This is a genomic window from Streptococcus sp. FSL E2-3494 (assembly GCF_038007085.1).
Lineage (GTDB): Bacteria > Bacillota > Bacilli > Lactobacillales > Streptococcaceae > Streptococcus > Streptococcus thermophilus.
The window spans coordinates 1-57,671 of record NZ_JBBOWN010000003.1 but is presented as its reverse complement, the minus strand read 5'-3'; the positions used below and the strand labels follow the sequence as shown (position 1 = coordinate 57,671).

Genomic DNA, 57,671 nt, shown 5'->3' with positions numbered 1-57,671 from the left:
CAAGTGAATCAGCATCAAGTTCGTCAAAAGTAGTTTCTACTTTTACTTCTTCTGCATCTTTCCCAAGTTCTTCAACAATGATTTCTTGTACTTTTTCAAATACTGCCATTTTATTTTCTCCTTTAAGATAAATATATTTCTTATAATCTATGCTGGTGCATAATTTATATAACTAGATTTTAACAATTAGACTGCCCCATGTCAAACCCCCTCCAAAACCTGAGAGAAGAATTGTTTGATCACTGCCTAACTTAAGAGTCTCATTCGCCACATTCTCAGAAAGCAAGATTGGAATACTTGCTGCACTGGTATTACCATAAGACATCATGTTAGCCAGAAATTTATCACGACTAACATCAATTTTCTTAGCCATAGTATCCAAAATACGAATATTAGCTTGATGAAGAAGGAAGTAATCAGGTTCACCTTTTTCTTCAACCAATGCTTTAATACTCTTCGAAACAGTCTTCACAGCAAAATCAAAGATTGCTTTACCATCCATTTGCATATAGGGATTAGGCTGCTCAGTACCATCAGAATAAGGCGAAATAACTGCAGAAGCTCCCGACTCAAGACCGCCCTTGCTACCGTCGGTATTTAAAGATTCACCAAAAAAGTGTTCTTCTTCAGATTCTTCTAATAAAACACCGCCAGCCCCATCTCCAAAAAGAACTGCTGTTGCACGATCAGACCAGTCTAAAGTTTTTGAAAGAACTTCAGCACCAATAACTAAACCTTTTTTGTAAGCTCCTGACTTTATCAATTTTTCTGCGGTTGCCAAAGCAAAGACAAAACCACTGCATGCCGCAGTAATATCAAAAGCGAAGGCATTAACTGCTCCAATTGTTCCTTGAACACGTGCTGCCACTGACGGCATTGAGTTATCAGGAGAAATCGTTGCAACTAAAACAAAGTCTAGCTCTTCAGGAGATAATCCCGACTTTTCCAACAGCTGATAAGCAACATTGGTAGCTAAATCACTTGTATTCTCATTTAATGAAATGCGACGTTCTTGAATCCCTGTACGTGAGCGAATCCACTCATCACTGGTATCCATGATTTTAGATAGGTCATCGTTGGTCACGACCTGAGCAGGTGCATAATGGGCAACCTGACTAATTTTTGCAAATGCCATTATTTCAACTCCTCAAGAAAGGCATGGAGATTTTCCAAACCTTTGCTCATAACCTTTAATTCCTCGTCGTTAAAGCCTTCTGTAATCGTCTTCACCATTGATTTATGGAAAGCACGGTGAAGACGATATACCAGACGACCTTTTTTAGAAAGTGATAGATGGACCACACGACGATCAACAGATGATCGCGTACGAATAATATATCCTTTCTTTTCAAGTTTATTGAGAGAAGTTGTTACAGTACCAAGGGTTAACATAAGCTCTCTAGCAACTGCACTTGGTGTCGTATCTGGATGTGTGCCAATAACATCAATGGTATGCATTTCCTTGAGGGAAATATCATTAAACTTTGAATTTTTCAAACTTGCTTCTTCGATAATAACGACGTTATTAAAAATATCAACAAGATAGCCATTAATTTTATCGTAATTCACACCAGACTCCTTTCAATAAGATTTGATTATCAAATTATATCAGACTCAAACTAATTTAGCAAGTCCAATTTGAAAGCTTTAGTTTTAATTTCTGAAAACAAGTTTATTTTCCTTGGAATTTAGGGCGGCGACGTTCACTATAAGCACGTACACCTTCTTTAAAGTCCTCTGTAAATGCAAGAAATTTCTGCAAATCAAGCTCTAGCTTAGCGTATTTTTCCCAACCTGCAAATTCAGATTCCCAAACCATTTCTTTAATTGCTTTGAATGAATTAACTGAAGAACGATTTAATTTCTTAATCAATTGACTCACTGTTTTCTCAAGTTTTTCTGAATCGACTACCTTGTAAGCAATCCCCCAATCTAAAGCTTTCTCAGCTGACACAGGCTCTCCTGTCATGGTAATTTGAGTAGCACGATTAATACCAATTGAACGAGTCAAAAGGTAAAGACCACCAGCATCAGGGGCCAAACCAACACCTACAAAAGCTTGAATAAATTTAGCTTTTTCAGATGCAATTGTGAAATCTGCTGCAACTGCTAAGTTAGCAGCGGCACCTGCACAGGGCCCATCAATAACCATGATGACTGGCTTAGGCAATTTTTTAAGAGCAAAAGATATTTCATTCACTTGCTCAGCAATACGAACCAAAGATTGTACATCATCCACAGCAACAGCTTTTTTCATTTGATCAAGGTCTCCACCAACAGAAAAGACTTTCCCCTTAGCATTGATAACCAAGAACTTCACAGATGCATCTTCCCCTGCTTCCTCGATTGCAGCCATAATCTCATCACAAACTTGAATGTTAAATCCATTTTGCACTTCAGGGCGATTGAGAGTTAATGTTGCCACTTCCTCTTCAACACTATAAAGAATTGTTTCGTAAGCCATTTTAGCACTCCTTCCGATAACTAGTTACTATATCAAAACCGCATGTTATTTAATTTTTTATCACAATTTTATTTGATATATAGATAATTTGATAATCAAATCATAAGTCGTTATTTCCTAGTATACCATAGTCCACCTAAAGGTCAACATAAACTTATAATTTTTTAATTTGATACCTCAAAACACCGAGGAGACAAGCTCGGTGTTGTTTTCTATTTTATTAAGTCTAAAACATCTGTAAGACTATCCAATAAACCTTTTGCAGCACTTTGATCCATACCAAACCGATTATCTCTAATCGCCCAGACCTCTACATCTGCAGCTACCCCAGCAGCAATTCCTTTTTCACTATCTTCAATGATAAGAGCACGACTTGCTTGCACGTTTAATTGCTTTAACGCTGTCAAATAAATCTCTGGATTGGGTTTACTCTCTTTGAATTCCTCTCCTGAGAGAACAATATCAAAGAAACCTTGCAAACGATTTTCCTCCAAAGCTCTAAAGATATCTGCTTTCACTGAGCTAGAGGCTAAGCCTATTTTTAACCCTTGAGATTTCACTTCATTTAAAACCCTTAAAACATCAGGAAAAATTAATTCTTTATAGGGTAAGGGATTATTTTGTTTATAAGTATTGTACTCTTCTTGTAAAGTTAACACATCCCACTTATCATAATCATCTCTAAGAATATTTTCCCAAACCTGCTTAGTATTTCCACCTATAAAGAAAGACGGGGGTAAATGATCTATTGAAATACCCTTTTGGCCTAAAAAACTTGCCCGTCGATCATAATAATATTTTTCAGTGTCAAAAAGGACACCATCCATATCAAAAATAATTGCCTCTACCACGAGACATCCTCCTTTTCTTCCTTTATTGTATCATAATCAGACTAAATCTTACTCGCTTTTAAAAACAATGTGACAAATTATCAGAATTTTGCTATAATTGTAGAATAATTTATAATTTTTTTGGAGTAACTATGAAAGTCATCAAATTTGGCGGAAGCTCACTCGCTTCAGCAACACAATTAGAAAAAGTCTTAAACATTGTAAAATCTGACCCTGAACGCCGCTTTGTCGTTGTCTCTGCCCCTGGTAAACGTAACGATGAGGATACCAAAGTTACAGACGCCCTAATTAAATACTACAAACACTATATAAAGGGTGCTGATGTTAAAGCTGACCAAGAATGGATTATTAACCGCTACCAAGCTATGGTTGATGAACTAGGTTTCAAATCAAAAGAGATGGTAAAAATTGCCAAAGCTATTACTGACCTCGCTACGCTTCCCATCGAGGATAACGATTTCCTCCATGATACCTTCCTAGCTGCGGGAGAGGACAATAATGCAAAATTAATTGCTGAATATTTCCGCAATAACGATATTGAAGCACGCTACGTTCATCCTCGCGAAGCTGGTATCTTGGTCTCAAGTGAGCCAGGCAACGCCCGTATTCTTCCGGGTTCATATGATAAGTTAGAAGAACTTCGTGAATCAGATGAGGTTCTGATTATTCCTGGATTCTTTGGGGTCACCTCTGATAATCAAATCTGTACATTCTCACGAGGAGGCTCTGATATCACAGGCTCTATCGTAGCGGCAGGTGTTAAAGCTGACCTATATGAAAACTTTACAGATGTAGATGGTATTTTTGCAGCCCACCCAGGTGTGGTACATGAACCGCACTCTATTCCAGAGTTGACTTACAAAGAAATGCGTGAGTTGGCATATGCTGGATTTTCGGTTCTTCATGATGAAGCTCTCCTCCCAGCATATCGTGGTAAGATTCCATTAGTTATCAAAAACACCAATAATCCGGACCACCCAGGCACACGTATTATTCTTGAACACCAGGGAGCAACTGTTCCAGTTGTTGGTATTGCTAGCGATGACAAGTTTGTCAGCATCAATATGAGTAAATACCTCATGAACCGCGAGGTAGGTTTCGGACGTAAGGTGCTACAAATCTTGGAAGATTTAAACATCCGTTGGGAACATATGCCTTCTGGAATTGATGACCTTTCAATCATTATTCGAGAACGTGAACTTACCCCAATCAAAGAACAAGAAATCCTCTCTTATTTGACGCGTGAACTTGGTGTTGATGAAGTTGAAATTGAACATGGCCTTTCTATCCTAGTGATTGTTGGTGAAAATATGAGAGACCACATCGGTGTTACAGCGACAGCAGCCAAAGCACTCTCTGAAAAAAACATTAACCTTGAAATGATTTCTCAGGGATCAAGTGAAGTTTCTGTAATGTTTGTAATTGAAACTGAACAAGAGAAAGAAGCCGTTAGAGCGCTCTATGACGCATTTTTCCGTAGCAACAACTAATTTTATAACCTATCTCCTACAAAGGATAGGTTTTTCTTTATAATGAAAATATAGTCAACTCTCACGATACCTAGTCTAATAATAAATTTTCTAATCAATAACGCACAATTTATTCCAAATCAAAAAGCACTAACTTTTGTTAGTACTCTTTTTACAAGATATTTTCGTAAGTTTCACGAACGGCATCTGGCCAAACTGAAGTTTGAACCTCACCTATATGTTTTTTACGTAGCAAGAACATAGCCATACGTGATTGACCAATACCACCACCAATTGTTAGTGGGAATTGGCCATGTAACAAGGCTTGGTGCCAATCCAATTTCAAACGATCTTGGTCACCAGTAATTTCAACCTGACGTTTAAGTGCATCTTCATCAACACGAATCCCCATTGATGATAACTCAAAAGCATGTCCTAATTGCTCATTCCAAACCAAAATATCTCCATTCAAACCATGATAACCCTTCTCAGACTCAGTTGTCCAGTCATCATAGTCAGGTGCACGACCATCATGGGGCTTCCCGTCAGGAAGAACACCACCAATACCAATCAAGAATACAGCACCATATTCTTTAGTTATGGCATTTTCACGCTCTTTCGGTGTCAAATCAGGGTACTTCTCAACAAGCTCTTCTGAATGGATGAAAGTAATTTTCTTAGGTAAGACGGCTTCAATATCGTAACGCGCCTCAACAGCAAGCTCAGTCAAACGAATAACTTTGTAGATTGTCTCGACGGTTTCCTTCAAATACGCAATATTACGATGTCCATCAGGAATAACCTTTTCCCAATCCCATTGGTCAACATAAACGGAGTGCGTTGCATCCAATGAGTCTTCATCTGGACGAAGAGCCTTCATATTAACCACGAGCCCTTCACCTTCATTAAAACCAAAACGAGCCAAAGTATGGCGCTTCCATTTTGCTAATGAGTGAACAACTTCGTATGTTGCGTCAGGAATCTGAAGTACATTAACAGTTACAGGATTTTCAATACCATTTAAATTATCCTGCATACCATCCCCGACCTTACTCAAAATAGGCCCTTGCACTTCAACGACGTCAAGTTTATCAATTAAATACTGTGTGAAAGTATTTTTTACAAAAGAAATTTCCTTTTGTTGATCAATGAAGCTCTTCTTCATACGCTCCTCCTTTAAAAAATCGATAGTCCTATTATACTCCTATTTTTTAGAAAAATAAAGAAATTTTCCAATAATTTTGAAATTTTTTGTTTATCATGTTAGTTTTTATTACATTTCTTAGTCAGCTTTACAACTGCTTCTGTCCGAGCAGTGTGAGGAAACATATCTACTGACTGAATATAGTTCACATCATATACCTTAGCTAAAGAAACTAAATCTCTTGCCAAAGTAGATACATTACATGAGACATATACCATTTTTTTGGGAGTATATTCCAGTATAGTTTTAAGTAACTTACTATCCAAACCCGTTCTCGGTGGATCTACAATAAGAGCATCCGCTCGATACCCTTCCTTATACCAGCGAGGAATAATATCTTCAGCTTTTCCTACCTCATAGTGAGCATTATCCAGTCCAAGTGACTCAGCATTTTTTCTAGCATCTTCGATAGCTTCCGGAATAATATCCATCCCCCGAATGGTGCTCACTTTTTTTGCAAATGCAAGTCCAATAGTACCAACACCACAATAAGCATCAATAAGGTGTTCAGACTTATCCACTTCCAAAGCTTCAACTGCCTGACCATAGAGCACTTCAGTTTGCTTAGGATTCAACTGGTAGAAGGCACGAGGAGAAAGTGCGAAGTTATAGTCTAGAACCTCTTCTTGGATTGTATCTTGGCCCCAGATAATTTCTGTCTCTTGGCCATAAATCTCACTGGATTTCGAATAGTTATAATTGACAGCAACTGTTACAATTTCAGGATAACTTAAAGTTAACTCCTTCACCAACTTAGTCAAAGAAACAGGATTAGATGTTACAAAAATTAGCTGGACCTGATTAGACCCTAAAGCACGTCGTATCATAACTGTGCGAATCCCGGAAATTTTGCGCTCATTATAAATCGGTAGCTTGTATTTATCTAGCAAATTTGTCACTTTATTCATAATCGCTTGCGTTAACTCATCTTGAACCAAACAATCATCAATATTGATTAGTCGATGACTTCCTTCCGCAAATAAGCCAGCCTTAACTGAGCCACCAAAAGAACGTATTTGAAATTGTAGTTTAGCACGATAATGTTGTGGTTGCTTCATTCCTATTGTTGGACGAATCTCATAAGACTCAAAATTAGCCGGTTTGAACTTTTTCAAAGCTTGTCCTAACAGGTCCGTTTTAAACTCTAATTGTTTATCATAACGAAGATGCATCAACTGGCAACCACCACACTCTTCATAGACACCACATTCAGGATCAACACGAAACTTGGAAGCTTTATTAATTTTTAATAGTTTTGCCTGAACAAAGTTTCTCTTAACCGAAACAATCTGACAAAACACCTCTTCTCCTTTCAAAGCTCCAGGAACAAAAACCAGCGTTTTTTTATAAAAACCAATACCCTCACCATTGATCCCCATTCGTTTAATCTTAAGCGGGATACATTGTTTCACTTGTAAATTCATACTACCATTCTAACATTTTGATATAATAATAACTATGAAAATCACAAAAATAGAGAAGAAAAAAAGGCTCTATCTCGTTGAGATAGATAAAAAAGAGAGTCTCTATGTTACAGAAGACACCATCGTCAAGTACATGTTAACAAAAGAAAAGGCACTTAGTAAAGATCAGCTAGAAGATATTAAGAACTTTGCACAGTTCTCACATGGTAAAAATCTGGCCCTCTATTTTATTTCCTTTAAACAACGTACTGAAAAAGAAGTAAGAGACTATCTTTTTAAACATGAAATAAATCCACATATAATTCCCCAAATCATTGATAATCTAAAGAAAGACCATTGGATTGATGATTATAAACTCCTAGAAAGCCTAGCTCAACAGAATTTAAATTCAGGAGATAAAGGTGCCTATGCCTTGAAGCAAAAATGGCTACAAAAAGGCTGTGAGAAACAAGTCATTGACGAGGTATTAACCCAATTTGATTTCTCGGAAGTAGCAATTAAAGTAACTTCAAAACTATTACGAAAATATCAGGGAAAATTACCAACCAAATCTCTAAAGGATAAATTGATTCAGAACCTCATTAATAAAGGCTTTTCATTCCAAGAAAGTAAGAACGCTATTAACCAACTAGAACTAGAAGCCGATGAAGAAAATGAACAAGCTCTCCTTTATAAAGAAATAGAAAAGCAATATCAAAAATTTAGTAAAAAATACGACGGTTATGAACTTAAGCAACACCTCACACAATCTTTGTTCCGAAAAGGTTATGACTTCGATGCTATAGCCTCCGCTCTAAGAGAATATTTCTAAGAATTTCCCCTCTTTTCTCAAAATTATGATACAATAATGAAGATAACCGCTATTGTAGAAAGAGGACGCCATGAAATTACCAAAAGAAGGCGACTTTATCACAATTCAAAGTTATAAGCATGATGGTAGATTGCACCGTACTTGGCGCGATACTATGGTACTAAAGACAACTGAGAATGCTGTTATTGGCGTTAACGATCATACCCTCGTTACTGAAGCTGATGGGAGACGATGGGTAACTCGTGAACCTGCTATTGTTTATTTCCACAAAAAATACTGGTTTAATATTATAGCCATGATCAGGGATAACGGCATTTCCTACTACTGCAATTTAGCCAGTCCATATGTTTTGGACCAAGAAGCGCTAAAATATATTGACTATGACTTAGATGTCAAAGTTTTCGCTGATGGTGAGAAAAAATTGCTAGATGTAGATGAGTATGAAATACATAAAAAAGAAATGCATTACTCTCCTGATATTGACTATATCTTAAAGGAACATGTTAAAATCTTAGTAGATTGGATTAACAATGGTAAAGGGCCATTTTCACAATCTTATGTTAACATCTGGTACAAACGTTATCTTGAACTAAGGAATCGTTAAAGTTGTCATAAAAAAGACTAGTAATAAAACTAGTCTTTTTTTGCACAAAAAACTAATGCTTCGGAGTCTAAATCCATATTTAGAATATAACGCCCATCTTCTACTTGAATAAGATATCCTAATAGTTCTAAAGCATCAACAAAAATATTCCTCCTCTTTTGAAGAGCGTACTCCCTTCTTACAAATTTTAAAAGAAATGTTGTGACATGCTTTAAGAAATATTCAGGATTAAGATCACCTAATAAGTTATATAATCTGTTTTGTTCTTCCGTTAATGAAAGATTTTCTCTTAACTTATAAAAATAATTTGAAATCGTAAGATCGTTTCTCGTGATACTTGTGTGTTCAATAATAATCACTTCATTAGTAGAGTTAGTCATCTCAGTAACAAATCTACGCTCTAATAGTTCTTGATAAGAAGGAGAATCACTTTCAATAAAGAAATGCTGGTATAAATCAATTGTAGAAGGATCTGAAACTAAAGAAATTAATAAACGGTAACGTTTCTCAGACCTCTCAATATAACCAACTTTAACAAACTCCTCAATCAATTTATCTATATTCTTTTGTAATGGAAACTGATTTTTTATTTCTCTCAAAGTTACAGGCTGATAGTGATATAGATAATTCAGCAATTCCATAAAAAAAGGCTGATTACTTAATTTATTTGGGTTAAATTGTATTATCATAACAAGTATTATACCATTAATCAGCACACTAAAAAAAGGGTAGTGTAAAATAAGTTGTGTAAACACAAAAAGGAATAAATCCGTTATAGTAGAGTTGCAAAACATTACTATAACGGATTTATTCCTATGACTCAGTTTACCACAGAACTACTTAACTTCCTAGCCCAAAAGCAAGATATTGATGAATTTTTCCGTACTTCTCTTGAAACAGCTATGAATGATCTGCTTCAAGCAGAGTTATCAGCCTTTTTAGGGTATGAACCTTACGATAAATTAGGCTATAATTCTGGGAATAGTCGTAACGGAAGCTATGCACGGAAATTCGAAACCAAATATGGGACTGTTCAGTTGAGTATTCCTAGAGATCGTAATGGGAACTTTAGTCCAGCTTTGCTTCCCGCTTATGGACGTCGAGATGACCACTTGGAAGAGATGGTTATCAAACTCTATCAAACCGGTGTAACGACTCGAGAAATTAGTGATATCATCGAGCGAATGTATGGTCATCACTATAGTCCTGCCACAATTTCTAATATCTCAAAAGCAACTCAGGAGAATGTCGCTACTTTTCATGAGCGAAGCTTAGAAGCCAATTACTCTGTTTTATTTCTTGACGGAACCTATCTTCCCTTAAGACGTGGAACCGTTAGTAAAGAATGTATTCATATCGCACTTGGCATTACACCAGAAGGACAGAAGGCTGTTCTTGGATATGAAATCGCCCCAAATGAAAACAATGCTTCTTGGTCCACCCTGTTAGACAAGCTTCAAAACCAAGGAATCCAACAGGTTTCTCTTGTAGTGACCGATGGCTTCAAGGGGCTTGAAGAGATTATCAATCAGGCTTACCCATTAGCTAAACAACAACGTTGCTTAATTCATATTAGTCGAAATCTAGCTAGTAAAGTGAAACGAGCAGATAGAGCGGTTATTCTGGAGCAATTTAAAACGATTTATCGTGCTGAAAATTTAGAAATGGCAGTGCAAGCTTTAGAGAACTTTATCGCCGAATGGAAACCAAAGTATAGGAAAGTCATGGAAAGTCTGGAGAATACGGATAATCTTTTAACTTTTTATCAGTTTTCCTACCAGATTTGGCATAGCATTTATTCGACAAACCTCATTGAGTCTCTTAACAAAGAAATCAAACGTCAAACGAAAAAGAAGGTCCTTTTTCCTAACGAGGAGGCTCTGGAACGTTATTTAGTTACCCTGTTTGAAGATTATAATTTCAAGCAAAATCAACGCATCCATAAAGGGTTTGGCCAATGTGCTGACACACTTGAAAGCTTATTTGATTAACATTCTTCAACTCTACTTGAGTGTTTACACATAATTATTGACAGTATCAAAAAAAGGCCTACAAAGCCTTTTTACACATTGAAACTTTCAGTCAATTGAGGAACAACTTGCTTCTTACGAGAAACTGCTCCTTTAAGGAAAGCATGGTTATTTTCTAAAACAAAGTTAAAAGCTTTTTCAATTTTATCAGTATTTGATCCGAGTGCGAGAATTTCTGAATTTGAGTTAAGAATATCAGTAATCATTAACACAAAGTCAGAGTACCCGTTACTTTTAATTGAGCTATTGATAGCTTCTTCAATTTCCGCTTGACGTGAAAGAACATCAGAAATATCAACAGTATTCACCTGAGCAACGCGAACTTGATTCCCATTCAATTCAAATGTTTTTGCATCAATATCAATGAGTTCTTCAGCTGATTTAGAAGAAAGATTAGTACCAGCCTTAAGCATGGCAAGACCATATTCTTCTAAATTAACTCCAGCAAGTCGAGCAAGTTCTTCAGCTACTGCAGGATCTGAAGCATGTGTCGTTGGTGATTTAAGTAAAAGAGTATCAGAAATCAAACCTGACAAAAGCAAACCAGCTACATCTTTAGGAATTTCAACATTATTTTCTTTAAACATGCGATAAACAATCGAAGAAGCTGAGCCTACAGGTTCTAAACGCATCATTAATGGATTAGCCGTCTCAAAGTTAGCCACACGGTGGTGATCCACTACTTCAATAACTTCTACATCCTTAATATCTGAAATAGATTGTTGAAACTCATTATGGTCAGTAAGAATAACTTGATTTACCCCCTCAGACTGTGCTGACTCAACAACACGAGGAGCATTTACAGAAAAATAGTCAAGTACAAAAGCAGTCTCTTCATTTGGAGTACCCAAAGCAACAGCCTCAGCCTCAACACCAAGTTGACGTTTCAAATAAGCATATCCATAAGACGAACCAATAGCATCAGAATCAGGATTTTGGTGGCCAAACACAAAAATTTTAGACATAAATTCACCTCAAAAAATTTTACTATATAATATTATAACATATAAGAAAAAGAAACAAAATAAAAAGAGTAACCTAAGTTACTCAAATATAGTGGCTCTATAATTTCTGTAGTGGGTAAAACTACTGTAGGGATTATAGAGCTTTTTGAGTGTACACAAAAAGTCCCATAAGAACTATAATGAAAAGCAACCAAACCATCATTAGGAAGAACTTATGAGACTTATTAAGAATAACACAGAATTAATCGGAATCAAAGACCAAAATATCAACATTTCACTTGTTTTTGAAACTGACACTCATATCGAGATTCAAGCAAAACTTGATTACCCTGCACCATCATGTCCTCATTGCCATGGAAAGATGATCAAGTACGACTTTCAAAAGCCTTCTAAAATCCCTCTTCTCGAGCAAGCGGGAACGCCAACTCTACTACGTCTGAAAAAACGTCGTTTCCAGTGTAAAAGTTGTAGAAGTGTCACGGTAGCTGAGACATCTATCGTTGAGAAAAACTGCCAAATCTCCAATCTAGTCCGACAAAAAGTTACACAACTCCTAACTGAGAAAGTGTCACTAACTGATATTGCAAGAAGACTTCGCGTGTCGACGTCCACTGTCTATCGTAAGCTTGATCAGTTTACTTTCAAGGAACATTATGACAAACTCCCTGCTGTTATGTCCTGGGATGAGTTTGGGTTCAAGAAAGGGGAATTGGCTTTTGTAGCGCAGAATTATGAGACAAACGAACTCATAACCATCCTTGATAATCGCCGCCAAACTACTATACGAAACTACTTTTTGAAGTATCCATTGAAAGTCCGACAACAGGTACAGTTTATCACGATGGATATGTCTGGAGCTTATATTCCACTGGCTCGCAAGCTCTTTCCAAACGCAAAAATCGTTCTTGATCGTTTCCACATCATCCAGCACCTTGGACGTGCCTTTTTAAAGACAAGAATTGCAATTATGAACCAGTTCGATAAGAAGTCACTACCCTATCGAGCCCTGAAAAATCACTGGCGACTCTTCCAAAAGGACAGCCGTAAACTATCTCTCAACTCTTTTTATTCAAAGACTTTCCGCCAAACTTTAGCACCACATGAAGTTGTTGCGAAGACACTAGTCTTTTCAAAAGAGCTTACTGACTACTATACACTTTATCAGCTTTTGCTTTTTCACTTTCAGGAGAAGAGAGTAGATGAGTTCTTTGAACTGATAGAGGAAAATAGGAGCAAGGTCAATCATTATTTTCAAACTGTCTTTAGGACTTTTCTTAGACACAAGCAATACATCAAAAACGCACTAGAAACGGACTATTCAAACGCGAAACTTGAAGCGACTAATAAGTTGATCAAAGACATCAAACGTTTGGGCTTCGGTTTTAGAAACTTTATCAACTTTAAGAAGCGTGTCTTCATCACACTGAACATACATAAAAAAAGGACCTATCCGGTCCTCTCTAGATGTTAGCTTTTCGTCACCCACTACAGTTGACAAAGAGCCAATAAAAAGAGTAACCTAAGTTACTCAAATATAGTCCGTACGGGATTCGAACCCGTGTTACCGCCGTGAAAAGGCGGTGTCTTAACCCCTTGACCAACGGACCATCTTAATGCCGGCTACATGACTTGAACACGCGACCCTCTGATTACAAATCAGATGCTCTACCAACTGAGCTAAGCCGGCTAACTTTTTTCTAATGCGGGTGAAGGGACTTGAACCCCCACGCCGTTAAGCGCCAGATCCTAAATCTGGTGCGTCTGCCAATTCCGCCACACCCGCATATATGACCCGTACTGGGCTCGAACCAGTGACCCATTGATTAAAAGTCAATTGCTCTACCAACTGAGCTAACGAGTCTCAAATATTTCTACTTGAACGGTCCCGACGGGAATCGAACCCGCGATCTTCGCCGTGACAGGGCGACGTGATAACCGCTACACCACGGGACCTATGGGAGTTAACGGGATCGAACCGCTGACCCTCTGCTTGTAAGGCAGATGCTCTCCCAGCTGAGCTAAACTCCCTATTTGCTAAGCGACTACCGTATCTAACAGGGGGCAACCCCCAACTACATCAGGCGTACTAGGGCTTAACTTCTGTGTTCGGCATGGGAACAGGTGTATCTCCTAGGCTATCGTCACTTAACTCTGAGTATTCTCAACTCAAAATTGAATATCTATACTGTATCAAGAAACCAAATCGTTGTCAATATATCTCAGTTACTTTCGTTGGATAAGTCCTCGAGCTATTAGTATTAGTCCGCTACATGTGTCACCACACTTCCACTTCTAACCTATCAACCTGATCATCTCTCAGGGCTCTTACTGATATAAAATCATGGGAAATCTCATCTTGAGGTGGGCTTCACACTTAGATGCTTTCAGCGTTTATCCCTTCCCTACATAGCTACCCAGCGATGCTCTTGGCAGAACAACTGGTACACCAGCGGTAAGTCCACTCTGGTCCTCTCGTACTAGGAGCAGATCCTCTCAAATTTCCTACGCCCGCGACGGATAGGGACCGAACTGTCTCACGACGTTCTGAACCCAGCTCGCGTGCCGCTTTAATGGGCGAACAGCCCAACCCTTGGGACCGACTACAGCCCCAGGATGCGACGAGCCGACATCGAGGTGCCAAACCTCCCCGTCGATGTGAACTCTTGGGGGAGATAAGCCTGTTATCCCCAGGGTAGCTTTTATCCGTTGAGCGATGGCCCTTCCATACGGAACCACCGGATCACTAAGCCCGACTTTCGTCCCTGCTCGAGTTGTAGCTCTCGCAGTCAAGCTCCCTTATACCTTTACACTCTGCGAATGATTTCCAACCATTCTGAGGGAACCTTTGGGCGCCTCCGTTACCTTTTAGGAGGCGACCGCCCCAGTCAAACTGCCCGTCAGACACTGTCCCCGATAGGGATAACCTATCTGGGTTAGAGTAGCCATAACACAAGGGTAGTATCCCAACAACGCCTCACTCGAAACTGGCGTCCCGAGGTCATAGGCTCCTACCTATCCTGTACATGTGGTACAGATACTCAATATCAAACTGCAGTAAAGCTCCATGGGGTCTTTCCGTCCTGTCGCGGGTAACCTGCATCTTCACAGGTACTAAAATTTCACCGAGTCTCTCGTTGAGACAGTGCCCAAATCATTACGCCTTTCGTGCGGGTCGGAACTTACCCGACAAGGAATTTCGCTACCTTAGGACCGTTATAGTTACGGCCGCCGTTTACTGGGGCTTCAATTCATGCCTTCGCTTACGCTAAGCACTCCTCTTAACCTTCCAGCACCGGGCAGGCGTCACCCCCTATACATCATCTTACGATTTAGCAGAGAGCTGTGTTTTTGATAAACAGTTGCTTGGGCCTATTCACTGCGGCTGACCATCAGTCAGCGCCCCTTCTCCCGAAGTTACGGGGCCATTTTGCCGAGTTCCTTAACGAGAGTTCTCTCGCTCACCTGAGGCTACTCGCCTCGACTACCTGTGTCGGTTTGCGGTACGGGTAGAGTATAATTAACGCTAGAAGCTTTTCTCGGCAGTGTGACATCACTAACTTCGCTACTAAACTTCGCTCCCCATCACAGCTCAATGTTAAAGATATAAGCATTTGACTCATATCACACCTCACTGCTTGGCCAGACACTTCCAATCGTCTGGTTTAGTTAGCCTACTGCGTCCCTCCATCACTATATACTCTAGTACAGGAATATCAACCTGTTGTCCATCGGATACACCTTTCGGTCTCTCCTTAGGTCCCGACTAACCCAGGGCGGACGAGCCTTCCCCTGGAAACCTTAGTCTTACGGTGGACAGGATTCTCACCTGTCTTTCGCTACTCATACCGGCATTCTCACTTCTATGCGCTCCAGCACTCCTCACGGTACACCTTCTTCGCACATAGAACGCTCTCCTACCATACCTATAAAGGTATCCACAGCTTCGGTAATATGTTTTAGCCCCGGTACATTTTCGGCGCAGGGTCACTCGACTAGTGAGCTATTACGCACTCTTTGAATGAATAGCTGCTTCTAAGCTAACATCCTAGTTGTCTGTGCAACCCCACATCCTTTTCCACTTAACATATATTTTGGGACCTTAGCTGGTGGTCTGGGCTGTTTCCCTTTCGACTACGGATCTTAGCACTCGCAGTCTGACTGCCGATTATATCTCATTGGCATTCGGAGTTTATCTGAGATTGGTAATCCGGGATGGACCCCTCACCCAAACAGTGCTCTACCTCCAAGAGACTTAACATCGACGCTAGCCCTAAAGCTATTTCGGAGAGAACCAGCTATCTCCAAGTTCGTTTGGAATTTCTCCGCTACCCACAAGTCATCCAAGCACTTTTCAACGTGCCCTGGTTCGGTCCTCCAGTGAGTTTTACCTCACCTTCAACCTGCTCATGGGTAGGTCACATGGTTTCGGGTCTACGACATGATACTAATGCGCCCTATTAAGACTCGGTTTCCCTACGGCTCCGTCTCTTCAACTTAACCTCGCATCATATCGTAACTCGCCGGTTCATTCTACAAAAGGCACGCTCTCACCCATTAACGGGCTCGAACTTGTTGTAGGCACACGGTTTCAGGTTCTATTTCACTCCCCTCCCGGGGTGCTTTTCACCTTTCCCTCACGGTACTGGTTCACTATCGGTCACTAGAGAGTATTTAGGGTTGGGAGATGGTCCTCCCAGATTCCGACGAGATTTCTCGTGTCTCGCCGTACTCAGGATACTGCTAGGTATAAAGACTATTTCGAATACGAGGCTATTACTCTCTTTGGCCTACCTTCCCAGGTAGTTCTTCTATAATCTTTAAGTCCACGTTGCAGTCCTACAACCCCGAAGAGTAAACTCTTCGGTTTGCCCTCTTGCCGTTTCGCTCGCCGCTACTAAGGCAATCGCTTTTGCTTTCTCTTCCTACAGCTACTTAGATGTTTCAGTTCACTGCGTCTTCCTCTACATTACCTTAACAGTAATGAGTGACAGGCATTACCTGCCGGGTTCCCCCATTCGGACATCTCTGGATCATTGCTCACTTACAGCTCCCCAAAGCATTTCGTCGTTAGTCACGTCCTTCATCGGCTTCTAGTGCCAAGGCATCCACCGTGCGCCCTTATTAACTTAACCTTATTTTTGGCCTTTCGACCTAACTCATTAAATATTCACAGCGTTTCGGTTTATTTTCTTGTTACTATCTATATGTAATTACTTACATATAGAATTTGATATAGATATTCAATTTTCAATGGACAATACTTGAATCTTTCGATTCAATGGAGCCTAGCGGGATCGAACCGCTGACCTCCTGCGTGCAAAGCAGGCGCTCTCCCAGCTGAGCTAAGGCCCCACAAGACCTCTCAAAACTAAATAAGAAACTCAAGTACATTCCGTTTTTCCTTAGAAAGGAGGTGATCCAGCCGCACCTTCCGATACGGCTACCTTGTTACGACTTCACCCCAATCATCTGTCCCACCTTAGGCGGCTGGCTCCAAAAGGTTACCTCACCGACTTCGGGTGTTACAAACTCTCGTGGTGTGACGGGCGGTGTGTACAAGGCCCGGGAACGTATTCACCGCGGCGTGCTGATCCGCGATTACTAGCGATTCCGACTTCATGTAGGCGAGTTGCAGCCTACAATCCGAACTGAGATTGGCTTTAAGAGATTAGCTCGCCGTCACCGACTCGCAACTCGTTGTACCAACCATTGTAGCACGTGTGTAGCCCAGGTCATAAGGGGCATGATGATTTGACGTCATCCCCACCTTCCTCCGGTTTATTACCGGCAGTCTCGCTAGAGTGCCCAACTGAATGATGGCAACTAACAATAGGGGTTGCGCTCGTTGCGGGACTTAACCCAACATCTCACGACACGAGCTGACGACAACCATGCACCACCTGTCACCGATGTACCGAAGTAACTTTCTATCTCTAGAAATAGCATCGGGATGTCAAGACCTGGTAAGGTTCTTCGCGTTGCTTCGAATTAAACCACATGCTCCACCGCTTGTGCGGGCCCCCGTCAATTCCTTTGAGTTTCAACCTTGCGGTCGTACTCCCCAGGCGGAGTGCTTAATGCGTTAGCTGCGGCACTGAATCCCGGAAAGGATCCAACACCTAGCACTCATCGTTTACGGCGTGGACTACCAGGGTATCTAATCCTGTTCGCTCCCCACGCTTTCGAGCCTCAGCGTCAGTTACAGACCAGAGAGCCGCTTTCGCCACCGGTGTTCCTCCATATATCTACGCATTTCACCGCTACACATGGAATTCCACTCTCCCCTTCTGCACTCAAGTTTGACAGTTTCCAAAGCGAACTATGGTTGAGCCACAGCCTTTAACTTCAGACTTATCAAACCGCCTGCGCTCGCTTTACGCCCAATAAATCCGGACAACGCTCGGGACCTACGTATTACCGCGGCTGCTGGCACGTAGTTAGCCGTCCCTTTCTGGTAAGCTACCGTCACAGTGTGAACTTTCCACTCTCACACCCGTTCTTGACTTACAACAGAGCTTTACGATCCGAAAACCTTCTTCACTCACGCGGCGTTGCTCGGTCAGGGTTGCCCCCATTGCCGAAGATTCCCTACTGCTGCCTCCCGTAGGAGTCTGGGCCGTGTCTCAGTCCCAGTGTGGCCGATCACCCTCTCAGGTCGGCTATGTATCGTCGCCTAGGTGAGCCATTACCTCACCTACTAGCTAATACAACGCAGGTCCATCTTGTAGTGGAGCAATTGCCCCTTTCAAATAAATGACATGTGTCATCCATTGTTATGCGGTATTAGCTATCGTTTCCAATAGTTATCCCCCGCTACAAGGCAGGTTACCTACGCGTTACTCACCCGTTCGCAACTCATCCAAGAAGAGCAAGCTCCTCTCTTCAGCGTTCTACTTGCATGTATTAGGCACGCCGCCAGCGTTCGTCCTGAGCCAGGATCAAACTCTCATTAATACTTTAATAATTGTTCGAGCGTTAACTCATTACCGTCGTCTGACGATTTATTCTTGTAAATTGACAGGTTATAATTCTTCTATCATAACCCTGCACTTGGTTTCTTATTCAGTTCTCAAAGGTCTTTGCCTCTCTTGAGACAACTTCTATATTCTAGCAAAGACAGAATATCTTGTCAACACTTTTTTTGAAGTTTTTTTCTCTTCTTCGTGCTGGCCGTCTCTCACGAAACAGCTTATTTATAATATCATCCCTTCTTAAACTTGTCAATAACTTTTTTAAAGTTTTGGAACCTTTACGAGTTAGAGACAAATCGCTTAAGACAACTTTTATATCTTAGCACCCTTTTGGATAGCTGTCAAGAGGTTTTTAAAAAAATAATAAGCAGGTTTATACCCTGCTTATTATTTTGCTTCAATCAAGCCATAGTTACCATCTTCACGCTTATATAGTACGTTAGTTGTATGATCTTCGCTATCAGTATAGATAAAGAAATAGTGTCCCAACAACTCCATTTGAAGAATTGCTTCTTCAACATCCATTGGTTTCAACTCAATATTTTTAGTTCTCACAACTTCAACAGCTGGTGCTTCTTCAACTTCTTCTTTATTGAATTCAGTCGAGAACATTTCACCGGTTGGAACTTTCTCACGATGCTTACGTGCAATTTTTGTTTTATTTTTACGGATTTGTCTTGCAATCTTATCGACCACTAAGTCAATAGAACCATACATATCTTGTGAAACATCTTCTGCACGTAGTGTTACAGAACCTGTAGGGATAGTAACTTCTACTTTAGCTGTCTTTTCGCGATAAACCTTAAGATTTACTCGTGCATGTAGTTCTAGGTCTTCGTGGAAGTATTTTTCAACTTTGCTAAGTTTACTTTCAACATAGTCACGAAGTGCTTCAGTTACTTCGATGTTTTCGCCACGGATACTATATTTAATCATAAAAGACCTCTTTCTCGCTTGTTAGCGTTTTCTTTATCTTTATTATATCCTTTTCATGAAAATTTGCAAGTTTTTTTATTATCTAGCTAAGGAAAATGTCAAAACTTCTTTGACATCTAAATTATCTAATAGTTTGACCATTTGATACAGGGTAGATCCTGTTGTGTAAATATCATCGATTATGATGATCTTACTTGGTAGCTCAATACCTTTCTTCAAACTGAAAGAATTATCTTGACTTAACCGCTCTTCGCGTGTTCTCGAGGATTGCTTCTCGATCTCTCTTTTTTCAAAAATGTTTTTATAGGGGATTCCCTCTAGTAATCCTTTAACTTGATTGAATCCTCTCTCTTCCAGGCGTTCTTCCGACAAGGGGACAGGTACTAAGATATAACCTTTCTTTAAAAAAGACTTTAAATTGGCTTTAATTTCTTGTTGAAATATTTTTCTAAGACAATAATCTCCCATAAATTTATAGCGACTAAAATACTCTTTCATGTTTTCTTCATAACGATAAATGGCAAAATGTTTTGGAATATAGCCTTTTTTCGCCCAAATTTTGCAATCAAAGCAACTATTTCCATCTATTATTTTATAACAATTTGAACATCTCGCCTTCCCAAGCTTTTTAAATTGAGCTTTACAATCTTCACAAGAATACTCTCTTCTTTGTTTAAACATAATTAAATCACTTAATTGATCTACTGGTTCAATCCATTCATTACATAGTAGACACTTCATTTTCAAACCCTCCTTTTTTATTCATTGCATTTATTTCTTTCCGACATTGCAACATTGATTTAGATAATCCTTCATGAAAGAAATAGAGTTTCCCTGTAGGTCTCTCGGGCGAACGCCCCACCCTACCACCAATCTGAATAAGACTCGAACTAGTATATAAGTGATGATTTGCCATACAAACAAAAACATCTACTTGTGGAAAGGTAACACCACGTTCGAGAATAGTTGTCGTCACTAAGATTGACAATTCTTTTTTTCGGAATTTCTCTACGATGGTTGAACGCTCCTCGCTTTTTGATGAAACAAAGGCTATGTTTTCAGTAGGGAGATATTTTTTTAGGGTAATACTAAACTTTTCACCTAATGCTATATTGGGAAAAAAGATTAATAGAGGAAAATTTGATTTACGCTGCTTCTTAATCTGGTGAATTAGAGACCTTGGAAGCTTCTCGTTCGTCAACGACTTTTGTAACCTTCCTTGCCAAAAGAAACGAGGAAGGACTAAAGGATTTCCGTGGAAACGACTAGCAAGGTGATGCTTTTCTATAGCTCCAAGGCGCACTTGCTCTTCTAAAGCTAATGTAGAAGTTGCTGTTAAGTAAATATACCGGCCTGTTTCCGTCTTTGCCTGTTTAACAGCATGATTTAACATGACATTCCCTACAAATGGAAAGGCATCAACTTCATCAACAATAATCAAGTCAAAGCTATGATAAAATTTTAGTAATTGATGAGTGGTAGCTATAACGAGCGGACTACCATCATATGGTTCACTATCAGCATGAAGCAGAGAAATACTACAAGTAAAATCTTTCTGCATGCGTAGAAACAATTCTCGACAAACATCAACTCGGGGACTTGCGATGACGACACGATTTTTATTTTCAAGAACATAGGCAACAATATTATAAATTATCTCTGTCTTGCCAGCACCAGTCACTGCATGAACAAGACTGTGTTTTTGATTTTTATAAGTCTTTAAAAGCTTTTCCGAGACCTCATTTTGATAAGGAGTCAGTTTTCCTGACCATTTCAAGACAGGAAAATCTACTTCTGATTTTTCTGAGGGAAAGTAATAGAGTTCTTTTCCTTCTTGGTTTCGACCAAAGACAATACACGCTCTACAATAATACTGACCATTCGGTAATTGCCAATCTTCCTCTATTCGACTATAACATCTTTTACATCTAAGTTTTTTATCAACCTTTATCATACTTTCTAATTTTACAGCCTCTGAGAGATAGTCCACTGGTAACTGTTCTTTCGTAAATAGTCGTCCATAATATTCTTTAGGTATCATATCTTTCTATTCGAAAATATGTTTGAATTCACCTTTTTATGATAAAATTTTTTTATGGATTACAAAACAATTGCCAACGATGGAATCGTTGAAGAAGAAATCAAAAAATCTCGTTTTATTTGTCACTTGAAACGCATTAGCAATGAAGAAGAAGGAAGGGAGTATATCGCTCAGATTAAGAAAGAGCATCACAAGGCCAATCACTCTTGCTCTGCAATGATTGTCGGAGAAGATGGTCAAATTAAGCGTTCTAGTGATGACGGTGAACCTTCTGGAACTGCTGGGGTGCCCATGCTCACCGTTCTAGAAAAACAAGGACTTACCAATGTCGTAGCAGTTGTGACTCGCTATTTTGGTGGGATCAAGTTAGGTACTGGTGGCCTTATTCGCGCTTACTCAGGTAGTGTTGCCCATGCAATCGAAGAAATTGGTCGAGTTGATGTCAAGGAATTAACTGGGCTAACCGTAGAGTTAACCTACTCTCAATATCAAGTCTTCTCCAATTTCCTTGAAAAAGAAGGGATCCAAGAATTTGATACAACTTTCCTATCCGATGTTTCTACAACCTTGTTTGTTGAAGAGTCTGAGATTGAAAGACTTGGTCAAGAGCTTACTGAATTCTATCAAGGAAAAGTAAATTATAAAAAATCCGGTAAGAAAATTGTTGAGATACCTATCTGATAGTCAAACATTATCACAGTGATAAAGAAGATGTATTTTACAAGTTAGGTCTACCGTCGTATACTTAAAACCATCAATTAAAGATAAAGAGGATTTTGAATATGACAATTTACAATTCAATTACCGAACTTGTTGGAAGAACACCAATTATTAAACTTAATTCTATTGTCCCAGAAGGATCAGCAGATGTTTATGTTAAACTCGAAGCATTTAATCCTGGTTCTTCAGTTAAAGACCGTATTGCTCTTCGTATGATTGAAGATGCTGAAAAAGCTGGAATAATTAAACCTGGTAATACTATTATTGAACCAACTTCTGGTAATACAGGTATCGGTTTTGCTTGGGTTGGCGCTGCTAAAGGTTACAAGGTAGTCATCGTAATGCCTGACACAATGAGTGTTGAACGTCGTAAAATCATCCAAGCCTACGGTGCTGAACTTGTTTTGACTCCTGGTAGCGAAGGAATGAAAGGTGCTATCGCTAAGGCTAAAGAAGTTGCTGCTGAGCGCGATGGTTGGGTGCCACTCCAATTTGCTAACCCTTCAAATCCAGCTGCCCATGCTGATACAACTGGTCAAGAGATTCTTGAAGACTTTGGGGCAGATGGTTTGGATGCATTCGTAGCTGGTATCGGTACCGGTGGTACTATTTCGGGTGTTTCTAAAACTCTGAAAGCTGCTAATCCAAACATCAAAGTTTATGGTATTGAAGCTGACGAATCTGCTGTCTTGAACGGTGATAAACCAGGACCACACAAAATTCAAGGTATCTCAACTGGCTTTATCCCTGACACATTGAATACAAAATCATATGATAGCGTTGTACGTATTCCTTCTGATGAGGCTATCTCAACATCACGTACATTGGGTAGCAAGGAAGGTTTCCTAGCTGGTATCTCATCAGGTGCTGCTATTGCTGCTGCTCTTAAAGTTGCTGCTGAACTCGGCGAAGGTAAAAAAGTATTGACACTTTTGCCTGATAATGGTGAGCGTTACCTTTCTACAACACTTTATGATTTCCAAAACTAACAAAAACAGAAGCTGACATTTAATGTTCTAGCTTCTGTTTTTGTTGTTAAAACCTTATAGCCAGCTGTACTGATCGTTCCAATAGAAAAACAACCCGTTGCTAATATACTGACCTATGGGAGTAGGACACCGAAAAAACTCGTTTAGTCTTGACTCCTTTTCTTATTAGTCTAATTCTTTTGCTTCTGTTTCAGCAATTTCAGTAACTGTAACCCCTGCTTCTACAAAAACTTCTTTAAGGTGTTCTGGTTCTACATCCCCTTCAACTTGTAGTTCGACGCAAAGCATGGGATCAGTTTTTGGTGCAACAATTGTACGTTCAATGTTGAGATTTTCACTAGAAATGAGGTTAGCAATTTTTTCCAAAACATGTGGATTATCTGGCACTTCAAGTCCAATACGGATTCCGTCTTGACCATATCCTGAGATTTCCAAAAAAAGCATGGAATACATCTTTATCTGTAATAATTCAAGAAATTTGGTCATTATCTACTACTGGAAGAACTCCAACCTTGTTTTGAAGCATTATGTAGACAGCGTCTCCTCAAGGCTAGCATATTTGGAAACAGTAAGGACATTTTTAATCATGATATCTCCTACTTTTGTCTTGTTAAGGAGATAGTTCATTTCATAAATTGATAAACTTGTTGCTTTTGATGGTGAAGCCTCCGCCATTGTACCTTCTGTAATAAGACCAACCAGTTTGTCGTGTTCAATTACTGGCAAACGACGCAAACCTTTGTCACGTATAATGTCTGCAGCTGTTGCAACTGTTGTTTCTGGTGAGACGTAAACCACACGTTTTGTCATAAAATCTTTTACTGCTATGTTTCATTTTCCTCCGAATGATTTCTTACTTGTATTATACCACACTAGTTGTAACCGATTGCATTATTTTGCTGAAAAATTAGTACCTTACAATCAGTCTGAGACTATAGAAAAAACGCCCTTGGGCGCTTTTTCTTATCCTCCAAGATAGGCTTTACGAACTTCGTCTGATGCAAGAAGTTCTTTACCAGTACCTGAAAGAACCACTTTTCCAGTTTCAAGAACATAACCACGATCCGCAATTGATAATGCCTTATTGGCATTTTGTTCAATCAAAAGAACTGTAGTTCCTTGCGCCTTGATGTCTTCAATAATATCAAAGATTTCTTGAATAAAGATTGGAGCAAGCCCCATTGAAGGTTCATCCAAAAGCAAAAGTTTCGGACGACTCATGAGGGCACGACCCATCGCTAGCATCTGTTGCTCACCACCAGAAAGTGTTGCAGCGTCTTGATTCTTACGTTCTTCTAGACGTGGGAAACGTTGGAAGACTTTTTTCAATAGAGCTGCATTTTCTTCTTTATTTGTATGAAGGAAAGCGCCCATTTCAAGATTTTCCATTACAGTTAATCCTGCAAAGACGTGACGTCCTTCAGGCACTTGAGCCAAACCTTCTGCAACAATCTTTCGAGCAGGTGTTTTGTGAATTTCATTTCCAAGGTAAGAAATCGTTCCTTCAGTTGGACGAACAAGACCCGAGATTGTACGAAGAATAGATGTTTTACCTGCTCCATTGGCTCCGATAAGAGTTACAACTTCACCTTCATTAACTTCAAAGCTAACGTTTTTAACAGCTTCGATAGATCCATATTTAATTGAGAGATTTTCAACTTTTAACATAGCCATTATGCTTCACCTCCCAAGTAAGCTTCAATAACACGCTTGTTATTCTTAATTTCATCAGGGGTTCCTTCTGCAATCAAGCGTCCATATTCTAAAACATAGATACGCTCAGTGACATCCATGACCAAACTCATATCGTGCTCAATCAAGATAATTGTAATACCGAAATCTTTTTGAATTTGACGAATATGAGCAGTCAACTCAGCTGTTTCTTGTGGATTCATACCAGCAGCTGGTTCATCAAGGAAAAGAATTTTAGGTTCCGTTGCAAGCGCACGAACAATCTCCAAGTGACGTTGTTGTCCATAAGCCAAGTTTTTCGCAAGCGTATCTGCCTCACCATCCAAGTTAAAGATAGCCAAGAGCTTCATAGCTTTGTCTTTCAACTCTTCCTCACTTGAATAGTACTTAGGTAAGCGCAAAAGAGATGCAAAGAAATTTGAAGGTTGCTTATTTGATAAACCAACAAGAACATTTTCAAGTACAGTCATGTCTTTGAAAAGGCGGATATTTTGGAAAGTACGTGACAAACCGAGTGACGCAATCTTGTAAGGTGCTTTACCGTTGAGAACTATACCATCAAGCGTTACAGTCCCTTCACTTGGCTCATAGACACCAGTCAAAAGGTTGAACAAGGTTGTTTTACCAGCACCGTTTGGCCCTATTAGTCCAACCAACTCACCTTCATTGAGTTCCATTGAAACATCACCAACAGCAGTCAAACCACCAAAGTTTTTAGTTAAATTTTTAACTTCAAGAAGTGCCATTTTTATTTGCCCTCCTTAGATTTATTGAAGAATTTTGAGAGATAGAGTTCTTTTGTTCCAAGAAGCCCACCTGGACGGAAGAGCATTACAAGAATCAAAGCCAATGCGTAAATAATCATACGAAGGTTTGAAACGTTTTGGAGGAACATGTTGATAATACCAAGAACAACAGCAGCAATGATAGTACCTGTAATTGATCCAAGACCTCCAAGAACGGCAATGATAAGGTAATCAATTGATTTCATGATTGCGAAGTCTTTTGGCACAACAGTCCCGATATAGCTGACATAAAGTGAACCAGCAATCGCTGAAATCATGGCACCGATAACGAATATAATAACCTTCAGTTTTGTAACATTGACACCCATTGACTCTGCAGCAATTTCATCTTCACGAATAGTAATTGCTTGGCGACCAGTTGCTGAACGCAAGAAATTGAGTACCAAGATTGTAATAATAACCACAAAGAAATAGATGACAGGCCAGCTTGTATAAGGAAGAATTCCAGTCAAACCAGCGGCACCATTGGTCAATTCACCACCATTAACGATAATGATACGGATGATTTCAGCCATACCAAGAGTTGCAATGGCAAGATAGTCACCTTTCAAACGAAGGGTAGGTATACCAAAAATAAGAGCAACGACAGCTGCGATGATGACACCTACAACCATGGAGAGATAGAAACCATCATAAGTTGGCATCATGCCAGTGATGATAGCTGATGAGTACGCACCGATTGCCATGAAACCGGCTTGTCCAAGTGTAAATTGTCCGGAGAAACCAAGAACTAAGTTAGTACCAAGTCCCATAAGGATTGAAATCCCAATCCCCATTAAGATTTGGATGTAGTAAAGATTCATGATACCTGAAAGTTCAAGACCTTTCAAGATAAGGAAGAGTCCAATGATAAGACCAAACCAAATAAGGTTTACTTTTAGATTTTTCTTCATGTCTTACACCTTCTCTTTCACATTTTTACCAAGAATACCCGCTGGACGAAGCAAGAGGATAACTATCAAGACACCATAAACGATGGCATCACGGTAGCTTGATAAACCAATTGCAGTTGACAAAGTTTCCAAAATACCAATAACAAAACCACCGAGTGCTGCACCAGGAATAATACCGATACCACCAAGAACAGCAGCAACAAAAGCTTTAATACCTGGAGTCATCCCCATAAGAGGTTCAATTGAGTTATAGTAAAGACCAATGAGGACACCGGCAGCCCCTGCAAGTGATGATCCAAGAGCAAAAGTGAAGCTAATCGTATTATTAACACTAATACCCATCAACTCCGCTGCATCGCTATCAACAGACACAGCACGCATAGCTTTACCCATCTTAGTCTTCTTAACGATCAATTGAAGAGCAACCATAAGCACAAGAGCAACTACCAAAATGAGCAATTGCACATTTGTAACAGAGATTGAACCAAGATGATAAGTATGCACCTTGATTGATTGTGGGAATGAACGTGTATCTGCACCTACAAAGTAAACCATGATGTACTCAAGAAAGAATGACACACCAATGGCCGTAATCAAGGCAGAAATACGTGTCGAATTACGGAGTGGGCGATAAGCCAAGAACTCGATAACAACCCCTAAAATGGCACATACAATCATGGAAAACACAAGGGCAATCCAGAAGTTCATCTTCAAGCTGTTAATCGCATAGTAACCAACGAAGGCACCTATCATGTAGATGTCTCCATGGGCAAAGTTAATCAATTTGATAATCCCATAAACCATAGTATAACCAAGGGCAAGTAGTGCATAGATACTACCCAAGATGATACCATTGACTAGTTGTTGTGGAAGTTGTTCAAAAAACATATATAACCAAACTTTCTAGTTTATTTTTAGTAAAGATAAGAGCTTATTTTTCAATTTCAACGGTTTCCGCTGAAACCTCTTCACCATTATCTCTTTTAACCATAAGAGCTGCTTTAATAGGGTTATGATCCTTGTCAATTGTCATTTTACCAGTAACCCCAACAAAGTTTTTCAGATTTGCTAAGTTATCAGCAATATCTACTGATGTTTTTGCACCTTTCGATGCTTCTGCAACCATATAAACAGAATCGTAGGCTAGAGCCGCAAACATATTTGGTTCAATTTTGTAAGCTTTCTCATATGCTTTAATGAAACCAGATGCCTTGTCAGAAAGAGCAACATTTGTTGAATATCCTGATACATAGTAGACATTTGAAGCATTCTTTTTACCTGCAAGCTCAGTAAATTTCTCATCACTGAATCCGTCAGGTCCTAAAATTGGTTTATCAATTCCAAGGTCACGTGCTTGTTTTGTAATAATACCAGTCTCAGTATAGTAACCAGGCATTACAACCGCATCATAATCTAGGTCTTTAAATTTAGTCAAAGCTGACTGATAGTCCTTGTCACCTGAAGCAAAGGTAGCTTCAGTAACGATTTGACCTTTATATTTACGCTTGAATTCATCCGCAATTCCCTTGGCATAATCCGAAGCATTATCATAGTAGAGAACTACTTTCTTAGCATTCAAATTATTGTAAGAATAAGCCGCCAAAACTTCACCTTGGTAGCTATCTTTAAAGGTTGTACGAAAAACAAATTTCTTAACTCCGTTAGCATCTACCGTAAGGTCATCCTGTGTACCAGAAGGTGTTATCAAAGGAACCCCTGTTTTTTGTGACACGAGGCTAGCAGCAGCAACAGCTCCTGATGTCGATGGACCAACGATAGCATTTACATTACTCTGAATAGCCAAGTTCGTTGAAGATGTTGAAGCCTCAGCATTTTCAGATTTATTATCTTTTGTGACGAGCTCTATCTTTTTGCCGTCAACGCCACCTGCTTTGTTAATTTCATCAACAGCCAACTTAATACCATTCTGCTCTGACTTACCATAGGCCGCAACAGCACCTGTCAACTCCATGTTAACACCAATTTTGATTGTATCCCCAATCTTAGTACCTTTGGCATTAGCAGTCACATCAGGTGACTTGCCACAGGCAACCAAAAAAATGGAGGCAAAAAAGGCTAGCACAATAAGTGTGATCTTTTTATACATAAGATTTCTCCTTAATATTTTCTTAAAAAAGTCTACCTTATAGGTTACAGAATTATCAGAAAATTGTCAATCATATACAACTATGTTCTATCCCTGGTAATCGATTACATTGCTTTTAAACTAACGTTTAAGTTAAGAAAAAAACTTTTCTCCTAGCTAAAGAGAAAAGTTTTTTAAATGTTCAGGGACCGAGGTGTCGTAACGTTCCAGACTACCTACAAAATCCATATCAATATCAGAATAATAAGAAGGGAGAACTTTTTTGACTGCCTTCATTCCTTCAAGCTCTATCAAGATGTCCTCAACCCTGTCTTGATCTACATAAAGGTGCACATAACGCATCTTATAAGAATGGTAGACAACATCGCCAAACTTGGCAATTTTACGTAAGTCTCTATTATAGTATAAATAAACAATAATACCTTGGCGCTTAATCACGACTCATCTCCTCCTTTATGTTAGTGCCACCCTTTTTATGATGAGGTTTATGAGGGGCAAGAGGTAGGCCAGTATCAATGAAAATCTGATTTGAGATAGCTTGAGCAACCTCCTCTCCAAGTGAAGCTAGTATTATCTGCAAATCGAACTCCGCCTGACGATAGCCTATAACCACCTCGTTTAGATCAATTTGGCGCTTCATTCGTAAAACCTGATGTTTCAAGTCTCTCACATCTGCTCTAAAAGCCTCATACCCCTTAGCTTTATCATAACTTTCCTTTAATTCCTGAAATTCCAAGAGTAGCTCTTGAAGTTCTCTGGCATTTTTGAATCTCTGCTGTTTTAAACGGTAATTCTCTACTTCTGGCAATCTTAAAAAATGTAAAACAAGACTGTCTATTGCTTGATCAATAGCAAGTAGCTCCTCATTGATTATTAACATGTTTCCTATTGTAACACAAAAAGTCAGATGAAACGGTTCTTATATAAACCGATTAGCATCTGACTTTTATCTTAGATAAGCTAGACTTATTTTAATTGGTTGTTGGTCATGATTTCATCAATGAAGCCATATTCAAGTGTTTCTTGGGCACTCATCCAATTATCACGTTCAGCATCGACATGAACCTTTTCAATTGGCTGACCAGAATTATCAGCCAAGATTTGCTCCAAGTTATTACGAGTCTTGAGCAAGTGTTCAGCAGCGATAGCCATATCTGTTTGTTGAGTACCACCACCAGTACCACCCATTGGTTGGTGAATCATGTATTCTGCATTTGGCAACATGAAACGTTTACCTTTGGTACCGCTTGAAGCGATAATTGTACCCATTGATGCTGCCATCCCCATAACGATGGTTTGAACATCAGACTTGATGAAGTTCATTGTATCAACAATGGCAAGGCCTGCTGAAACTGACCCACCAGGTGTATTAACATACAGATAGATATCTTTTGTATGGTCTTGAGCATCCAAGAACAAGAGTTGAGCGATAATTGAGTTTGCCATATTATCTTCTATAGGACCTGTTAACATGATAATACGATCCTTGAGCAAACGTGAGTAAATGTCATAAGAACGTTCACCACGTGATGTTTGTTCAATAACTACCGGAATCATATGAATTCTCCTTTTAATATTGTCTTGATGTTATTATATGATTTTAGTCAAATTAGGTCAAATAAAAAGTATATTCCTTAGCACTCATTTAAAAAGAGTGCTAATTAAGCAAAAAAGGGAAAATTTCCCTTTTCAACTTATTTTGTACCAAACAGACGGTCACCTGCATCTCCAAGACCTGGAACAATATAGCCATTCTCATTAAGTCTCTCATCCAAAGATGCTGTGTATATATCAATATCTGGGTGAGCATCTTGCAATTTTTTTACACCTTCTGGTGCGGCAACTAAACATACAAACTTGATATTAGCTGCTCCACGTTTTTTAAGTGAATCCACCGCCAAAATTGCTGAACCACCAGTTGCAAGCATTGGGTCCATTACAAAAATCTGACGTTGATCAATATCTTCTGGCAATTTAACCAAGTACTCAACTGGCTCAAGTGTTTCTTCATCACGGTACATACCAATATGACCAACTTTTGCTGCAGGTACGAGGCTAAGGAAACCATCTACCATACCAATACCCGCACGAAGGATTGGAACAATTGCCAATTTTTTACCAGAAAGTTGTTTTTGAACTGTTTTTATAATTGGTGTTTGAATTTCAACCTCTTCAAGAGGAAGATCACGTGATACTTCATAACCCATAAGCATAGCGATTTCATTAACCAACTCACGGAAGTCCTTGGTAGACGTATCCTCACGACGTAAGATTGAGAGTTTATGTTGAATCAATGGATGTGAAATAACTTGAAATTTACCCATAATAGTTTCTTCCTTTGCTTTATATTCACTCTATTATATCAAAAACACAAGAAAAACGCTTGCTTTACTTGCAAACGTTTTTGGAAAGGATCCAATTTTATTTTTTAGACAGATGAATCTTACCTGTTACTAAACCATAGCCAAGAAGTGCCGAGCTACCAATAGCCGCAAAGATAGCTGCCAAGATTGACAGTTGACAGCAACTTTAATGTGGTTGTCTTTACTTCTCTCATCAGACTTAGCTGATTTTGGAGTTTCTGTATCAGTAACTACCTTTTCTTCAATAGCATTCACTGGAATAGATGGTCCAATTGAAACAATAGCTTCTGGTACTGTTGTCGCAATCTCTGTAGCTTGAGATACTTGACGACGGTCACCGACAGAACCCTCTGTTGAAAGTTTCACAGGAACCTCTACCTGATAATCATCTGATGAATTATTATCATTAGCTGAGCGGTCTATGAACTGGAAAACCTGTATTCGTCGGTGTTTCTGCTTTATCTTCTTTATCAGGTGATGGCTGATTATTATCTGCTGATTTAGAAGTCTTATCATCAGTAGAATGGTTTCCACCTGTTGGATTTACTGGAACTTCGAAGACGGTCTCAGACATCTGATATCGTCTAAGTAAAGTCTCAAAAGAAGAGTCTGCCTCAAATTTAAAGTGATGCCATTTGTATCACTTTTCTTATTTTCCAAAGACAGAAACCAAACGTTTCACACCTTCAGCAACAACTTTAGTTGGCGTAGCTACGTTAAATCGGAAATGTTTTTCTCCTTCGGAACCAAAAGTAATACCGTTATTTAGCACTACCTTCGCTTCTTCTTTAAGCAAACGTCCAAGTTCATTGTGATCTTGATCATAGGCTGAAAAATCAAGCCAGACCAAATAAGTGCCCTCAGGTTTCATAACTTCGATATTAGTCTTTTCACTAAGTTCCTTAGTTAAAAGGTCAATATTAGTTTCAAGAACTGTCTTCAATTCCTCTAACCAAGGTTGACCGTAGGTAAAGGCAGCTTGTGTTGTAATCAAACCAATAGTTGGAATTTCGTGTTGATTATTAGCCAATTGTTTTTGTTTAAAGGATTTACGCAAGTCTTCATTTTCAATAATGGTGAAACTGTTTTTGGTACCAGCAATATTAAAGGTTTTAGTCGCCGAACTAAGCACCAAGGTAAAATCCTTATAAGCGTTTGAAAGCGTATTTAGAGAGATATGCTTATTCCCATATAAGGCCAAGTCTTGATGGATTTCATCAGATACCAAGAGAACACCATGTTTCTGGCAAAGGTCTGCTACCATGGTCAATTCTTCCTTAGTCCAGACACGACCACCTGGATTATGTGGACTACAGAAGACATAGAGTTTAACATCATTGTCTACGATATCACATTCCAATTGCTCAAAATCAATTTCAAAATGCCCGTTAACCTTAACAAGACTATTCTCAATCAACTTGCGATTATTCAAGCGAACAGAACGAGCAAATGGCGGATAAACTGGTGTGTTGATAAGGACAGCATCGTCTTCTTTGGTAAAGGCCTGAATAGCTGTTGAAATAGCTGGGACAACCCCTTCAATAAGGACAATACTGGCCTTATCAACTGAATAGCCATGTTGATTTTTTTCCCAATCTATGATGGATTGGTAGAGCTCATCACTTGGATAAGGGTAACCAAAGATATGCGTTTCAGCATAGTTAATCACCGCATCTCTAATTTCAGGAACAGGTAAGAAGTCCATATCAGCAACCCAAAGCTCAAGTAGTTCAGGATCACTTTCAGCTTCATGCCATTTCATAGTGTTTTGATTTAAGCGATTTGGTTGTGTTGTAAAATCATAACGTGTCATAGATAACTCCTTAAAGACTAAGGGCATTTTCCAAGTCAGCAATCAAATCCTCTGCTGCTTCAATACCAATTGAAAGACGAAGCAAGTCATCCGTTAATCCATACGAAGCACGTATTTCACTTGGAATATCTGCGTGAGTTTGTGTTGTTGGGTAAGTAATCAAACTTTCAACACCACCCAGACTCTCCGCAAAGGTAAAGACCTTAAGAGTATTGATAATAGTTGGAATCTTATCTTGGTTAGCCACTTTGAAGGAAATCATCCCACCCTTACCTGGGTAGAGAACCTCTTTAACAGCTGGGGACTTTTCTAAGAACGCCACAACTTCTTTAGCATTAGCCGTTGATGCCTCCATACGAAGTTTTAGGGTCTTAAGTCCACGCATGAGCATATAGCTATCAAATGGGGACAAGTTCGGACCAGTCGTATTGAGGTTATAATAAAGTTTATCGTAGAATTCTGGATTGCTAGTCACAACAACACCAGCTAAAACATCATTATGCCCTGATAGGTATTTAGTAGCTGAATGTACAACGATATCAGCACCTTGAGTAATCGGGGTTTGGTAGATTGGGCTATAGAAAGTATTATCAACAATAACCACCGCACCCTTTTCATGAGCAGTCTGAGCTACTTTCTCAATATCAAACTCAATCATAAGTGGGTTTGTCGGTGTTTCAATGTAGACAATATCAGTATCTTCTACAATAGCCGCAATCATCTCATCTTCTGTATTGGTGTATTCAAAGAAGAAACGTCCTTCTTTTTCTTTATCGTTGAACCAACGGAAAGAACCTCCATAAAGGTCACGGGCAGCGACAACCTTGCTACCTACAGGGAAAATTTCAAAGGCCAAAACAATAGCGCTCATCCCTGAACTTGTCGCAATGGCATAATCCGCTTTTTCAATAGCTGCTAGCGTTTTTTCCAATGTTGCACGCGTTGGATTTTTAGTTCGTGTATAGTCAAAACCAGTAGACTGTCCGAATTCTGGATGTTGGTAAGTTGTTGAAAAATGAATCGGTGAAGCTAAAGCTCCTGTTGCTTCATCAGAATTGATTCCTGCATGTGCCAAAATAGTTTCTAATTGATAATCTTGTGTCATATTGCACCCTCTCTACATGATAAAATGGATATTCTCCATATCTATGCCCTCTATTTTATCACTATTTTCTGAAAAGAATGGAAAGTTCATCATACGAATTCTTGATAGTTATATATAGTTTATTACTATAACCTCAAAATATTGAACAGACAAACTTTCTGAGATGATTAAAGGTGACTTTTCAGACACCGAAAAAGCCTGAAATTTAAAAGTTCCAGGCTTTTTGAGATAACTAATGTCCTTACTCTCCTAAGGAAGACATAGATCAAAATTTTTTCTTCAATCTAAGGTAAACCACTGACTTACTTTTTTATCAAATAAGCGATATCTGATTTCTTCCAAAGTCATAATAACAAATATGGACAAGCAAGTAAATAGAGCCAATCATCAAGTCCAATTGGGGCTGTGTTAAATAGCGTGTGGAAAAGAGGTACATAGGACAGGATAATAAAGAGAACAATTTCTAGAACAATTCCTAGGCTAATAATCCTATTAGCAAAATGTTTAACTTGGAATATAGAGCCCCTGCCCTTACGACTATTCATAACCATACCAATCTGAGTAAAGATAATAGCTCCCAAAGTCATGGTGGTCGCCTCCCGGTAGAGGGGCCCTGAGCTAGCCAGATGGTTCAAATTTCCTTGATTTACCCAATAATTAAGGAAGAAAGCACCCATAGCCAAGACTGCTTCAATCAATCCATACCAGACAAAAGCTTTAAGCAACAGTTGGCGATTGAGTAAGCGTCCCGATAAACGTCTTGGTGGCTTGTCCATCACTCCTTCTTCAGGTGATTCAACCCCCAATCCCAAAGCAGGTACCATATCTGTTCCCAAGTCAATAGCTAGGATTTGCATAACGGTTAAAGGAAGAGGAATGCGTCCCAAAGAGAACAAGAAGTTGAAAAGAAAAACCAAGCCACATGACTTGGTTTCAAATACTATTTAATATGTAATTTAGCTCGTAATCTACCTGCTCGTGCGCCAAGCAATTGATCAGCCATATGTGTCACAAGAGCAAGCACTCCATAGACCAAAACGCCAAGACCTCCTCCAATCACTAAGTAAATCACACTACCCATACGACTTGTTGGAGATAGGACAAATTGGAATAACCAATAGAAAACAGCAACTGGAATAACCATGAGCATTGTAATAATACAAATGAGTAGAGCTTTTCTAAAGACTGTCTTACGACTAAAGTGAGTAACTGTGTGAAGGCGATTATACATCAAAGCAATAGGAACTCCTAACCCAATGGCTGTTGAAATAACCGGACCGAGGGCTCCTAAAAAAATAATCAACGGTAGCTGTAGAATGGCCTTAATAAGCACCCCAATCGCAAAATAATTGATAGCTTTACGGGTCTCAAAGATAGCCTGAAGCATTGGTGCTAAAACACTATACAAAGCTAAGAAAATCACTTGAATCAAACTAGCTACGAAGAGTAAAAGAGCCTGACTGTCTGGTGCTCCATAAAAGACAGTGTATAATGGCTTGGCCAAAATCACAGAACCCGCAATGGCTGGTACAATAAAGAGCAAAAGTAACTGGAGATTATTAATAATGAGTTTGGCTGCTCCCCCAAGGTCCTTTTTAACCATATTTTCTGTCAGAAGTGGGATGCCGACCCCAGCAATAGAAATAGCAACGGCAATCAAAATCATAGTAATCTTACTTGGGTTTGAAGACAAATAAGCATAGAGAACCTGAAGCTGACTATTACTATAGCTTGTAAACCTCTCCATAGTACGGATAAAAGTCCATTGATCAATCAACTGGAAAAGTTGAACCGCTGATCCAGTAATAATGAAGGGAATGGCTTCCTTAAATGTCTCAATAACAATTGCAGTTGGATTGATATCAGGATGAACGGCCTGCTTACCAAAAAGGCTCTTGAGCTTGCCTTCTTTCCAAAGATAGAAGAAAAGTACTCCATAACTAGCCAACATACCGATGAAAGCAGCAAAAGTCGATTGGACAACTGCAGTCACATAGTCACCTGTACCAATTTTCATGATGAAGAAAGTCGCCAACAGCATCCAAATGACACGGATAATCTGCTCCGCAATCTGACTTAGGGCATAAGGCTTCATGTTGTTAAAGCCCTGGAAAAAGCCTCGTAAAACAGACATCGATGGAAAAATGACAACCGCCCAAGAAAGGCTGCGCATTACTCGAACCAGGTCTTCGTCTCCCCCAGAAAGATATGACATCCACGGAGAAGCAAAATACATGAAAACACCAAAAATTAGTCCAAGCCCAATCATATAATACAAGATACGTTTGAGTAAGAAGAAACTCGTTTCCATCTTTCCAAGTGTGTTATATTTTGATACCTGCTTGGCAATGGCGACTGGAATCCCTGCTGTCGAAATCAAAAGGAAAAGGGCATAAATATTATATCCCTGACCAAAGAGAGCATTGGCTTGGTCACCCTGTTTGCCCATCCAAGCATACCAAGGAATAATATAGAGTGCCCCTAAGAGACGACTGATAATATTGGATGCTGTCATCCATGCCGTCCCTCTTAGCATTTGCTGCTGCTGCGTGTCAGTTTTAGTTTCAGTCATAATTCTCTTTCTAGATAATAAAATACAATCTAGTTAATTATAAACTTTTGGCTCTGACTTGTAAAACAAGAACATTAAGGCTAAAATAGGAACTATGATTACTATTGAACAAGTTCTAGAGGTTCTCAAAAAGGACCATAATTTTAGAGATATTATCAACCAAGAGCACTACTACTATTCATGGACTGGGGTGACTTTTGATCATCTTTCTTACGACAGTCGTGATATCACACCATCTACCCTATTTTTTGCCAAGGGAGCTGGCTTCAAACTTGAGTTTTTGGAGAGTGCTGTCCAGGCTGGATTAGGCTTCTACGTGGCTGAAAAAGATTACCAAGTAGGAATCCCTGCAATTCTCGTTTCAGATATCAAGCAAGCCATGAGTCTCGTTGCTCAGGCCTTCTACCAATACCCTCAAGACAAACTAAAACTACTAGCCTTTACTGGTACAAAAGGGAAGACAACAGCGTCTTACTTTGCCTTTAACATACTTAAGCAAAGTCATAAGCCCGCCTTGCTCTCAACCATGAACACGACACTAGACGGAAAAACCTTCTTCAAATCTAACTTAACTACACCTGAAAGTTTGGACCTTTTCCATATGATGGCTGAAGCTGTATCTAACGGCATGACCCACCTGATTATGGAAGTTTCAAGTCAGGCCTATCTAACCAAGCGTGTCTATGGTTTGACCTTTGATGTAGGTGTCTTTCTTAACATCAGTCCAGACCACATCGGACCTATTGAACACCCAACCTTTGAAGACTACTTCTACCACAAGCGTCTCCTCTTGAAAAATAGTCAAGCAGTTATTGTCAATAGTGGTATGAATCACTTCGATTTTGTTGCTGAAGAAGTCGCTGATAAAGACCACGACTTCTATGGTAAGAACTCTGAAAATACCGTTAAACATAGCTCAGGTTTTAGCTTTAAAGCCAAAGGTAAACTAGCTGGTGATTACGATATCCAACTCATTGGTGACTTTAATCAGGATAACGCCATGGCTGCTGGTTTAGCCTGCCTACGTCTTGGAGCCAGTCTTGAAGATATTAAAAAAGGAATTGCTCAAACCTCTGTTCCAGGCCGTATGGAAATTCTCACTCAGGCAAATGGTGCTAAGGTATTCGTCGACTATGCTCACAATGGTGACAGCCTAGACAAGCTCTTGCAAGTCGTAACTGACCACCAAAAAGGTAAGATTACTTTAATTCTAGGAGCTCCTGGGAATAAGGGCGAGAGCCGTCGTCAAGACTTTGGTCACGTCCTCAACACTTACCCCGAAATAAATGTCATCTTGTCTACTGATGACCCTAACAAGGAAGACCCCCTTACCATCTGTCAAGAAATTGCTAGTCATATCAATCGTAAGATTCGTATCATTGTCGATCGAGAGGAAGCCATCAAAACAGCCATGTCTGAAACCACAGGATCAAGCGATGCCCTTGTTATCGCCGGTAAGGGAGCTGATGCCTTTCAAATTGTGAATGGTAAACGCACTGATTATGCTGGTGATATTGAAGTCGCTAAGAAATATTTGTAAACAAATAACTCAAAAAGCCAATTGAGATGATGATTTTCATCTCAATTGGCTTTTTTTGCTATCGAAACACTAGTCTTTACCTAGTATCTTCTTAAAAACATCATAGAAGGGATTGAGGGTCTTATCAAATGAACCAACAAGCGTCTCTAATTGTCCGCCAAACTGACGCTTAAAATTAAAGTTTCCTTTGCCAGAACTAGCTGCCTCAGTTTCAATAGTACCGTAAAAGTTAAAACGCTTTTTAGACTTACTTTTAGCATATTTTAGCATCTCCCAATGAAGCAAAACCGCTCCACCGAAATTAAGGTAGGCTTCATCATTACCCCCGTAAAAGCTGACAATTTCTGGACCATAATCCATGAAAAGATAAGCTGAAAGCGGTAATTTGTCAGTCTTGATTTGGTAAGACTTGAATTGTTCTAACCGCTTATAGTAGCTTCTCAATTGATCCTCCGCATCTGCTATTTGACCCTTGGTACGTTTTTTCTGAGGACCTTCTTTTAAATCCTGAATTTTGGCTTCAAAAGACTGAATATTCTCATCAAGATAAGCTAGATAAGCTGGACAATCCAAATAAGCTAACATAAACTTGGCAGATTTGCCAAAACATTTTTTTAGATTTTGAAAATAAACTAGCGGATGAACAGAAAATCCCTTTCGCTCTGCTGTTCGACTTAAAATATCGTAGAACTGGTCAAGTTGATGCTCATCAAGTTCTTCAGTCTTGACATTCAGAGCAGTGAATTTTTTGAGGTCTCGCTTCAATGATGGAGAAAAGGCAGCAAGGATTTCATCAGAACTAGCAAAACTTTCTATTGATTTTACGAACATCTGGTTAACCACAAGAGATTGTTCCGAATCTAGAGAGTGTTCAAAACCTAATGTTTCAAATACCTCTAGCACATCACTGGCCTTATCCACTTCAATATTTTCAAGTTTTTCATTTCTAATAAGATTTGTCAGATAAGGGTGTATAGAAAGTGTGGCAATATTTTTCTTTCTTAAATAAAGTATTAAAGCTTCGAGTATCTCTCTGTCAAACCAGCAAGAGGAGTGGTAATCTAGCAGGGGTCCATGTAACAAGAGGGCCTTTTTAAATACACGAAAGCTTTTCTTATAAACGACTATTGCTTGTGCTACCCTTAAGCCATCTCTTTCAAAAACCAGAGCTTCTACCTTTTCTATATGGTCTTGACTTTCCTGAAGCTTAGCCATCTCAGCAGACTGCAGAAAATTAGCACACTTTTCATTTAGCTGTGTGTTTCGATAATCATCAAAACTAACACTTTTAACAAAAATAGACATTACTATCATCCCTTTCTGTTTCATCCTATATCCCACATTTCCCTAAATCATTAAATACTTTTAATGATGGAAAATTTTTCCAAACCAAGAGGGGTATTGGGTGATCATGAACATTACTCACATATAATGAGAAAAACTAGTTGAATTATTAAAAATATAAACATCATTATATACAAAATTACCACTTTTGTTAAGAATTTTGCGATATTTTTTGAAACCTACACGACTTTTCATTTGATTATAAAAAGTCCTTCCACTTGAATGTGGAAGAACCTTTCTTCATTGATACTTACCTATAACGTCTCAATTGAGGTGGGGTATAAGACTGAACAAAGGCCTCAATTTCAGAAAAATCATCCGTAAAGAGAAATTTTGCAGCCGTTTCAGTCTCTAAAAAATCAAGAGCAACCAATGGTATCTAACATGGCCTTCATGGCATCGTAATAGCCGTTGAGATTAAAGAAAACACAGGGTTTGTCCAACTTACCCACACGAGCAGCAGCAATAGCTTCTGAGATTTCTTCAAGGATTCCAAGACCTCCTGGAAGGGCGATAAATACTCACCTTGCTCTAACATGGCAGTCTTACGCTCTGCCATCGTTTCTACTATAGTCATTGAGGTCAATCCCTCATAAGCAATTTCCCTATCTTTGAGAAACTGTGGCATGATACCATGAGCCTGACCTCCATATTCCAAAACCGTATCACCCAGAACTCCCATAAGTCCCATCTTACTGCCACCATAAACTAGGATAAGACTATTTTTAGCAATCCATCTCCCCAAGGCAATCGTTGCTTCTTTAAAGCTAGGATTGTCACCCATATTAGCTCCCAAATAGACTGTTACTTTCATCGAAGTCCTCTTCTTATTCTATTATAACGCAAAAATTCCTGCCATAACTGACAGGAGTTTTCGCTTAGTCTTTACGCTCCAAATTACGAAGCATCTCATCAATTTTATTACCGTATTCGATAGACTCATCCTTTATAAAGATCAAATCTGGAATCTTATACATAGTCAGATTTTTACCAAGTTCTCGCTTAATGGTACCTGTCGCTTTTTCAAGACCAGTTTGCGCTTTTTGGTTGTCTGACGCTAAAGTAGAGTGAATGGTATAGAAAACCTTAGCCGCCGACAAATCACCAAGCATTTGAACATCCGTGATGGTTACATTTTGAACACGTGGATCACGAACCTTCTTTTGAAGAATTTCGTTGACTTCACGTTTGATTTCCATTCCAACACGATCTACACGAAATGAATTTCCCATAATCTTATCCTTTCTTTTTTATAATGGAACAAAAGCCAGGCAGATGACCCAGCTTTGTCCCCTAAATAAGCTTCCTTAGAAATATGACGTGATTACCGTTTGATTTCTTCCATGATGTAAGCTTCGATAACGTCATCAACTTTAATATCGTTATAGTTTTCAATCGTCAAACCACCCTCTTGAGCGTTTCCGACTTCTTTAACGTCATCTTTATAGTGTTTCAAGCTTGCCAATTTACCATCAAAAATAACGACACCATCACGAATGACACGGGCACTTGAATCACGAGTGATTTTACCATTAGTAACCATGAATCCACCGATTGTTCCGACTTTAGAAACTTTGAAGGTTTCACGGATAACTGCTTCACCAATGATTTTTTCTTCAAATTCAGGATCAAGCATCCCTTTCATGGCATCTTCGATTTCTTCGATAACCTTATAGATGATGCTATGAAGGCGAATTTCAACTTCATCAGTTTCCGCTTGTTGACGCGCCTGTGGTGTAGGACGAACGTTAAATCCGATAACAACAGCATCTGAGGCTTCGGCAAGCGTAATATCAGATTCGTTAATAGCACCTACTGCTGAGTGAACAACATTTACACGAACCCCCTCAACATCAATCTTAAGAAGAGATGCTGCCAAGGCTTCAACTGAACCTTGTACGTCAGCCTTGATAATAACATTAACAGTTTTCATTTCACCAGCTTTAAGGGTATCAAAGAGGTTATCAAGACTAACACGGTGTGTTTGTTGACGTTGTTTCATAAGAGCACGTTTTGCACGCTCTTCGCCAGCAGCACGAGCTGCCTTTTCATCTTCATAAACCGCAAAATGGTCACCAGCCATTGGTGCTTCATTCAAACCAGTAATTGAAACTGGTGCTGATGGTCCTGCAGTCTTAATGCGACGACCAAGGTCATTGGTCATAGCACGAACACGTCCGAAAGTGTTACCAACAACGATTGGATCTTGAACATTCAAAGTACCTTGTTGTACAAGAAGGGTAGCAACCGCACCTTTACCTTTATCCAAGCGAGCTTCGATAACAGTGCCGATGGCTCGAACTGTTGGATCAGCCTTAAGTTCTTCAACTTCTGCGACAAGAAGAATAGTTTCAAGTAATTCTTCAATGTTTTGACCAAATTTCGCTGAAATCTCAACGAATTCGCTATCACCACCCCAAGCTGTTGAGATAACGCCATGCTCTGCTAATTCACCGATAACACGTTCTGGGTTCGCATCTGGTTTATCAATCTTGTTAATCGCAACAATGATTGGAACACCCGCAGCTTTAGAGTGGTTGATGGCTTCAATCGTTTGTGGCATAACACCATCATCCGCAGCTACAATCAAGACAGTAATATCTGTAACAGAGGCACCGCGAGCACGCATAGATGTAAAGGCCGCGTGTCCAGGGGTATCAAGGAAGGTAATCTTCTTACCACCCTCTTCAATTTGGTAGGCACCAATGTGCTGTGTGATACCACCTGCTTCACCTGTAGCAACACGAGAATTACGAAGAGTATCAAGAAGGGTTGTTTTACCGTGGTCAACGTGTCCCATGATAGTAACAACTGGTGCGCGCTCTACCATAGCATCTTTATTGAGGTAATCTTCATCAACAAAGAAACGTTCGATATCAGCATTATCGACCTCTTCTTTTTTGGTTGCCTCAATACCATAGCCAACCATCAACAACTCAATTGTATCGCCGTCAAGAGATTGGTTTTGAGTTGCCATAACACCCATCATGAAGAGTTTCTTAACGATTTCAGCTGGCTCACGTTTAATACGTTTTGCGATTTCTGCAACCGTCATACCTTCTGTGTATTCAAATTCTTTTGGTAATTCATGGAATTTACGCTCTGTTACTGATTTCGGAGCTGAATTACCACGGTTATTTTTACCTTTTTTATTTTTGTTTTTATTCCAGTTACTATTTCGTTGATTTCTCACTTGGTTTTGATTATTCCACTTATTATTTCTAGTTTGCTTTGGTCCATCTTCATTCACGCGACGATTATCACGTGATTTATTTGGACGTACTTTTTTACGACGTGTATCTTGTACTTGTGCAGTTGGAGCTGATTGGGGAGCCACTGGTGCTGGTTTTGGAGCTGGCTTAGTTTCAGCAGCGGCCTTTTGAACTGCTACTTCAGCTTGTTGTTTTTCTTTTCTTGCCTTTTCCTGCTCTTTTGCACGGCGTTGCTCTGCAGCTTTTTCTTCACGGAAACGTGTTTCACTTTGACGTGAATACTCTGCGTTTTGCTCTGCCTTCAAGGCTGCTGCACGCGCTTTTAAGTCAATGCGCGGACCTGCCTGATTATTTCGAGCATTATCTCTACGGTTATTTTGATTCTGATCATTACGCAGTTTCCCTTGGAATTTACGGTCATGATTAGTACTGTTATCACGATTTCCTTTGTTATGGTCCCCTTGACCATTTCCTTTTTGATTGCGACGATCATTATTGTGACGCTTACCTTGATCGTTTCCTTGTTGATTTCGGTTACGGTTATCTCGTCCCCCACCGTTTTTACGACGTTCTGCTTCTGCCTTGGCACGTGCTTCTCGTTCGGCCTTAAAATTACGGCTTTTCGGTTTTTTCAGAGCCACAGAGGCTTCTTTGACTTCAGCCTTTGATGTTTCTTTAGCAGGAGCTGATTTTGCAACAGATGCCTTATCAACCTTAGGCTCTACCTTCTCCTCTTTAGGGGTTGGTGTCGCTTTAGGTGCTGGCTTACTTTCAGCCTTGGCTGTACCCGCTTTTAAACTTGAAGTGATACGATTAGCATCTGCTTCTTCAACTGATGAGGAGTGGCTCTTAACAGAAAGGCCTAGTTCCTGAGCTTTCGCAACAATAACCTTGCTTTCTACACCAACCTCTTTTGCGATTTCATATAATCGTTTCTTTGACACGTGATGTCCTCCTATTCTTTATTCCATAAGAGTCCTCATTTTCTTTGAAAATCCAGCATCTACTACAGCAACCGTTTTCCTTGGTTTACCAATAGCCATGCTTAATTCCAGCGCGTTAAACACTGTGGAGACTTCTATATTATAGTAGTTACATTTATCAGTCGTCTTTTTAGTCACGTTACTACCAGCATCATTGGCAAGAAAAACTAGTCTCGCCTGCCCTGATTGAACTGCCTTAATGACAAGTTCTTCACCAGAAATAAGCTTCCCAGCTCTTTGTGCTAGTCCCAACATATTTGACAATTTTTCTGTGTTATTCAAGACCTAATTCTCTTCTTTTGACCTTGTGATCCACATAAGCAATGAGTTCATCGTAAAAACTTTCGGGAACATCCATGGAAAAACTATGGTTGAAAACTTGTTTCTTTTTAGCTTGTAGGGCTTCCTCATTATCCAATTTAATGTAGGCGCCTCGCCCATTTTTCTTTCCTGTTGGATCGACGAAAATTTCACCATCTTTAGTTTTCACAATGCGGAGCAAATCACGTTTATCGATGATTTCTCCTGAGACAACTGATTTTCGTAAAGGTATTTTTCGTGTTCTAGCCATCAAACACCTCTATTTTCTTCTTATTCTGCTTCTGGTGCTTCTTCCGTTGTTACATCTACAGGTGTAGCTTCTGCAACAATTTCTTCGACAACTTCATCTACTTCAGCCTCAGCTTTCTCAGCTTCTAGTGCTTCATATTCAGAAGCTGACTTGATATCAATACGGTAGCCAGTCAAATGCGCTGCCAAACGAACGTTTTGTCCACGACGACCAATTGCAAGAGACAATTTGTTATCTGGTACAACTACTGTCGCACGTTTGCTATCATCTTCGTCGAAGAGAACATAGTCCACTTCAGCTGGTGCAATAGCATTGTAGATAAATTCAGCTGGATCTTCCACCCATTGAATAACATCAATATTTTCCTCAACAGGAACCTCAATACCTGTCTTAGCATCCAAACGTGTTGGGTGGAAACGGCTGACAACTTTCTTGATGTTGCTTCCACCACGACCGACGATAGTACCAATAGCATCAACATTCGGATTATGGCTGCGAACAGCAACCTTAGTACGATCACCTGCTTCACGGGAAACGCTCATGATTTCTACAGTTCCATCAAATACTTCCGGAATTTCTTGTTCCATGATGCGTTTGATGAATTCTGGATGGCTACGGCTCACAAAGACGTTAACACCTTTAGGATTGTTTTCAACTTTATAAACATAAACATCGATGACGTCGTGTGACTTAAAACTTTCACCAGGAATTTGGTCTTGGCGTGATAATTGAGCTTCGAGCGTTCCAAGATTAACATAAATGAAACGTTGGTCAAAGCGTTCAACTGTTCCTTGCATGATTTCACCTTCATGTTGCTTATACTCATTATAAGTAATCTCACGCATTTGCTTACGCATTTTTTCCATAATCGTTTGTTTAGCAGATTGAGCTGCGACACGACCAAATTCGTCGACTGACTCTTCAAAGCGAATTTTATCACCAAGTTCGTAAGCTGAACTAATAGCAAGCGCATCTTTCAAGCTGATTTCCAAACGACTATCGAAGACTTCATCTACAACTTCACGAACGGTAAAAACTTGAAAATCACCTGTTTTTTCATTGAATTCAACAACTGCTGATTCAGACTGACCATAACGACGCTTGTAAGCTGATTTAAGTGATTCAACCACAGCATCGATGATGTCTTCCTTGTTAATGTGTTTTTCTTCTTCCAAGACACGGAAGGCTTCTAGCATTTCTGTGCTCATATTCTTTGTTGTTTTAGCCGTTAAGGGCCAAAACTGGCATCCTTTCTTTATTTACACTAAGAGTTTTAGAGTTTGACTGCCAAACGAGCTTTAGCAACTGTTTGATAGGGAATCTCAACAGTCTTATGGCGAGTCTTATCAAGATAATCAATTGTTAGAGTTTCGCCATCGAAGGCTAACAAGTCGCCTTGGAAAATCTTGATTTTATCAATAGCCTTGTAAAGGCTAACATTGATATACTGACCAACAGCATTCTTCAAAGCTTCTTTAGTCTTCAAGGGACGCTCTAATCCAGGGCTAGACACTTCCAACATGTATTGATCCGGGAAAGGGTCAGGCTGAATAGTATCCAAGAGAGGGCTGATAATTTCAGTCAGGTCTGCAGTATCTTCTACAGTAATTCCACCTGGCTTATCAATCAAAACGGACAAAATATAGTCACTGCCAATTTTTTCATACTCGATATCGACCAATTCGTAGGGGTCAGGAATTGCTGGAGCTACGACAGCCGTCACGAGATCAATAATTTTTTGCGACATTATGACCTCCTTACACACACAAGAGACGAAGTTTCTACTCCGCCTCTCTTTCGTTATTTCTTCATATTATAGCATAGCTTAAAAACTATTGCAAGTAATAATCATATGACAGCCAAAAGGCTGGGAATCTCTCAAGAGTTCTATTGTGCTGCTGGAACCAAGCTATAAGTAGTTACACCTGAACCATTATAATTAATTGTAGGGGCTGTTGTAGCTTGGTCCTGAACATAATTACTAGTATTCTCAGTGTAGCTATTGCCGTAGGTGGTACCTCCATAGTAGGTACTTACTGATCCACCACCTGTTGCCTCAGATGGTCCAGCCTCATAACTTCCAGTAGAGTTAACGAAATCATCTGAAACATAGCTAGAAGTCCCAAAATCATTGAGTACCAAACTAGTCTTAAGTTTAGATTCAGAAACTCCCTTCTTGCCAACTTCCTTCTTAATACGGTTTTGGACCTTAAGAATATCCTCAGTTGAGGCTACTTGGTAGCTTCCACCATTGATCATTGCATCCGAACCAGCCAACTGGTAAGACTTGATATTTTTAAGGGCCTCACTATAACCCATCAAACCACGCAGAGTAGTGCTATCACCAAGATTGATACTTGTTTGTACATTCGAACTGACAGCAGACAAAATTTTCTTATAAGAACCTATCGAGTCCATCTTCATGAGCTTAGCCACAATCTTTTGAATAACCTCACGTTGACGTTTTTGACGACCGTAATCACCATCGGGATCATCATAACGCATACGTGAATACACTAAGGCCTGTTCTCCATTGATTTTATGGGTTCCAGGCTCTACTTTCGCCTGAAATTCTGGTTCGTTTTCTGCAATCGAAATTGGGAAATCAAAATGGTTCGTTACCTCGATACCACCAACGGCATCCACCAAATCAATCATACCCTGCATATTAATCAGCGCATAGTAGTCAATATCAATATCTAAAACCTTTTGAATGGTTGAAATAGCTAAGTCAGCCCCACCCTCAGCATAGGCTGAGTTTAGTTTTGCTTCACCCGATCCCTCAACATCTGTCAAAAGGTCACGTTCCAAACTGGTCATGGTAGTTCTCTTAGTCTTAGGATTCACTGTTACCAAAATCATTGTATCAGAATTTCCTTCCCAGGTTTCCTTACGTCCTTCGGATCCTGTATCCACCCCCATCAAAAGAATAGTTATAGGCTTTGTCTGTTGAATAGCCTTACTATTCCCCGACGTTACCTTTGAAACTCTAAAGGTTTTTGACAATTCTCCTGTAGCATAATTATAAGTTGTCGTTAGATAAATACCAGCAGCTACTACTGTGGTGGCAAGAATTGCCGACAACATCAATAAAATTTTTCGTCCAAGTTTCATGTTTTTTCCTAATCTATGAGTTTAGCCATCAGGTAAACATCTAGAAATTCTCCATTTTTAGTTCTGGCACCACGTTTCTTAGTGCCTTCAATATCAAATCCAAATTTTTGATAGAGATGTACCGCCCGTTCATTACGTGCTTGAACAGTCAACTCTAAGCGACGGATAGCAGGTGTATTGACTGCCCAGTCAATCATTGTTCCCATAAGAAACTGACCAATACCATTGCCCCAATAAGGTTTAGCAACCGCAATGAAAACATCACCGATGTGACTGGTCTTCGTGTCTTGATTAGAAGTAACATTACAAACACCAATAACCTCATGACCCAATTTTGCGACTAAGCAAATCTCATTTGGGACACTCTGACGGCTATCAATATAAGAGGCTAACTGTTCGCCATTCAGTACAGAGCTCCTATCATCCTGAGCCAAAAAATCTGACTCTAGAGTTACCGTCTCTAGTAATTGTGCTAAGGATACGGAATCCTCTCTCTGGGCTTCCTCAATGACTAATTCGTACTCAGCCATTTACCATCTCCTCCTGGATTTCTTTACTTCTAGGGCCAAAAGATTCCAGAAGCAGTTGACGTCCATCACCATGATGAGTTATCGAAATTAAGAGATAGTCTCCCAGGAGACTTTCATCTAAGAGTTCTCCCCACTCGATAATCGTCACACCGTCACCGTATAGAAAATCATCTAAGTCAATAGAATCTGGATCATCACCAATACGATAAACATCTAAATGATATAGCGGTAAACGCCCCTCATATTCTCTAACAATAGTATAGGTTGGGCTCTTGATCATCTGTGAAACATCCAAACCTTTAGCAATTCCCTTAGTTAAAGTGGTTTTACCAGCTCCCAGATCACCTGATAGAACAATTATATCTCCAGAATTGAGCAATCGACCTAACTTTTGCCCTATACTAATCAATTCCTCTTCATTTTGACTGTAAATCATGTTTTCATTATATCAAAAAATAAAAATCTGGACTATAGTCCACTGTAAAAATCCATAAAAGCTTATAAATACTAAGATAGCAAGAATAATTTAGATATAACACCCTGTCTTAATTTAATACTTTCTTACATTAAATTAAACCTCCATAAAGTTAATATTTCTAACAAGATTTCAATCTTAACTTAAAACAGTCGTGAAAGTAAACCTCAAATCATCACTCGTAAAAAACTAAAAAAGCCTGACAAAAGGACAGACTTTTTTGCTTATAAATATTAGATCACAGCCATGCTAATGAAGTTAAGGATAAACAAGATATCCAAAATCCACATGACAAGATGAACATCTTTTGCTTGACCTTTGATAATTTTGACCAAAGTGTAAGTAAGGAAACCAGCTGCAATACCGTAGGTAATGCTATATGAGAATCCCATAAAAATAGAAGTGAAAAAGGCAGGAATTGCTTCAGACAAGTCTTCCCAATCCACAGCCTTAAGGTTAGAGAGCATCATAACACCAACAATGATAAGAATAGGTGCAGTTGCTGCACTAGGAACGATTGACACAAGTGGGCTAAAGAAACTTGAAATCGCAAAGAGTACTGCAACCACAAGAGCTGTCAAACCAGTACGCCCACCAGCACCAATACCTGCTGCAGATTCAACGTAAGTTGTAACGTTGGAGGTCCCGGCAATGGCACCAATACTTGTACCAACGAGGTCAGAGTAAAGGGCGCGGTCAAGAGCTTTAGATTCTTTGTTATCACCTGTTGAAGCGATGATACCAACCTTCTCACCAGTACCAATCAAAGTACCGATAGTATCAAAGATATCAGTTAATGAGAAGGCAAGGAGAGCCATAAAGACACCTGGCAAACGTGACATATCTGAGAAGAGAGAACCCAAACCTTTAGAACCTAGAGCTACACCAAAGACTTGCCCCAAATCCTTAATAGAAGCAGTCAGACTAGCAGCATGCCAGTCAATACTACCAAGGTCAACTACACCAGCAAAAATAGCGATAACAGTTGTTACAACAATTGAAAGGAGGACTCCTCCACGAATTCCCTTAACAATAAAGAAAATCGCAACTGCAAGACCAATCAAACCTACAATAACAGTTGGATTATTGAAAGCTACCAAGCCAGGTGTAGCAGCTGATGAAGCTGTAATTGAAGCTTGAGCCATATCAGCTCCCTTTCCGCTTACCGTATAAGTACCTGGATTAATTTTAAACTCCAAGAAACCTGCATTTTTAATACCTACATAAGCAAGGAAAATACCAATACCTGCTGAAATAGCAGACTTAAGTGCTGTCGGAATAGATTCAATAATCATATTACGTACTTTAGTAACTGTGATAAGCAAAGAAATAACACCACACAAAAAGACCATAGCCAAGGCTTCTTGCCAAGTGTAGCCCAAAGAAAAGACCACTGTGTAGGTAAAGAAGGCATTGAGACCCATACCAGGCGCTTGGGCGTATGGTAGGTTAGCATAAAATGCCATCATCAACGTCCCTGCAACCGCACCAATAATTGTTGCTAAGAAAACACCTTGTGCAGGCATTCCTGTTTGGGCCAACATCGCTGGGTTAACAAAGAGGATGTAAGACATGGCAAAGAAAGTTGTCAATCCGGCAGTCACTTCTGTGCGGACGTCAGTACCATGTTCTTTCAATTTAAAAATCTTTTCCATGAAAGTTTAGACTCCTTAGTAAAAAATATTGTCAAAATCCGAATAATTTCGGAACATTCTCACGTAGAATGCAACATTACTATTCTACATAAAATTATTTAACTGTGCAAGGTTTATTTCCTGAGACTTTTCTTATGAAAACCCGAACGTTCTTAGAAAACTCTTTCTCAATCACCAACAAAGGATAGATTTTTGCTATAATAGGAACATGACAAAAAAATTGATTGTACTAGATCTTGATGGAACGCTCTTGCGCCCAGATGGAACTATTTCAGAATTCACACAAAAAACGATTAAAGATGTACAAAATAAAGGACACCAAGTTGTTATTGCTACAGGTCGTCCTTATCGTATGGCTATTGACCATTACAAAACACTAGGGTTAGAAACACCACTCATCACTTTTAATGGCTCCTTGACCAATCTTCCAGACCAAGACTGGGCCTATGAGCATTCGGTTAAATTAGACAAAAAATATCTGATTAACCTCTTACAACGACATGATGAGTTAGAGATGGATTTTCTGGTTAGTGAATACCGAAAACACTTCTATATCTCTATGAATCACCCAGAGCGTATTCAACCACAACTCTTTGGTGTTGATAAAATCATTGAGGCTATGCGTTTGGAACCAGCAAAAATTACACGCAACCCAAATGCTCTTCTTATGCAAACTCGTCACGAAGATAAGTACCAGCTAGCCGATGATATCAAGAAAGACTTCAAGGAAGAAATTGAAGTTGATTCTTGGGGTGGGCCACTTAATATTTTAGAGTTTTCACCTAAAGGTATTAACAAGGCTTATGCCCTAAACTACTTACTTAAGGTTATGCGCAAATCAACGGATGATTTGATTGCTTTTGGAGACGAGCACAACGATACAGAGATGTTGGAACTTGCCAAGACTGGTTATGCCATGAAGAATGCTAGCTCTGTCCTTCTCCCCCATGCTAACGAACAAATTGAATGGACTAATGAGGAGGACGGCGTTGCTCGCAAACTTCAGGAACTACTTTTATAAACAAGAAAAGACACCGAAAATTTCTTCGGTATCTTTTCTTCTGATTAAGGTAAAATAGCCACTGCACTCACTGGGGAACCTGTCGCCTTGTCCCAGTGTGGAAATGCAATTGAAATCAAAGCACCAACAGCTGGAACTTGATCCAATTGATTCAAGACTTCTACCTGATAAATGTCTTGTTCCAAGAGGTAGTATTCGTTAACCAAACCATGTTCTGCTGCTGGAATACCAGCATCTGTGTCAAAAGTCTCATGCCCCACTGCCTTGACATGACGCTCATGGATTAAGAATTCCAAAGCTTCGTGGCTCCAACCAGGACTTTGCTGAACACCATTCTCATCAAGGTTGCGCATGGCATCTTGATCTGGCCAACGCTTCGACCAATCACTACGAAAAGCAACAAAGGCTCCTTCTCTAATTTTTCCATGCTCTGCTTCAAAGTCTAAGATATCTTGTTTGCTCAAGATAAAATTTGGATTCTCAGAGACTTCTTTAGACTTGTCGATAACATAGAGTGGCAAAAGGAGATCCTTGAGGGCAATCTCATCTAGCCAGCGACCTCCTTCGACAAAGTGAATAGGTGCATCAATATGAGTTCCGTATTGACCAACCACTGTGAATTTTTGAACATGGAAACCATCTTTTAAGGTAAAAAGGTCTTCTTGTTTCAAAGCAGGGAGGACTGGAAAATGTGGACTTTCCGCATTAATTTTGTGGGTCAAGTCGACCCATTTTTTGGATTGCAATTCATTATAAATACTTAGTAAATCTGACATAAGGAGGCCCTCTTTTCTTATAGATTTAACCTTAAATAGTTAATTGAAGCAATTATAGCAGTTGTAACTACGCATTACAAGCATTTATCTGATTTCCCCTTAATCCCATTTTCTCTATTTAGATATAGCTTTAAGCTATATCTAAATTCTTTTATCTGAAAAGAAAGTATATTTGCAAGAATTTGATGTTTTTTTCAATTTTATGATACTTTTGTTACGAAAACTATTGACAAACCAATGATAACGCTTTATAATTAGACTGTTCTAATTTTCGAGGGGCTAAAAAAATATTGTTGTCATTTTCATGTCATGAATGATAATATCAATAATCATTTTTCTATTCCTAAGAAGCAATATATAAAAGGAGGAGAACACGAATGGGTATCGGTATTATTATTGCCAGCCATGGTAAGTTCGCTGAAGGAATCCACCAATCAGGCTCTATGATTTTTGGGGACCAAGAGAAAGTTCAAGTTGTGACTTTCATGCCAAGTGAAGGTCCTGATGATTTGTACGCTCACTTCAACAAAGCCATTGCACAATTCGATGTTGATGATGAAATTCTTGTTTTGGCTGACCTTTGGAGTGGTTCACCATTTAACCAAGCTAGTCGAATCGCTAGGGAAAATCCAGATCGCAAGATTGCTATCATCACAGGACTTAACTTGCCAATGCTAATCCAAGCATACACTGAACGTATGATGGATGCTAACGCTACTGTAGAGCAAGTTGCTGCTAATATCATCAAGGAAGCTAAGGGTGGTATCAAGGCACTTCCAGAGGAGCTAAATCCAGCTGAGGAAACAACTGCAGCTCCTGTAGAAGCTGCAGCACCTCAAGGAGCTATCCCTGAAGGAACAGTCATCGGAGATGGTAAACTCAAGATTAACTTGGCACGTTTGGACACACGTCTCTTGCATGGTCAAGTAGTAACTAACTGGGTACCTTATTCTAAAGCAGACCGTATTATTGTTGCTTCGGATGACGTTGCCAAAGATGAGCTTCGTAAGGAATTGATCAAACAGGCTGCACCAAACGGTATTAAAGTAAACGTTGTTCCGATTCAAAAATTAATTGATGCTTCTAAAGACCCACGTTTTGGAAATACACATGCACTTGTCTTGTTCGAAACTGTTCAAGACGTACTTCGTGCTGTCGAAGGTGGCGTGCCAATAAAAGAACTTAACGTTGGTTCTATGGCTCACTCAACTGGTAAAACAATGGTTAACAACGTTTTGTCTATGGATAAAGATGATGTTGCTTGTTTTGAAAAATTACGTGACCTTGGCGTTGAATTTGACGTCCGTAAGGTTCCAAACGATTCTAAGAAAGACTTGTTTGAGCTTATCAAGAAAGCTAACGTTCAATAATCTTCATTCGGATAAATTAGTTGATAAATTCAACTAACGACAACTCAATAGAAAAGGAATTATAACCATGTCAGATATGTCAATTATTTCTGCGATTTTGGTCGTAGCTGTTGCCTTCCTTGCTGGTCTTGAAGGTATCCTTGACCAATTCCAATTCCACCAACCACTTGTTGCATGTACCCTCATCGGTGCTGCCACAGGTAACCTCACTGCAGGTATCATGCTTGGTGGTTCTCTTCAAATGATTACCCTTGCTTGGGCAAACATCGGTGCTGCCGTAGCTCCTGACGTTGCCCTTGCATCTGTTGCTGCTGCCATCATTTTGGTTAAAGGTGGTAAATTTACAGCTGAAGGTATCGGTGTTGCGATTGCAATAGCTATCCTGCTTGCAGTTGCAGGTCTCTTCCTAACTATGCCTGTTCGTACAGCATCTATTGCCTTTGTTCATGCTGCAGATAAAGCTGCAGAACACGGAAACATCGCTGGTGTTGAACGTGCATACTACCTCGCTCTCCTTCTTCAAGGTTTGCGTATTGCTGTGCCAGCAGCCCTTCTTCTTGCCATCCCGGCCCAATCTGTTCAACATGCCCTTGGCTTGATGCCTGACTGGCTCACCCATGGTTTGGTTGTCGGTGGTGGTATGGTCGTAGCCGTTGGTTACGCCATGATTATCAATATGATGGCTACTCGTGAAGTTTGGCCATTCTTCGCCATCGGTTTTGCTTTGGCAGCAATTAGCCAATTGACACTTATCGCTCTTAGTACCATTGGTGTTGCCATCGCCTTCATCTACCTCAACCTTTCTAAACAAGGTGGCGGAAATGGTGGCGGAAATGGTGGCGGAACTTCATCTGGTTCAGGCGACCCAATCGGCGATATCTTGGAAGACTACTAGGAAGGGGTGCTCTCATGGCTGAAAAAATTCAATTATCTCAAGCGGATCGTAAAAAGGTTTGGTGGCGCTCACAATTCTTGCAAGGTGCATGGAACTATGAACGTATGCAAAACTTGGGTTGGGCTTACTCACTCATTCCTGCTATCAAAAAACTTTATACTAACAAAGAGGACCAAGCCGCAGCTCTTAAACGTCACTTGGAATTCTTCAACACTCACCCTTACGTAGCTGCTCCTATCATAGGGGTTACCTTAGCTCTTGAAGAAGAAAAAGCTAATGGTACTGAAATCGAAGATGCGGCTATCCAAGGGGTTAAAATCGGTATGATGGGTCCACTTGCCGGTATCGGTGACCCTGTCTTCTGGTTCACAATTCGTCCAATTCTTGGTGCCCTTGGTGCATCATTGGCACAAGCTGGTAACATTGCTGGTCCACTTATCTTCTTCATTGGTTGGAACCTTATCCGCATGGCCTTCTTGTGGTACACTCAAGAACTTGGTTACAAAGCAGGTTCAGAAATCACTAAAGACATATCTGGTGGTATCTTGAAAGATATTACTAAAGGGGCATCAATACTTGGTATGTTCATCTTGGCCGTCCTCGTTGAACGTTGGGTATCTGTCGTCTTCACTGTAAAGCTTCCAGGTAAAGTTTTGCCTAAAGGTGCTTATATTGAATGGCCAAAAGGATATGTTACTGGTGACCAACTAAAAACTATCCTTGGTCAAGTCAACGATAAGCTTAGCTTTGATAAGATTCAAGTCGATACCCTACAAAAACAATTGGATTCATTAATTCCAGGTTTGACGGGACTTCTCCTTACTTTTGCATGTATGTGGTTGCTTAAGAAGAAAGTTTCACCAATCACAATCATCATCGGACTCTTTGTAGTTGGTATTGTTGCAAGCTTCTTCGGAATCATGTAAAAAGAGCAAGAGTTTAGCAAAGCTGAACTCTTTTCTTATGCTATAATAAAAATACTACAGTCAAAAAGAAAGATAGATATGGCACAATCATTAAACAAAACAGTTGAATTACATACAACGGGTGTTTCCTACATGGCTATCGGAGGAAAGGTCGGTAAATTTCTAATCGGAGATATGGCTCTTGAATTCTACCCAGATGTCAATGTCGAGCAATATATTCAAATCCCTTGGACCAGCATCACTCAAATTGGTGCAAATGTATCAGGAAAGAGGGTTAGTCGTCACTTTGAGATTCTAACAGACAAGAGCAAATTCCTCTTTGCCTCAAAAGATTCTGGGAAGATTCTAAAGATTGCTAGGGAACATCTTGGCAATGAAAAAGTTGTTAAATTACCTACTCTCATCCAAACCATAGGTGCTCGTATCAAAAGTTTATTTGCCAAAAAATCATAATTTTTGTATAATGTAAAGGACGGATAAGTAATAGCTAGACCTTTCCAGAAAGCCTGCGGTTGCTGTGAGCAGGTAGGGTTGACCTACGAAATTCTACCGTTTCTAATAATTAAAAACATAAATAAGTGCACTCCTGTGAAGTTGGATGGAACCGTGGCCCATGTCACTCCAACACTTTTACTGGGTGTTTTATTTTTTGGAGGAACTTATGTTAGATGTAAAACGTATTCGTAACGACTTTGATGCCCTTTCCGAAAAATTGGCTACACGTGGTGTCGTTGCTGAGACTTTAAATGAACTAAAAGAGCTTGATGTTAAACGCCGTGAGCTTCTTATCAAATCTGAAGAACTCAAAGCTCAACGTAATATCGCTTCAGATGATATTGCTCAAGCTAAGCGTAACAAAGAAGATGCTTCAGAACAAATTGCAGCCATGCAAAAAGTTTCTGCAGAGATTAAGGAAATTGATGCCGAACTTGCTGCTATCGATGAAAAGCTTAACACTATCATTGTGACACTTCCAAACACACCAAATGATTCTGTTCCAGTAGGTGCTGACGAAGATGAAAACGTAGAAGTTCGTCGTTGGGGAACACCTCGTGACTTTGATTTTGAAGTTAAAGCTCACTGGGATTTAGGGGAAGATCTTGGTATTCTTGACTGGGAACGTGGTGCAAAAGTTACAGGTTCTCGTTTCCTTTTCTACAAAGGTCTCGGAGCAAGATTGGAACGTGCAATCTACAACTTCATGTTGGATGAGCATGCTAAAGAAGGTTACACTGAAATGATCACACCTTACATGGTTAACCACGACTCTATGTTTGGTACTGGTCAATATCCAAAATTCAAAGAAGACACTTTCGAACTTGATGGTACTGACTACGTCCTTATCCCAACAGCCGAAGTTCCTTTGACCAACTACTACCGAGGTGAGATTCTTGACGGTAAAGAATTGCCAATCTACTTCACAGCCTTGAGCCCTTCATTCCGTTCAGAAGCTGGTTCAGCAGGTCGTGACACACGTGGTTTGATTCGTCTTCACCAATTCCACAAGGTTGAAATGGTCAAATTCTCAAAACCTGAAGACTCTTATGATGAATTGGAAAAAATGGTAGTTAATGCTGAAAACATCCTTCAAAAACTTAACTTGCCATACCGTGTCATCACTTTGTGTACTGGCGACATGGGATTCTCAGCTGCGAAAACTTACGACTTGGAAGTTTGGATTCCAGCACAAAATACTTACCGCGAAATTTCTTCATGTTCAAACACAGAAGATTTCCAAGCTCGTCGTGCACAAATCCGTTACCGTGACGAAGCTGATGGCAAAGTAAAACTTCTTCACACTCTCAACGGTTCAGGACTTGCTGTTGGACGCACAGTAGCCGCTATCCTTGAAAACTACCAAAACGAAGATGGTTCAGTAACTATCCCTGAAGTTCTTCGTCCTTACATGGGTGGTGCTGAAGTGATTTCACCAAAATAAATAAATGAGGTTGAGACAATTGTTCCAACCTCGTTTTTATTTTACTTTATACCAATGATGCAGTGTAAACTGAACTTTTCGTCCACTTTCTAGCTCAGGAGAGACCAAGTTAACCTTGTGGGGCTGATATTACGAAAGGGATACCTTTGGGTGCTAATTTAAAGTTCTCATTCAAAAAAGAACCTGACTCTAATATGATAAGTCAAGTTCCTCGTATATTTTTGGAGATATAACCCATTACATTTCAGATTATTATATCTGATAAAAACACTAGTAAAATAAATATAAACTTATATAGTTTTACTACTTATGTATCATTAACATTCTTCAACTCTACTTGAGTGTTTACACATAATTATTGACAGTATCAGCACCGGTAGTGTAAAATAAGTTGTGTAAACACAAAAAGGAATAAATCCGTTATAGTAGAGTTGCAAAACATTACTATAACGGATTTATTCCTATGACTCAGTTTACCACAGAACTACTT

The 57,671-nt window shown here is 39.6% G+C and carries 51 protein-coding genes, 7 tRNA genes, 3 rRNA genes and 4 pseudogenes (1 of these 65 running past the window's edge); 14 read left to right on the top strand and 51 right to left on the bottom strand.

The genetic code is table 11. From position 1 onward, the window contains the following. From NST05_RS09945 to NST05_RS09925, 5 genes are all read right to left on the bottom strand, one after another. Positions 1 to 109: the 5' end (the start) of an acyl carrier protein gene (locus tag NST05_RS09945; RefSeq protein ID WP_002885495.1), read on the bottom strand. Its footprint begins 116 nt before the window's first position; only the first 109 of its 225 coding nucleotides appear in the window; it begins with the start codon at positions 107 to 109; its stop codon lies beyond the left edge, outside the window. A gap of 63 nt (positions 110 to 172) precedes the next feature. Beyond that, complete coding sequence (locus NST05_RS09940) at positions 173 to 1,135, bottom strand: beta-ketoacyl-ACP synthase III (RefSeq protein ID WP_002949773.1); 963 nt, start codon at positions 1,133 to 1,135, stop codon at positions 173 to 175. Further along, complete coding sequence (gene fabT, locus NST05_RS09935) at positions 1,135 to 1,569, bottom strand: fatty acid biosynthesis transcriptional regulator FabT (protein ID WP_271284738.1); 435 nt, start codon at positions 1,567 to 1,569, stop codon at positions 1,135 to 1,137. The genes NST05_RS09940 and fabT overlap by 1 nt, the downstream gene beginning before the upstream one ends. A gap of 103 nt (positions 1,570 to 1,672) precedes the next feature. Further along, positions 1,673 to 2,464, bottom strand: coding sequence for an enoyl-CoA hydratase (locus NST05_RS09930; protein WP_084828519.1), 792 nt, complete (start codon positions 2,462 to 2,464; stop codon positions 1,673 to 1,675). Between the two features lie 212 nt (positions 2,465 to 2,676). After that, entirely contained in the window at positions 2,677 to 3,315 is a 639-nt protein-coding gene (locus tag NST05_RS09925) for an HAD family hydrolase (RefSeq protein ID WP_084828518.1), read from the bottom strand. 131 nt (positions 3,316 to 3,446) lie between these two features. Here NST05_RS09925 and NST05_RS09920 point away from each other — a divergent pair, with 131 nt between their 5' ends. Further along, positions 3,447 to 4,805, top strand: coding sequence for an aspartate kinase (locus tag NST05_RS09920; protein WP_002949766.1), 1,359 nt, complete (start codon positions 3,447 to 3,449; stop codon positions 4,803 to 4,805). A 151-nt stretch (positions 4,806 to 4,956) separates the two neighbouring features. On the opposite strand, the gene asnA is transcribed toward NST05_RS09920, so the two are convergent. Both asnA and rlmD read right to left on the bottom strand, forming a co-directional pair. Next, entirely contained in the window at positions 4,957 to 5,949 is a 993-nt protein-coding gene (gene asnA, locus NST05_RS09915; RefSeq protein WP_011226888.1) for an aspartate--ammonia ligase, read from the bottom strand. Positions 5,950 to 6,047: 98 nt separating this feature from the next. After that, positions 6,048 to 7,412 (bottom strand): 23S rRNA (uracil(1939)-C(5))-methyltransferase RlmD, encoded by a 1,365-nt coding sequence (gene rlmD / locus NST05_RS09910; protein WP_014607995.1) that lies wholly within the window; start codon positions 7,410 to 7,412, stop codon positions 6,048 to 6,050. Between the two features lie 34 nt (positions 7,413 to 7,446). Between rlmD and recX the strand changes: the two genes are divergently transcribed. Together recX and ntdP are read left to right on the top strand one after the other, a co-directional pair. Beyond that, a complete protein-coding gene (gene recX, locus NST05_RS09905) occupies positions 7,447 to 8,223 on the top strand; it encodes a recombination regulator RecX (RefSeq protein WP_011680776.1) in 777 nt (258 codons plus the stop codon). A gap of 70 nt (positions 8,224 to 8,293) precedes the next feature. Beyond that, positions 8,294 to 8,827: a nucleoside tri-diphosphate phosphatase gene (gene ntdP / locus NST05_RS09900; protein ID WP_002949762.1), complete on the top strand. Its 534-nt coding sequence runs from the start codon at positions 8,294 to 8,296 to the stop codon at positions 8,825 to 8,827. A gap of 29 nt (positions 8,828 to 8,856) precedes the next feature. On the opposite strand, the gene NST05_RS09895 is transcribed toward ntdP, so the two are convergent. Beyond that, positions 8,857 to 9,516 (bottom strand): DUF1803 domain-containing protein, encoded by a 660-nt coding sequence (locus NST05_RS09895; RefSeq protein WP_011225520.1) that lies wholly within the window; start codon positions 9,514 to 9,516, stop codon positions 8,857 to 8,859. Positions 9,517 to 9,642: 126 nt separating this feature from the next. Here NST05_RS09895 and NST05_RS09890 point away from each other — a divergent pair, with 126 nt between their 5' ends. Then, on the top strand, positions 9,643 to 10,818 hold the full coding sequence (locus NST05_RS09890; RefSeq protein ID WP_111679259.1) for an IS256-like element IS1191 family transposase: 1,176 nt from the start codon (positions 9,643 to 9,645) through the stop codon (positions 10,816 to 10,818). A 71-nt stretch (positions 10,819 to 10,889) separates the two neighbouring features. On the opposite strand, the gene NST05_RS09885 is transcribed toward NST05_RS09890, so the two are convergent. Then, positions 10,890 to 11,822 carry a manganese-dependent inorganic pyrophosphatase gene (locus tag NST05_RS09885; RefSeq protein ID WP_011225519.1) on the bottom strand — a complete coding sequence of 311 codons (933 nt, stop codon included), beginning with the start codon at positions 11,820 to 11,822 and terminating at the stop codon, positions 10,890 to 10,892. A 214-nt stretch (positions 11,823 to 12,036) separates the two neighbouring features. Here NST05_RS09885 and NST05_RS09880 point away from each other — a divergent pair. Continuing rightward, positions 12,037 to 13,286: pseudogene (locus NST05_RS09880) on the top strand (ISL3 family transposase). A gap of 71 nt (positions 13,287 to 13,357) precedes the next feature. On the opposite strand, the gene NST05_RS09875 reads toward NST05_RS09880, so the two are convergent. The 13 genes from NST05_RS09875 to NST05_RS09815 form a co-directional block, all read right to left on the bottom strand. Further along, positions 13,358 to 13,429, bottom strand: a tRNA-Glu gene (locus NST05_RS09875). Between the two features lie 7 nt (positions 13,430 to 13,436). Next, a tRNA-Thr gene (locus NST05_RS09870) sits at positions 13,437 to 13,509 on the bottom strand. Positions 13,510 to 13,523: 14 nt separating this feature from the next. Further along, positions 13,524 to 13,605 (bottom strand) — tRNA-Leu (locus NST05_RS09865). Between the two features lie 5 nt (positions 13,606 to 13,610). Continuing rightward, positions 13,611 to 13,683: transfer RNA gene (locus tag NST05_RS09860), tRNA-Lys, on the bottom strand. Positions 13,684 to 13,702: 19 nt separating this feature from the next. Then, positions 13,703 to 13,775: transfer RNA gene (locus NST05_RS09855), tRNA-Asp, on the bottom strand. 2 nt (positions 13,776 to 13,777) lie between these two features. Beyond that, positions 13,778 to 13,850, bottom strand: a tRNA-Val gene (locus NST05_RS09850). A gap of 5 nt (positions 13,851 to 13,855) precedes the next feature. Continuing rightward, positions 13,856 to 13,971, bottom strand: a 5S ribosomal RNA gene (rrf, locus tag NST05_RS09845). Between the two features lie 83 nt (positions 13,972 to 14,054). Beyond that, a 23S ribosomal RNA gene (locus NST05_RS09840) occupies positions 14,055 to 16,954 on the bottom strand. A gap of 147 nt (positions 16,955 to 17,101) precedes the next feature. Next, positions 17,102 to 17,174 (bottom strand) — tRNA-Ala (locus NST05_RS09835). Positions 17,175 to 17,228: 54 nt separating this feature from the next. Beyond that, a 16S ribosomal RNA gene (locus NST05_RS09830) occupies positions 17,229 to 18,776 on the bottom strand. Together the 16S, 23S and 5S rRNA genes with 7 tRNA genes alongside form the textbook arrangement of a ribosomal RNA operon. Positions 18,777 to 19,180: 404 nt before the next feature. Continuing rightward, the gene (gene hpf, locus NST05_RS09825; RefSeq protein ID WP_084828511.1) at positions 19,181 to 19,729 is read right to left on the bottom strand and encodes a ribosome hibernation-promoting factor, HPF/YfiA family; all 549 of its coding nucleotides are present in this window, start codon (positions 19,727 to 19,729) and stop codon (positions 19,181 to 19,183) included. 78 nt (positions 19,730 to 19,807) lie between these two features. After that, positions 19,808 to 20,470 (bottom strand): ComF family protein, encoded by a 663-nt coding sequence (locus NST05_RS09820; protein WP_100262556.1) that lies wholly within the window; start codon positions 20,468 to 20,470, stop codon positions 19,808 to 19,810. Then, positions 20,451 to 21,770, bottom strand: a complete 1,320-nt coding sequence (locus tag NST05_RS09815) for a DEAD/DEAH box helicase (protein WP_084828509.1) — start codon at positions 21,768 to 21,770, stop codon at positions 20,451 to 20,453. Before NST05_RS09815 ends, NST05_RS09820 begins: the two co-directional genes overlap by 20 nt. Positions 21,771 to 21,824: 54 nt before the next feature. Here NST05_RS09815 and NST05_RS09810 point away from each other — a divergent pair, with 54 nt between their 5' ends. Next, positions 21,825 to 22,451 (top strand): YigZ family protein, encoded by a 627-nt coding sequence (locus tag NST05_RS09810; protein WP_011680769.1) that lies wholly within the window; start codon positions 21,825 to 21,827, stop codon positions 22,449 to 22,451. Between the two features lie 101 nt (positions 22,452 to 22,552). After that, positions 22,553 to 23,479, top strand: a complete 927-nt coding sequence (gene cysK, locus NST05_RS09805; RefSeq protein WP_084828508.1) for a cysteine synthase A — start codon at positions 22,553 to 22,555, stop codon at positions 23,477 to 23,479. A 165-nt stretch (positions 23,480 to 23,644) separates the two neighbouring features. On the opposite strand, the pseudogene NST05_RS09800 reads toward cysK, so the two are convergent. The 16 genes and pseudogenes from NST05_RS09800 to NST05_RS09725 all read right to left on the bottom strand — a co-directional run bounded on the left by NST05_RS09800 (position 23,645) and on the right by NST05_RS09725 (position 36,830). Next, positions 23,645 to 24,307, bottom strand: a pseudogene (locus NST05_RS09800) (CBS and ACT domain-containing protein). Between the two features lie 135 nt (positions 24,308 to 24,442). Then, a complete protein-coding gene (locus tag NST05_RS09795; protein WP_014607989.1) occupies positions 24,443 to 25,153 on the bottom strand; it encodes an ABC transporter ATP-binding protein in 711 nt (236 codons plus the stop codon). Next, positions 25,153 to 25,917 carry an ABC transporter ATP-binding protein gene (locus NST05_RS09790; RefSeq protein ID WP_002949740.1) on the bottom strand — a complete coding sequence of 255 codons (765 nt, stop codon included), beginning with the start codon at positions 25,915 to 25,917 and terminating at the stop codon, positions 25,153 to 25,155. The genes NST05_RS09795 and NST05_RS09790 overlap by 1 nt, the downstream gene beginning before the upstream one ends. A gap of 2 nt (positions 25,918 to 25,919) precedes the next feature. After that, positions 25,920 to 26,870 carry a branched-chain amino acid ABC transporter permease gene (locus NST05_RS09785; RefSeq protein WP_011225510.1) on the bottom strand — a complete coding sequence of 317 codons (951 nt, stop codon included), beginning with the start codon at positions 26,868 to 26,870 and terminating at the stop codon, positions 25,920 to 25,922. 3 nt (positions 26,871 to 26,873) lie between these two features. Next, complete coding sequence (locus tag NST05_RS09780) at positions 26,874 to 27,758, bottom strand: branched-chain amino acid ABC transporter permease (RefSeq protein WP_011225509.1); 885 nt, start codon at positions 27,756 to 27,758, stop codon at positions 26,874 to 26,876. Between the two features lie 43 nt (positions 27,759 to 27,801). Beyond that, positions 27,802 to 28,977 (bottom strand): ABC transporter substrate-binding protein, encoded by a 1,176-nt coding sequence (locus tag NST05_RS09775; RefSeq protein WP_084828507.1) that lies wholly within the window; start codon positions 28,975 to 28,977, stop codon positions 27,802 to 27,804. A gap of 156 nt (positions 28,978 to 29,133) precedes the next feature. Beyond that, positions 29,134 to 29,415 (bottom strand): YlbG family protein, encoded by a 282-nt coding sequence (locus tag NST05_RS09770; protein ID WP_084828506.1) that lies wholly within the window; start codon positions 29,413 to 29,415, stop codon positions 29,134 to 29,136. Then, positions 29,408 to 29,857, bottom strand: a complete 450-nt coding sequence (locus NST05_RS09765; protein ID WP_084828505.1) for a YlbF family regulator — start codon at positions 29,855 to 29,857, stop codon at positions 29,408 to 29,410. Before NST05_RS09765 ends, NST05_RS09770 begins: the two co-directional genes overlap by 8 nt. Positions 29,858 to 29,943: 86 nt before the next feature. Beyond that, positions 29,944 to 30,534: an ATP-dependent Clp protease proteolytic subunit gene (locus NST05_RS09760; RefSeq protein ID WP_084828504.1), complete on the bottom strand. Its 591-nt coding sequence runs from the start codon at positions 30,532 to 30,534 to the stop codon at positions 29,944 to 29,946. 137 nt (positions 30,535 to 30,671) lie between these two features. Continuing rightward, positions 30,672 to 31,301, bottom strand: a complete 630-nt coding sequence (upp, locus tag NST05_RS09755; RefSeq protein WP_002946740.1) for a uracil phosphoribosyltransferase — start codon at positions 31,299 to 31,301, stop codon at positions 30,672 to 30,674. A 129-nt stretch (positions 31,302 to 31,430) separates the two neighbouring features. Further along, positions 31,431 to 31,706 (bottom strand): hypothetical protein, encoded by a 276-nt coding sequence (locus tag NST05_RS09750; RefSeq protein WP_084828503.1) that lies wholly within the window; start codon positions 31,704 to 31,706, stop codon positions 31,431 to 31,433. Positions 31,707 to 31,746: 40 nt separating this feature from the next. After that, complete coding sequence (locus NST05_RS09745) at positions 31,747 to 31,914, bottom strand: levansucrase (RefSeq protein ID WP_084828502.1); 168 nt, start codon at positions 31,912 to 31,914, stop codon at positions 31,747 to 31,749. Between the two features lie 75 nt (positions 31,915 to 31,989). Then, positions 31,990 to 33,153: a MalY/PatB family protein gene (locus tag NST05_RS09740; RefSeq protein ID WP_084828501.1), complete on the bottom strand. Its 1,164-nt coding sequence runs from the start codon at positions 33,151 to 33,153 to the stop codon at positions 31,990 to 31,992. 10 nt (positions 33,154 to 33,163) lie between these two features. Next, a complete protein-coding gene (locus NST05_RS09735) occupies positions 33,164 to 34,258 on the bottom strand; it encodes a cystathionine gamma-synthase (protein ID WP_084828500.1) in 1,095 nt (364 codons plus the stop codon). A 279-nt stretch (positions 34,259 to 34,537) separates the two neighbouring features. Then, positions 34,538 to 35,157: pseudogene (locus NST05_RS09730) on the bottom strand (cation transporting ATPase C-terminal domain-containing protein); the annotation flags it as partial. A 41-nt stretch (positions 35,158 to 35,198) separates the two neighbouring features. Next, complete coding sequence (locus NST05_RS09725) at positions 35,199 to 36,830, bottom strand: putative polysaccharide biosynthesis protein (protein WP_084828499.1); 1,632 nt, start codon at positions 36,828 to 36,830, stop codon at positions 35,199 to 35,201. Between the two features lie 94 nt (positions 36,831 to 36,924). Between NST05_RS09725 and NST05_RS09720 the strand changes: the two genes are divergently transcribed. After that, the gene (locus NST05_RS09720; protein WP_084828498.1) at positions 36,925 to 38,370 is read left to right on the top strand and encodes a UDP-N-acetylmuramoyl-L-alanyl-D-glutamate--L-lysine ligase; all 1,446 of its coding nucleotides are present in this window, start codon (positions 36,925 to 36,927) and stop codon (positions 38,368 to 38,370) included. A 69-nt stretch (positions 38,371 to 38,439) separates the two neighbouring features. Here the strand turns inward: NST05_RS09720 and NST05_RS09715 are convergent, their stop codons facing one another. The 12 genes and pseudogenes from NST05_RS09715 to NST05_RS09660 all read right to left on the bottom strand — a co-directional run bounded on the left by NST05_RS09715 (position 38,440) and on the right by NST05_RS09660 (position 50,254). Beyond that, on the bottom strand, positions 38,440 to 39,675 hold the full coding sequence (locus tag NST05_RS09715; protein WP_340743024.1) for a lipid II:glycine glycyltransferase FemX: 1,236 nt from the start codon (positions 39,673 to 39,675) through the stop codon (positions 38,440 to 38,442). 289 nt (positions 39,676 to 39,964) lie between these two features. Then, positions 39,965 to 40,528: pseudogene (locus tag NST05_RS09710) on the bottom strand (LOG family protein). Between the two features lie 64 nt (positions 40,529 to 40,592). Next, positions 40,593 to 40,946 (bottom strand): 30S ribosome-binding factor RbfA, encoded by a 354-nt coding sequence (gene rbfA, locus NST05_RS09705; protein WP_002949692.1) that lies wholly within the window; start codon positions 40,944 to 40,946, stop codon positions 40,593 to 40,595. A gap of 92 nt (positions 40,947 to 41,038) precedes the next feature. Next, complete coding sequence (gene infB / locus NST05_RS09700) at positions 41,039 to 43,870, bottom strand: translation initiation factor IF-2 (protein WP_084828497.1); 2,832 nt, start codon at positions 43,868 to 43,870, stop codon at positions 41,039 to 41,041. 18 nt (positions 43,871 to 43,888) lie between these two features. Next, positions 43,889 to 44,191 (bottom strand): YlxQ-related RNA-binding protein, encoded by a 303-nt coding sequence (locus tag NST05_RS09695; protein ID WP_002947460.1) that lies wholly within the window; start codon positions 44,189 to 44,191, stop codon positions 43,889 to 43,891. Then, complete coding sequence (gene rnpM / locus NST05_RS09690; RefSeq protein WP_084828496.1) at positions 44,184 to 44,480, bottom strand: RNase P modulator RnpM; 297 nt, start codon at positions 44,478 to 44,480, stop codon at positions 44,184 to 44,186. The genes NST05_RS09695 and rnpM overlap by 8 nt, the downstream gene beginning before the upstream one ends. A 20-nt stretch (positions 44,481 to 44,500) precedes the next feature. Next, on the bottom strand, positions 44,501 to 45,688 hold the full coding sequence (nusA, locus tag NST05_RS09685; protein WP_014621164.1) for a transcription termination factor NusA: 1,188 nt from the start codon (positions 45,686 to 45,688) through the stop codon (positions 44,501 to 44,503). Between the two features lie 65 nt (positions 45,689 to 45,753). Beyond that, positions 45,754 to 46,227 (bottom strand): ribosome maturation factor RimP, encoded by a 474-nt coding sequence (gene rimP, locus NST05_RS09680; protein WP_011680755.1) that lies wholly within the window; start codon positions 46,225 to 46,227, stop codon positions 45,754 to 45,756. A gap of 140 nt (positions 46,228 to 46,367) precedes the next feature. Beyond that, positions 46,368 to 47,594 (bottom strand): glycopolymer--peptidoglycan transferase LytR, encoded by a 1,227-nt coding sequence (lytR, locus tag NST05_RS09675; RefSeq protein WP_084828495.1) that lies wholly within the window; start codon positions 47,592 to 47,594, stop codon positions 46,368 to 46,370. 8 nt (positions 47,595 to 47,602) lie between these two features. Then, positions 47,603 to 48,124, bottom strand: a complete 522-nt coding sequence (locus NST05_RS09670; RefSeq protein WP_011225494.1) for a GNAT family N-acetyltransferase — start codon at positions 48,122 to 48,124, stop codon at positions 47,603 to 47,605. Further along, a complete protein-coding gene (gene tsaE, locus NST05_RS09665) occupies positions 48,117 to 48,560 on the bottom strand; it encodes a tRNA (adenosine(37)-N6)-threonylcarbamoyltransferase complex ATPase subunit type 1 TsaE (RefSeq protein ID WP_002949675.1) in 444 nt (147 codons plus the stop codon). The genes NST05_RS09670 and tsaE overlap by 8 nt, the downstream gene beginning before the upstream one ends. A gap of 272 nt (positions 48,561 to 48,832) precedes the next feature. Continuing rightward, the gene (locus NST05_RS09660) at positions 48,833 to 50,254 is read right to left on the bottom strand and encodes an NCS2 family permease (RefSeq protein WP_084828494.1); all 1,422 of its coding nucleotides are present in this window, start codon (positions 50,252 to 50,254) and stop codon (positions 48,833 to 48,835) included. A gap of 208 nt (positions 50,255 to 50,462) precedes the next feature. Here NST05_RS09660 and NST05_RS09655 point away from each other — a divergent pair, with 208 nt between their 5' ends. After that, a complete protein-coding gene (locus tag NST05_RS09655) occupies positions 50,463 to 51,275 on the top strand; it encodes an HAD family hydrolase (protein ID WP_084828493.1) in 813 nt (270 codons plus the stop codon). A gap of 44 nt (positions 51,276 to 51,319) precedes the next feature. Here the strand turns inward: NST05_RS09655 and NST05_RS09650 are convergent, their stop codons facing one another. Continuing rightward, positions 51,320 to 52,051: a cyclase family protein gene (locus tag NST05_RS09650; protein WP_084828492.1), complete on the bottom strand. Its 732-nt coding sequence runs from the start codon at positions 52,049 to 52,051 to the stop codon at positions 51,320 to 51,322. Positions 52,052 to 52,428: 377 nt separating this feature from the next. Here NST05_RS09650 and NST05_RS09645 point away from each other — a divergent pair, with 377 nt between their 5' ends. The 5 genes from NST05_RS09645 to serS all read left to right on the top strand — a co-directional run bounded on the left by NST05_RS09645 (position 52,429) and on the right by serS (position 57,181). Further along, a complete protein-coding gene (locus NST05_RS09645; protein ID WP_084828491.1) occupies positions 52,429 to 53,421 on the top strand; it encodes a PTS sugar transporter subunit IIB in 993 nt (330 codons plus the stop codon). A gap of 67 nt (positions 53,422 to 53,488) precedes the next feature. Next, positions 53,489 to 54,316, top strand: coding sequence for a PTS mannose/fructose/sorbose transporter subunit IIC (locus NST05_RS09640; RefSeq protein WP_084828490.1), 828 nt, complete (start codon positions 53,489 to 53,491; stop codon positions 54,314 to 54,316). A gap of 14 nt (positions 54,317 to 54,330) precedes the next feature. Continuing rightward, positions 54,331 to 55,242: a PTS system mannose/fructose/sorbose family transporter subunit IID gene (locus tag NST05_RS09635; RefSeq protein WP_014607980.1), complete on the top strand. Its 912-nt coding sequence runs from the start codon at positions 54,331 to 54,333 to the stop codon at positions 55,240 to 55,242. Between the two features lie 78 nt (positions 55,243 to 55,320). Beyond that, on the top strand, positions 55,321 to 55,695 hold the full coding sequence (locus NST05_RS09630) for a DUF956 family protein (protein ID WP_014607979.1): 375 nt from the start codon (positions 55,321 to 55,323) through the stop codon (positions 55,693 to 55,695). A gap of 208 nt (positions 55,696 to 55,903) precedes the next feature. After that, complete coding sequence (gene serS / locus NST05_RS09625; protein ID WP_084829198.1) at positions 55,904 to 57,181, top strand: serine--tRNA ligase; 1,278 nt, start codon at positions 55,904 to 55,906, stop codon at positions 57,179 to 57,181. Positions 57,182 to 57,671: the final 490 nt, after the last annotated feature.

Excerpts from the sequence above, each read along its gene's own strand:
- NST05_RS09940 (WP_002949773.1), bottom strand. The coding sequence starts at position 1,135 with ATGGCATTTGCAAAAATTAGTCAGGTTGCCCATTATGCACCTGCTCAG.
- NST05_RS09930 (WP_084828519.1), bottom strand. The coding sequence starts at position 2,464 with ATGGCTTACGAAACAATTCTTTATAGTGTTGAAGAGGAAGTGGCAACA.
- NST05_RS09920 (WP_002949766.1), top strand. The coding sequence starts at position 3,447 with ATGAAAGTCATCAAATTTGGCGGAAGCTCACTCGCTTCAGCAACACAA.
- asnA (WP_011226888.1), bottom strand. The coding sequence starts at position 5,949 with ATGAAGAAGAGCTTCATTGATCAACAAAAGGAAATTTCTTTTGTAAAA.
- rlmD (WP_014607995.1), bottom strand. The coding sequence starts at position 7,412 with ATGAATTTACAAGTGAAACAATGTATCCCGCTTAAGATTAAACGAATG.
- recX (WP_011680776.1), top strand. The coding sequence starts at position 7,447 with ATGAAAATCACAAAAATAGAGAAGAAAAAAAGGCTCTATCTCGTTGAG.
- ntdP (WP_002949762.1), top strand. The coding sequence starts at position 8,294 with ATGAAATTACCAAAAGAAGGCGACTTTATCACAATTCAAAGTTATAAG.
- NST05_RS09895 (WP_011225520.1), bottom strand. The coding sequence starts at position 9,516 with ATGATAATACAATTTAACCCAAATAAATTAAGTAATCAGCCTTTTTTT.
- NST05_RS09890 (WP_111679259.1), top strand. The coding sequence starts at position 9,643 with ATGACTCAGTTTACCACAGAACTACTTAACTTCCTAGCCCAAAAGCAA.
- NST05_RS09885 (WP_011225519.1), bottom strand. The coding sequence starts at position 11,822 with ATGTCTAAAATTTTTGTGTTTGGCCACCAAAATCCTGATTCTGATGCT.
- hpf (WP_084828511.1), bottom strand. The coding sequence starts at position 19,729 with ATGATTAAATATAGTATCCGTGGCGAAAACATCGAAGTAACTGAAGCA.
- NST05_RS09820 (WP_100262556.1), bottom strand. The coding sequence starts at position 20,470 with ATGAAGTGTCTACTATGTAATGAATGGATTGAACCAGTAGATCAATTA.
- NST05_RS09815 (WP_084828509.1), bottom strand. The coding sequence starts at position 21,770 with ATGATACCTAAAGAATATTATGGACGACTATTTACGAAAGAACAGTTA.
- NST05_RS09810 (WP_011680769.1), top strand. The coding sequence starts at position 21,825 with ATGGATTACAAAACAATTGCCAACGATGGAATCGTTGAAGAAGAAATC.
- cysK (WP_084828508.1), top strand. The coding sequence starts at position 22,553 with ATGACAATTTACAATTCAATTACCGAACTTGTTGGAAGAACACCAATT.
- NST05_RS09795 (WP_014607989.1), bottom strand. The coding sequence starts at position 25,153 with ATGGCTATGTTAAAAGTTGAAAATCTCTCAATTAAATATGGATCTATC.
- NST05_RS09790 (WP_002949740.1), bottom strand. The coding sequence starts at position 25,917 with ATGGCACTTCTTGAAGTTAAAAATTTAACTAAAAACTTTGGTGGTTTG.
- NST05_RS09785 (WP_011225510.1), bottom strand. The coding sequence starts at position 26,870 with ATGAAGAAAAATCTAAAAGTAAACCTTATTTGGTTTGGTCTTATCATT.
- NST05_RS09780 (WP_011225509.1), bottom strand. The coding sequence starts at position 27,758 with ATGTTTTTTGAACAACTTCCACAACAACTAGTCAATGGTATCATCTTG.
- NST05_RS09775 (WP_084828507.1), bottom strand. The coding sequence starts at position 28,977 with ATGTATAAAAAGATCACACTTATTGTGCTAGCCTTTTTTGCCTCCATT.
- NST05_RS09765 (WP_084828505.1), bottom strand. The coding sequence starts at position 29,857 with ATGTTAATAATCAATGAGGAGCTACTTGCTATTGATCAAGCAATAGAC.
- NST05_RS09760 (WP_084828504.1), bottom strand. The coding sequence starts at position 30,534 with ATGATTCCGGTAGTTATTGAACAAACATCACGTGGTGAACGTTCTTAT.
- upp (WP_002946740.1), bottom strand. The coding sequence starts at position 31,301 with ATGGGTAAATTTCAAGTTATTTCACATCCATTGATTCAACATAAACTC.
- NST05_RS09745 (WP_084828502.1), bottom strand. The coding sequence starts at position 31,914 with ATGTCTGAGACCGTCTTCGAAGTTCCAGTAAATCCAACAGGTGGAAAC.
- NST05_RS09740 (WP_084828501.1), bottom strand. The coding sequence starts at position 33,153 with ATGACACGTTATGATTTTACAACACAACCAAATCGCTTAAATCAAAAC.
- NST05_RS09735 (WP_084828500.1), bottom strand. The coding sequence starts at position 34,258 with ATGACACAAGATTATCAATTAGAAACTATTTTGGCACATGCAGGAATC.
- NST05_RS09725 (WP_084828499.1), bottom strand. The coding sequence starts at position 36,830 with ATGACTGAAACTAAAACTGACACGCAGCAGCAGCAAATGCTAAGAGGG.
- NST05_RS09720 (WP_084828498.1), top strand. The coding sequence starts at position 36,925 with ATGATTACTATTGAACAAGTTCTAGAGGTTCTCAAAAAGGACCATAAT.
- NST05_RS09715 (WP_340743024.1), bottom strand. The coding sequence starts at position 39,675 with ATGTCTATTTTTGTTAAAAGTGTTAGTTTTGATGATTATCGAAACACA.
- rbfA (WP_002949692.1), bottom strand. The coding sequence starts at position 40,946 with ATGGGAAATTCATTTCGTGTAGATCGTGTTGGAATGGAAATCAAACGT.
- rnpM (WP_084828496.1), bottom strand. The coding sequence starts at position 44,480 with ATGGCTAGAACACGAAAAATACCTTTACGAAAATCAGTTGTCTCAGGA.
- nusA (WP_014621164.1), bottom strand. The coding sequence starts at position 45,688 with ATGAGCACAGAAATGCTAGAAGCCTTCCGTGTCTTGGAAGAAGAAAAA.
- rimP (WP_011680755.1), bottom strand. The coding sequence starts at position 46,227 with ATGTCGCAAAAAATTATTGATCTCGTGACGGCTGTCGTAGCTCCAGCA.
- lytR (WP_084828495.1), bottom strand. The coding sequence starts at position 47,594 with ATGAAACTTGGACGAAAAATTTTATTGATGTTGTCGGCAATTCTTGCC.
- NST05_RS09670 (WP_011225494.1), bottom strand. The coding sequence starts at position 48,124 with ATGGCTGAGTACGAATTAGTCATTGAGGAAGCCCAGAGAGAGGATTCC.
- tsaE (WP_002949675.1), bottom strand. The coding sequence starts at position 48,560 with ATGATTTACAGTCAAAATGAAGAGGAATTGATTAGTATAGGGCAAAAG.
- NST05_RS09660 (WP_084828494.1), bottom strand. The coding sequence starts at position 50,254 with ATGGAAAAGATTTTTAAATTGAAAGAACATGGTACTGACGTCCGCACA.
- NST05_RS09655 (WP_084828493.1), top strand. The coding sequence starts at position 50,463 with ATGACAAAAAAATTGATTGTACTAGATCTTGATGGAACGCTCTTGCGC.
- NST05_RS09650 (WP_084828492.1), bottom strand. The coding sequence starts at position 52,051 with ATGTCAGATTTACTAAGTATTTATAATGAATTGCAATCCAAAAAATGG.
- NST05_RS09645 (WP_084828491.1), top strand. The coding sequence starts at position 52,429 with ATGGGTATCGGTATTATTATTGCCAGCCATGGTAAGTTCGCTGAAGGA.
- NST05_RS09640 (WP_084828490.1), top strand. The coding sequence starts at position 53,489 with ATGTCAGATATGTCAATTATTTCTGCGATTTTGGTCGTAGCTGTTGCC.
- NST05_RS09635 (WP_014607980.1), top strand. The coding sequence starts at position 54,331 with ATGGCTGAAAAAATTCAATTATCTCAAGCGGATCGTAAAAAGGTTTGG.
- NST05_RS09630 (WP_014607979.1), top strand. The coding sequence starts at position 55,321 with ATGGCACAATCATTAAACAAAACAGTTGAATTACATACAACGGGTGTT.
- serS (WP_084829198.1), top strand. The coding sequence starts at position 55,904 with ATGTTAGATGTAAAACGTATTCGTAACGACTTTGATGCCCTTTCCGAA.